The organism is Pseudomonadota bacterium (genome assembly GCA_039033415.1).
In the GTDB taxonomy this organism is placed as follows: Bacteria; Pseudomonadota; Gammaproteobacteria; order Xanthomonadales; family SZUA-38; genus JANQOZ01.
Window position 1 is genome coordinate 1 of record JBCCCR010000028.1, and the last position, 57671, is coordinate 57671.

47 protein-coding genes, 1 rRNA gene, 1 pseudogene and 1 riboswitch (1 of these 50 running past the window's edge) are annotated in these 57671 nt (G+C 62.9%); of the genes and pseudogenes, 11 read left to right on the plus strand and 38 right to left on the minus strand.

Going from position 1 to position 57671, the window contains the following annotated elements; all coding sequences use genetic code 11:
• From AAF358_20295 to tyrS, 11 genes are all read right to left on the minus strand, one after another.
• A 16S ribosomal RNA gene (locus AAF358_20295) occupies positions 1 to 475 on the minus strand; the annotation flags it as partial.
• 496 nt (positions 476 to 971) lie between these two features.
• Entirely contained in the window at positions 972 to 2264 is a 1293-nt protein-coding gene (gene argH, locus AAF358_20300; GenBank protein MEM7707904.1) for an argininosuccinate lyase, read from the minus strand.
• A gap of 21 nt (positions 2265 to 2285) precedes the next feature.
• Positions 2286 to 3254, minus strand: a complete 969-nt coding sequence (gene argC, locus AAF358_20305; GenBank protein ID MEM7707905.1) for an N-acetyl-gamma-glutamyl-phosphate reductase — start codon at positions 3252 to 3254, stop codon at positions 2286 to 2288.
• Positions 3242 to 4549 carry an acetylglutamate kinase gene (locus AAF358_20310; protein ID MEM7707906.1) on the minus strand — a complete coding sequence of 436 codons (1308 nt, stop codon included), beginning with the start codon at positions 4547 to 4549 and terminating at the stop codon, positions 3242 to 3244. Before AAF358_20310 ends, argC begins: the two co-directional genes overlap by 13 nt.
• A complete protein-coding gene (locus tag AAF358_20315) occupies positions 4542 to 5660 on the minus strand; it encodes an acetylornithine deacetylase (protein ID MEM7707907.1) in 1119 nt (372 codons plus the stop codon). The genes AAF358_20310 and AAF358_20315 overlap by 8 nt, the downstream gene beginning before the upstream one ends.
• Positions 5657 to 6868 (minus strand): argininosuccinate synthase domain-containing protein, encoded by a 1212-nt coding sequence (locus AAF358_20320; GenBank protein MEM7707908.1) that lies wholly within the window; start codon positions 6866 to 6868, stop codon positions 5657 to 5659. The genes AAF358_20315 and AAF358_20320 overlap by 4 nt, the downstream gene beginning before the upstream one ends.
• Before the next feature lies 1 nt (position 6869).
• Entirely contained in the window at positions 6870 to 7871 is a 1002-nt protein-coding gene (locus AAF358_20325) for an N-acetylornithine carbamoyltransferase (GenBank protein ID MEM7707909.1), read from the minus strand.
• Positions 7872 to 8040: 169 nt separating this feature from the next.
• Entirely contained in the window at positions 8041 to 12375 is a 4335-nt protein-coding gene (locus tag AAF358_20330; GenBank protein ID MEM7707910.1) for a DEAD/DEAH box helicase, read from the minus strand.
• A gap of 75 nt (positions 12376 to 12450) precedes the next feature.
• On the minus strand, positions 12451 to 12987 hold the full coding sequence (locus AAF358_20335) for a GNAT family N-acetyltransferase (GenBank protein ID MEM7707911.1): 537 nt from the start codon (positions 12985 to 12987) through the stop codon (positions 12451 to 12453).
• A 44-nt stretch (positions 12988 to 13031) separates the two neighbouring features.
• Complete coding sequence (locus AAF358_20340; GenBank protein ID MEM7707912.1) at positions 13032 to 13550, minus strand: 8-oxo-dGTP diphosphatase; 519 nt, start codon at positions 13548 to 13550, stop codon at positions 13032 to 13034.
• A complete protein-coding gene (tyrS, locus tag AAF358_20345) occupies positions 13550 to 14752 on the minus strand; it encodes a tyrosine--tRNA ligase (protein ID MEM7707913.1) in 1203 nt (400 codons plus the stop codon). Before tyrS ends, AAF358_20340 begins: the two co-directional genes overlap by 1 nt.
• Before the next feature lie 152 nt (positions 14753 to 14904).
• On the opposite strand from tyrS, the gene AAF358_20350 reads away from it, so the two are divergent.
• The gene (locus AAF358_20350) at positions 14905 to 15180 is read left to right on the plus strand and encodes a DUF2007 domain-containing protein (GenBank protein MEM7707914.1); all 276 of its coding nucleotides are present in this window, start codon (positions 14905 to 14907) and stop codon (positions 15178 to 15180) included.
• Between the two features lie 26 nt (positions 15181 to 15206).
• Here the strand turns inward: AAF358_20350 and gcvPA are convergent, their stop codons facing one another.
• From gcvPA to AAF358_20400, 10 genes are all read right to left on the minus strand, one after another.
• Entirely contained in the window at positions 15207 to 16565 is a 1359-nt protein-coding gene (gene gcvPA, locus AAF358_20355; protein ID MEM7707915.1) for an aminomethyl-transferring glycine dehydrogenase subunit GcvPA, read from the minus strand.
• 83 nt (positions 16566 to 16648) lie between these two features.
• Positions 16649 to 17044 (minus strand): glycine cleavage system protein GcvH, encoded by a 396-nt coding sequence (gcvH, locus tag AAF358_20360; protein ID MEM7707916.1) that lies wholly within the window; start codon positions 17042 to 17044, stop codon positions 16649 to 16651.
• Positions 17045 to 17088: 44 nt separating this feature from the next.
• A complete protein-coding gene (gene gcvT / locus AAF358_20365; GenBank protein ID MEM7707917.1) occupies positions 17089 to 18162 on the minus strand; it encodes a glycine cleavage system aminomethyltransferase GcvT in 1074 nt (357 codons plus the stop codon).
• A gap of 41 nt (positions 18163 to 18203) precedes the next feature.
• Positions 18204 to 19136, minus strand: coding sequence for a histone deacetylase family protein (locus AAF358_20370; protein MEM7707918.1), 933 nt, complete (start codon positions 19134 to 19136; stop codon positions 18204 to 18206).
• 24 nt (positions 19137 to 19160) lie between these two features.
• On the minus strand, positions 19161 to 19712 hold the full coding sequence (locus AAF358_20375) for a cob(I)yrinic acid a,c-diamide adenosyltransferase (GenBank protein MEM7707919.1): 552 nt from the start codon (positions 19710 to 19712) through the stop codon (positions 19161 to 19163).
• A 119-nt stretch (positions 19713 to 19831) separates the two neighbouring features.
• Complete coding sequence (locus tag AAF358_20380; protein MEM7707920.1) at positions 19832 to 20701, minus strand: hypothetical protein; 870 nt, start codon at positions 20699 to 20701, stop codon at positions 19832 to 19834.
• A complete protein-coding gene (gene nudC / locus AAF358_20385; protein MEM7707921.1) occupies positions 20698 to 21636 on the minus strand; it encodes an NAD(+) diphosphatase in 939 nt (312 codons plus the stop codon). Before nudC ends, AAF358_20380 begins: the two co-directional genes overlap by 4 nt.
• A gap of 215 nt (positions 21637 to 21851) precedes the next feature.
• A complete protein-coding gene (gene erpA / locus AAF358_20390) occupies positions 21852 to 22187 on the minus strand; it encodes an iron-sulfur cluster insertion protein ErpA (protein MEM7707922.1) in 336 nt (111 codons plus the stop codon).
• Between the two features lie 31 nt (positions 22188 to 22218).
• Positions 22219 to 22638, minus strand: coding sequence for a polymer-forming cytoskeletal protein (locus AAF358_20395; protein ID MEM7707923.1), 420 nt, complete (start codon positions 22636 to 22638; stop codon positions 22219 to 22221).
• A 76-nt stretch (positions 22639 to 22714) separates the two neighbouring features.
• Positions 22715 to 23437: a DUF6776 family protein gene (locus AAF358_20400; protein MEM7707924.1), complete on the minus strand. Its 723-nt coding sequence runs from the start codon at positions 23435 to 23437 to the stop codon at positions 22715 to 22717.
• A gap of 148 nt (positions 23438 to 23585) precedes the next feature.
• Between AAF358_20400 and AAF358_20405 the strand changes: the two genes are divergently transcribed.
• The 3 genes from AAF358_20405 (at position 23586) to AAF358_20415 (ending at position 29830) form a co-directional block, all read left to right on the plus strand.
• Complete coding sequence (locus AAF358_20405; protein MEM7707925.1) at positions 23586 to 24014, plus strand: CopD family protein; 429 nt, start codon at positions 23586 to 23588, stop codon at positions 24012 to 24014.
• A gap of 134 nt (positions 24015 to 24148) precedes the next feature.
• A complete protein-coding gene (locus AAF358_20410) occupies positions 24149 to 26983 on the plus strand; it encodes an EAL domain-containing protein (protein MEM7707926.1) in 2835 nt (944 codons plus the stop codon).
• A 15-nt stretch (positions 26984 to 26998) separates the two neighbouring features.
• The gene (locus tag AAF358_20415) at positions 26999 to 29830 is read left to right on the plus strand and encodes an ATP-binding protein (protein MEM7707927.1); all 2832 of its coding nucleotides are present in this window, start codon (positions 26999 to 27001) and stop codon (positions 29828 to 29830) included.
• A gap of 32 nt (positions 29831 to 29862) precedes the next feature.
• On the opposite strand, the gene bfr is transcribed toward AAF358_20415, so the two are convergent.
• The 3 genes and pseudogenes from bfr to AAF358_20430 all read right to left on the minus strand — a co-directional run bounded on the left by bfr (position 29863) and on the right by AAF358_20430 (position 31254).
• The gene (gene bfr / locus AAF358_20420; protein ID MEM7707928.1) at positions 29863 to 30342 is read right to left on the minus strand and encodes a bacterioferritin; all 480 of its coding nucleotides are present in this window, start codon (positions 30340 to 30342) and stop codon (positions 29863 to 29865) included.
• 151 nt (positions 30343 to 30493) lie between these two features.
• Complete coding sequence (locus tag AAF358_20425; protein ID MEM7707929.1) at positions 30494 to 30718, minus strand: (2Fe-2S)-binding protein; 225 nt, start codon at positions 30716 to 30718, stop codon at positions 30494 to 30496.
• A gap of 62 nt (positions 30719 to 30780) precedes the next feature.
• Positions 30781 to 31254 (minus strand): annotated as a pseudogene (locus tag AAF358_20430) (RNA pyrophosphohydrolase).
• Between the two features lie 230 nt (positions 31255 to 31484).
• Here AAF358_20430 and AAF358_20435 point away from each other — a divergent pair.
• The 3 genes from AAF358_20435 (at position 31485) to pepQ (ending at position 36007) form a co-directional block, all read left to right on the plus strand.
• Positions 31485 to 34043, plus strand: coding sequence for a DUF1631 family protein (locus AAF358_20435; GenBank protein ID MEM7707930.1), 2559 nt, complete (start codon positions 31485 to 31487; stop codon positions 34041 to 34043).
• Positions 34044 to 34175: 132 nt separating this feature from the next.
• Positions 34176 to 34526 (plus strand): PilZ domain-containing protein, encoded by a 351-nt coding sequence (locus AAF358_20440; protein ID MEM7707931.1) that lies wholly within the window; start codon positions 34176 to 34178, stop codon positions 34524 to 34526.
• A 161-nt stretch (positions 34527 to 34687) separates the two neighbouring features.
• A complete protein-coding gene (gene pepQ, locus AAF358_20445; GenBank protein ID MEM7707932.1) occupies positions 34688 to 36007 on the plus strand; it encodes a Xaa-Pro dipeptidase in 1320 nt (439 codons plus the stop codon).
• A 13-nt stretch (positions 36008 to 36020) separates the two neighbouring features.
• Here pepQ and AAF358_20450 read toward each other — a convergent pair whose 3' ends face one another.
• Genes AAF358_20450 through sufT form a run of 3 tightly spaced genes read right to left on the minus strand, consistent with a single transcriptional unit; the run spans position 36021 to position 40409 of the window.
• The gene (locus tag AAF358_20450) at positions 36021 to 38432 is read right to left on the minus strand and encodes a zinc-dependent metalloprotease (protein ID MEM7707933.1); all 2412 of its coding nucleotides are present in this window, start codon (positions 38430 to 38432) and stop codon (positions 36021 to 36023) included.
• Positions 38425 to 39852, minus strand: coding sequence for a M28 family peptidase (locus AAF358_20455; GenBank protein ID MEM7707934.1), 1428 nt, complete (start codon positions 39850 to 39852; stop codon positions 38425 to 38427). The genes AAF358_20450 and AAF358_20455 overlap by 8 nt, the downstream gene beginning before the upstream one ends.
• 5 nt (positions 39853 to 39857) lie before the next feature.
• The gene (sufT, locus tag AAF358_20460; protein ID MEM7707935.1) at positions 39858 to 40409 is read right to left on the minus strand and encodes a putative Fe-S cluster assembly protein SufT; all 552 of its coding nucleotides are present in this window, start codon (positions 40407 to 40409) and stop codon (positions 39858 to 39860) included.
• Between the two features lie 344 nt (positions 40410 to 40753).
• Between sufT and AAF358_20465 the strand changes: the two genes are divergently transcribed.
• Together AAF358_20465 and AAF358_20470 are read left to right on the plus strand one after the other, a co-directional pair.
• Positions 40754 to 41593 carry a hypothetical protein gene (locus tag AAF358_20465; GenBank protein ID MEM7707936.1) on the plus strand — a complete coding sequence of 280 codons (840 nt, stop codon included), beginning with the start codon at positions 40754 to 40756 and terminating at the stop codon, positions 41591 to 41593.
• Between the two features lie 128 nt (positions 41594 to 41721).
• Complete coding sequence (locus AAF358_20470; protein MEM7707937.1) at positions 41722 to 42846, plus strand: putative sulfate exporter family transporter; 1125 nt, start codon at positions 41722 to 41724, stop codon at positions 42844 to 42846.
• Positions 42847 to 42886: 40 nt separating this feature from the next.
• On the opposite strand, the gene AAF358_20475 is transcribed toward AAF358_20470, so the two are convergent.
• On the minus strand, positions 42887 to 44227 hold the full coding sequence (locus AAF358_20475; protein ID MEM7707938.1) for a hypothetical protein: 1341 nt from the start codon (positions 44225 to 44227) through the stop codon (positions 42887 to 42889).
• A gap of 118 nt (positions 44228 to 44345) precedes the next feature.
• On the opposite strand from AAF358_20475, the gene AAF358_20480 reads away from it, so the two are divergent.
• Both AAF358_20480 and AAF358_20485 read left to right on the plus strand, forming a co-directional pair.
• Positions 44346 to 46898, plus strand: a complete 2553-nt coding sequence (locus tag AAF358_20480) for a protein kinase (protein MEM7707939.1) — start codon at positions 44346 to 44348, stop codon at positions 46896 to 46898.
• Positions 46889 to 47458 carry an ECF-type sigma factor gene (locus tag AAF358_20485; protein ID MEM7707940.1) on the plus strand — a complete coding sequence of 190 codons (570 nt, stop codon included), beginning with the start codon at positions 46889 to 46891 and terminating at the stop codon, positions 47456 to 47458. The genes AAF358_20480 and AAF358_20485 overlap by 10 nt, the downstream gene beginning before the upstream one ends.
• 19 nt (positions 47459 to 47477) lie before the next feature.
• On the opposite strand, the gene AAF358_20490 is transcribed toward AAF358_20485, so the two are convergent.
• The 10 genes from AAF358_20490 to AAF358_20535 all read right to left on the minus strand — a co-directional run.
• Positions 47478 to 49175 carry an FAD-dependent oxidoreductase gene (locus tag AAF358_20490; protein MEM7707941.1) on the minus strand — a complete coding sequence of 566 codons (1698 nt, stop codon included), beginning with the start codon at positions 49173 to 49175 and terminating at the stop codon, positions 47478 to 47480.
• 81 nt (positions 49176 to 49256) lie between these two features.
• Positions 49257 to 51368 (minus strand): TonB-dependent receptor, encoded by a 2112-nt coding sequence (locus AAF358_20495; protein MEM7707942.1) that lies wholly within the window; start codon positions 51366 to 51368, stop codon positions 49257 to 49259.
• A gap of 216 nt (positions 51369 to 51584) precedes the next feature.
• On the minus strand, positions 51585 to 51959 hold the full coding sequence (locus AAF358_20500; GenBank protein MEM7707943.1) for an MAPEG family protein: 375 nt from the start codon (positions 51957 to 51959) through the stop codon (positions 51585 to 51587).
• Between the two features lie 104 nt (positions 51960 to 52063).
• Positions 52064 to 52894, minus strand: coding sequence for a phosphotransferase (locus AAF358_20505; GenBank protein ID MEM7707944.1), 831 nt, complete (start codon positions 52892 to 52894; stop codon positions 52064 to 52066).
• A 9-nt stretch (positions 52895 to 52903) separates the two neighbouring features.
• Complete coding sequence (gene pnuC, locus AAF358_20510) at positions 52904 to 53488, minus strand: nicotinamide riboside transporter PnuC (protein ID MEM7707945.1); 585 nt, start codon at positions 53486 to 53488, stop codon at positions 52904 to 52906.
• A 2-nt stretch (positions 53489 to 53490) separates the two neighbouring features.
• Positions 53491 to 53757 (minus strand): hypothetical protein, encoded by a 267-nt coding sequence (locus AAF358_20515; protein ID MEM7707946.1) that lies wholly within the window; start codon positions 53755 to 53757, stop codon positions 53491 to 53493.
• A gap of 47 nt (positions 53758 to 53804) precedes the next feature.
• Complete coding sequence (locus tag AAF358_20520) at positions 53805 to 55892, minus strand: TonB-dependent receptor (protein MEM7707947.1); 2088 nt, start codon at positions 55890 to 55892, stop codon at positions 53805 to 53807.
• 73 nt (positions 55893 to 55965) lie between these two features.
• A riboswitch (TPP riboswitch) is annotated at positions 55966 to 56114 on the minus strand.
• A 55-nt stretch (positions 56115 to 56169) separates the two neighbouring features.
• Positions 56170 to 56622, minus strand: coding sequence for a hypothetical protein (locus AAF358_20525; protein ID MEM7707948.1), 453 nt, complete (start codon positions 56620 to 56622; stop codon positions 56170 to 56172).
• Between the two features lie 49 nt (positions 56623 to 56671).
• On the minus strand, positions 56672 to 57190 hold the full coding sequence (locus AAF358_20530; GenBank protein MEM7707949.1) for an RNA polymerase sigma factor: 519 nt from the start codon (positions 57188 to 57190) through the stop codon (positions 56672 to 56674).
• A gap of 29 nt (positions 57191 to 57219) precedes the next feature.
• Positions 57220 to 57671, minus strand: partial view of a hypothetical protein gene (locus AAF358_20535; protein ID MEM7707950.1) — the end only. It continues 496 nt past the right edge of the window; the window shows 452 of its 948 coding nt (coding positions 497-948); its start codon lies beyond the right edge, outside the window — the gene reads right to left on this strand; it ends in the stop codon at positions 57220 to 57222.

Consider the following 57671-nt stretch of genomic DNA (forward strand, 5'->3'; position numbering starts at 1 on the left):
CAAGTTACCTAGCTCTTAACCGAGTAACCTTCTTCCCAAATAAAAGTGCTTTACAACCCGCAGGCCTTCTTCACACACGCGGCATTGCTGGATCAGGGTTGCCCCCATTGTCCAATATTCCCCACTGCTGCCTCCCGTAGGAGTCTGGGCCGTGTCTCAGTCCCAGTGTGGCTGATCATCCTCTCAGACCAGCTACCGATCGTCGCCTTGGTAGGCCATTACCCTACCAACTAGCTAATCGGACGCGGGCTCATCCTAAAGCGTCAGCCGAAGCTAACTTTACTCCGTAGAGCTTATGCGGTATTAGCCCGAGTTTCCTCGGGTTGTCCCCCACTTCAGGGCAGATTCCCACGCGTTACTCACCCGTCCGCCACTCGCCACCAAGAAAGCAAGCTTTCTCGTGCTGCCGTTCGACTTGCATGTGTTAAGCATGCCGCCAGCGTTCAATCTGAGCCAGGATCAAACTCTTCAGTTTAAAAAGGTGCTTCGTTTCCACGCCGACGTATAACGGTCGGTGCGGTCACTTAGCGATTCTTTCGAAGAGCCTGAATCCAGTTTTTCTCAAAACGAATTTAGGCTTCTTTACATCTAATTGACACTTGCCTTAATGCAAGCGCCCACACAAATGACCTAGCTTAATTTTTAAAGAGCTTTGTTGCGCCCGGGGCATTTCGCTCACCGGGCCGGCCATTATCGGCCGGAGGTAATTTTGAGTCAAGAAAAAACGACGTCAATCGCCGTTTACTTGTTCCAAAATAAAGCGCCGCGAAGTGTCTCCGCAGCGCTGAGGAGGCGTATTATAGGGGTGGCCGGAAGCCTGTCAACACCTTTCGGAAAGTTTTTTGTGATCCCTGAGTGAACGCCCCTAGATTGTCGTTCCGGCACCCACCGACCACCAGCGACTGATCGCCGAAATGGCCTGCGGGAAGCCTTTAGCGCGCTAGCTTTTCCGACTGACCCGCGCTGCTATCTCAAGGCTTCACGGCCTGCGCTCGCGCTCGGAGCTCGTCGAGCCGGAGCTCGGCGCACGCGCCGGGCGAAACCCGCGCGGCCACGCTTTCTGCGCCAGTCCGCTGTCCGACTTCCTGGCCCATGGCAGCGCGATAGGCTTCGCGGAACGGCACGCCGTCGCGGGCAGCCTCGACCGCAACGTCCGTGGCGAACATCGCTGGCTCCAGCGCCCGCTCCATGGCCTCTTTGTCGAACGTCATCTCGCTGACGAGCGCCGGCACCAGGGCCAGCGCCGGAAGCGTTGACTCGAAAGCTCGCAGCAGCGGCGGTTTGGTGGCCTGCAGATCTCGATGGTAGCCCGAAGGCAGCGCAATCACGGTCTGCAGCTCCGTGAGCGCACCGGCCACGACGCCGTGCTGTGCCCGCAGCAGCTCCACCGTATCGGGGTTGTATTTATTCGGCATAATCGACGAGCCGGTGACGTAGCGCTGCGGCAGGCCTACAAAGGCAAATTCGCCGCTGGTATACAAACTGAGGTCCCACGCCAGACGGCGCAGCTCGAGCGTCGCCTGGGCTAGCGCGGTCAGCGCCTGGAGCTCAAATCGACCACGGGAATTCTGTGCGTACTGCGGATTGATCTGGAGCCGATCAAAATCCAGGTCCTGAGCCGTTTGCTCACGCGCCAGGGGTAGATTGACGCCATAGCCGGCGGCCGTGCCCAGCGGCGATGAATTGATCCAGTCGCGCGTGCTGAGAGCCAGCGCGGCGATATCCACAAAGGCCTCCGCCAGGCCGCCCAGCCAGAGTCCCACCGTCGAGGGTACGGCCCTCTGTAAGTGGGTATAGCCCGGGATCACGGTCATCGCGTCCGCCTCGGCGCGGTCCAGCAGCCGCAGCGCGGTTTCTCGACACACCTCACCCAGCCGCTCCAGGCGGTTGCGCATATAAAGGCGCAGTGCGGTTTGCACCTGGTCGTTGCGGCTCCGCCCGGTGTGGACCTTGCCGCCCAGCGGGCCCAGCCGCTCGGTCAGGTAATGCTCGATGGCCGAATGGCCGTCCTCGAACGGCGGCCCCAGGACAAACGCTCCGCTCTGTACCTCTGCCTCGAGCGCCGCCAGCCCTTCCTCAAGCTGCACGCACTCATCGCCGGTCAGGAGTTCGATGGTCTTTAGCCCGCGGACGTGGGCCGCCGTTGCCCGAATATCAAATGGCAGGAGGTGCCGGTCCAGCAGCACGTCCTCTCCGGCCAGAAATCGCTGAACCTCCTCGTCAGCGCCGCTCAAGCCCTGCTTTTGCCAAAGCGCGTCACTCATGTTGCTGCTTCCCGTTATTGATTAAGCGTCCAGCCCCGCCAGGTGATCCAGGCCGTGCATCAGGTTCAGGTTTTCCAGCGCCTGGCTCGCGGCCCCCTTTAACAGGTTGTCGATGCACGCGACCCAGCGAATTTGCCGCGGATTGCGCGCATCGACGCTGAACCCGCCGATACGAACCGTGGGTCGATTTCGTACCTGCGCAATTTCTGGGATCCCGCGGTCAACCGTGACAAGAGGGAAGGCCTGATAGTACTCGCGGAAAAGATCGAGCAGCGCGTCCGTCGCAAGCGGCTCCTTCAGTTCCGCTAGCAGCGTGACGCTGATGCCGCGAAAAAATGCCGCCACGTGCGGCGTAAACGCGACCGGATGCCCCAGCTGATGGCTGACCTCAGCTTCGTGGAGATGGCCGCTGAGCTTATAGGGCAGCAGGTTGTCAGCCAGCCGATCGGGGTTGTTGCGCTCGGATGGCGTCCGCCCAGCGCCGCTGTAGCCCGACACGCCAAAGGCTGCCGGGACCCCGGCCAGCTGATCGAGCAGCGGCAGCAGGCTAAGCTGCGTGGCGGTGGCGTAGCAGCCCGGATTGGCGACACGCTTGCTGGTCGTCAGGGTCTCGCGGTTTACCTCGGGTAGACCGTAGGTCCAAGCTGGATCGAACCGATAGTCGGCGCTGATGTCCACCACGCCGGCGGGGTTTTCCGCCGCGTCGAGGGCCTCAACAAACTCAGCCGCCTCGCCGTTGCTGCGGGCAAGCACGAGGACATCAACGTCGCGCGCGGCCACTGTCGCTGCATCCATCGACTCAAATGCGGCTGCGTCAGCGCCGGGCAGGTCTGATAAATCAGGAAATACCTGGCTGAGGCGCTGGCCGGCCAGCGATCGGGAAACCATAAACGCCAAGCGGCACACTGGATGCGGCAGCAGCAGCTTCAGCAGCTCCTCGCCGACGTAGCCACGACCGCCGACCAGCCCAACCCGGATTACTCCAGCCACGATTCGTCCCGGGCCAGAGCGTCATCGACATACTGCTGCATGTCGTCCATGGCAATGCCGTAGCTGAACACGCGCCAGTCTCCGGCCTTAAAGCTGATATCCGCCTGGCGGTGATACCAGTCGTTGATGGGATTGTGCAGCTTGGCACGCCAGTAAAGCCGGTCGAAGTTGCCCCGCAGCTCGCGCCACAGCGCGGACGCTAGGCCTTCGCCCCGAGCTGCCGGCGTCACCGCAAATTTGTCTAGATAGGGATAATCGTTCAGCCCGTGACTGATGACCGCCGCCGCGCGCCCGGAGTCGGACAGCAGGAGTCGATCGAGCGGCAGCTCGTCGAAGTAGCCAGGATTCAGCTCCCGATCAAAACACTCGCCCAGCAGACTGCCGAGCTTGGATGACAAGTCCTCGTCCAGCTTGACGTGGGCAGAAAACCCTTCACCCCGCCGGATCAGGGTGCCGCAGCCGCTGTGGGTGAAAAGCTCTCGGGTCAGGCCGCTGGCCGAGGTGATGGAAACCGACGTGGCGCCGGGCAGCTGATCCAGCAGATATTTGATCTGCACAAGCTTCAGGCGCATGCCGGAGTGCACCCAGTCTTCAGCCAGCAGGTTGTCGAAGTCGGTGTGCAGGTTGATCGCCGGTATGATCTGGCCGCTCTCATTGAGCAGGCCGCCGGTCCCCGTCAGAAAAATCACCTTAAAAGGTTTCACGGCCAGGACCAGCGCCCGAGCCGCCACGTCGGCATTGATGTTCATTACCTGGCCAGAGCGCGACTCACCCAGACACGCAACAATCGGCAAGGCTCCGGCGTTGACCGCGGAGCGTAGCGTTTCTTTGTGTACCTCGGTCACGTCTCCCACGAGACCATATTTGCCTGGCGACAGGTAGTCACATTCGAACACGCCGTGCAGCAGGGAGCGGGTGGCTATGCCCTTGGCCTCCAGCGCCTCGGTGAGCTTCATGTTCTGCTCGTAGATCACCGGCCGCGCCACCGCCATCACTTCGGGCGTGGTGACGCGCATGCCGTCCACCACCTGCGATTCCACACCGGCTTCCGCCAGCGCTTCATTGAGCTGCGGCCCCGCGCCGTGCAGGACAATCGGCAGGAGGCCGACGTGGCGAAGGAACGACAACGCTGAAGCCAGCTCCTCCAGCTCCTCGGCGAGCACCGCGCCGCCGACCTTGACGATGGCGAACTGCACCGAGTCCACGGCAGAGAAACGCTGCAGATATTCCCGGGCTTCCCGGCTCGACCCAAGCTGCCCGAGCAGCTCGAGGATGATGTTGCGTGTTTCAGTCATGATTTCTTGCCAGTTGTTCGTACTGCGCACGCGCGGTCGCCAGATCCGCCAGCGGCACCCACTCATCGATAGCGTGCGCCAGCGCGATGTCACCCGGCCCCAGCACAAACGTCTGCAGCCCAGCGGCCGAAAACAGCGATGACTCGGTCCAGAAGCCCACCGCTTCGCCTAGCGGCAGGCCGATCGACTCGGCAAAAGCGATGGCCGGTGCGGGGTCAACGCCCGGGGCGGGCAGCGGCGGCCCGAGGAACGGCACCTCCCAGGTCGGCTGACGAGACAGAAGGTCAGCCCCGGCGCTGGTGCTGACTTTAAGAAACTCATCGCTGTTGCTGCCGGGCGCCAGGCGAGCGCTGTACGCCACGTGGACGTTGTCAGCGATCACGTTGCTTTTGATGCCGCCGTCCACGCGGCCGAGGTTAAACCGCGAATCGGGATGCTCTCGTTCGACGAGCTCAACCGCGGCACCAGCCCAGCGCGCAAAGTCGTGCAGCGCGTTGTCTTTGACGCCGCGAAGATCAGAAGAGTGGCCAGCGACGCCGGTGAATTTTCCGATCACCGACAGGTACCCGCGATGGGCGGTCACCACCCGACAGCTCGTCGGCTCGGCCACCACCACCAGCTCATACTCGCCGGGATTCAGGCCTTCACAAAAGCGCTTTACACAGCAGCCGCCCGACCCTTCCTCGTCGCTCGTGAAAAGCAGCGCCAGAGGAACATCGGTGGTTTCCGCTAGATCAAGGAGGCAGGCGGCGGCACCCTTGATGTCACAGCTGCCGCGGCCGTAGGCACGCCCGTCTTTGACCACCAGTTCAAGCGGATCGGTGCTCCAGCCTTCCCCCACCGGCACCGTGTCCAGATGCACATTAAAGAGCAGGCGCGGCCGGCCGCGGCGCGCCAGGTACGACACGTGGCCGTCACCATGATCGGTGATGTCGATATCGAATCCCTGGAGCTTGCTCGTCAGGTAGCCAAACATCGGATGTTCGCCGTCGATTTCCCGCGGCGGATTCTGGCTGTCGAATGACACCAGCCGCTCCAGGTGGCTGACGATGGCGTCTAGCCCGGGCTCGGTGGTCGGCTTTACCGCCGGATCAGTTGCTGCATGACTCATTTTGCTGGTCCTTTCATGACGCCGTTAACTCGCGCCGACAACGTGGAACTCTGTCCCAAAAGCTTGATAAAACCTGCCGCCTCCTCGGGCGACCAGGAGCACGACTGGGCGTACACCGCGCCAGGATCCTGCAGGATATGGGGTGAGTCGATCGCCACCGCGGTCACCTCTCCACCAACCGTTTCCAGCGTGACATCCCCCGTGACCACCCGCTGCGAGCTGGTCAGATAGGCCTCCAGGTCAAACTTGTGCGGCTCGTAGAAGAAGCCGGTGTAAACCAGCTCGGCCCAGCGCTGGGATACCTGATGCTTAAACTGGTTCTGCAAACGGGTGTTCACCGCTTCCTCCAGCGCTCGATGGGCCGTCAGCAGCGCGTCGATGCCCGGACACTCAAAGACGATCCGCCCCTTGAGGCCAATCGATACATCCCCGGTATAGACGTGCCGACCTACGCCATAGCGACCAAATTCGTCATTGAGCGTGGCGAGCATTTCCGGACCCGGCAGGGCCGAGCCGTCGAGAGCGGTCGGGACCCCCTTTTCGAAAGTCACCACTCGCCGCAGGGGCGTGTCGGGCCACTCCGCCCGCGATTTGGTCAGTGCGCGCGTGTCCGGACCGGCTGCCTGGAACTCGTCGATTTCCGAACCGGAGATCGTGACGCCAAGCAGGTTTTCGTTGATCGAATAGGCGCTGGAGGAGGCTCTTACCTCAACGCCGGCAGCTTCCAGCAGCGAGATTTCATAGTCGCGCACCTTGTCGGTCCGCGCCTGCAGATCTCGGATCGGCGCCATGATTTCGTAGTCTCCCAGCGAACGAACCGTCTGATCGAAGCGCAGCTGGTCGTTCCCCATGCCGGTACAGCCGTGAGCAAAGAGCTTTGTCCCCAGCTCGTCACACAACTCCAGGCAACGTTTGACGATCAGATACCGATCGGAGCAGAGCAGCGGGTATTGGCCGTTCGCGCGCGCGCCGCTCTGAACCAGCGGCACCACAAACTCGTCCCACAGGTCCTGTCCAATCGCCACGACGTGGTGCTGGGCGGTGCCGAGCTCTTCCGCCCGCTGCGCGATGTAGTCTCGCTCCTCATCGCTGACGCCACCGGAATCGACAAACACCGAATGCACCGTGTAGCCATCCTCCACCAGCTGGCGCAGGCAGTAGCTGGTGTCGAGGCCTCCGGAAAAGGCCAGTACTACCGTTTGACTCATCTTATTTACCTTCCAGAAGTTTCAGCATGACCGCTTTCTGCACGTGGAGCCGGTTCTCCGCTTCCTCCACCGCTACGCAGTAGTCGGCGTCCATCACCTCATCGGTGGCTTTCACGTTTCGCCGGAGCGGCAAACAGTGGCTGAACAGCGCGCCGTCGGTCAGCGACATCTTTTTCTGATCGACCATAAAATGCCGGCACTGCTTGCGAAGCGCCCACTCGTCCTGGGGTTTGCCGTAGTAAGGCAGCGCTCCCCAGCTCTTTGCGTACACCACGTCCTGACCCTGGTAGGCGGCCTCGATGTCGTGCGAAACGGTCAGCTTGCCGCCCGCGTTTTCCGCATTTTCCTTGGCGGCCCGCATGAAACGTCGATCAAGCAGATACTGCTCCCCCGGACACAGCAGCGTCACGTCCATGCCCATCTTGGTGGCGATCATCAGCGCCGAATTGGCCACGGCGGTATTGAGCGGCTTGGGGTGCCAGGTCCAGGTCAGCAGAAACCGGCGACCCCGCACCAGCCCGAGCTTCTCCTTCAGCGTCAGCATCAGCGCCAGCTCCTGGCACGGATGGACAATGGTCTCCATGTTGATCACCGGGACGGTGGCGTGTTTGGCCACGGCGTTGATCACCGGGTCCTGCCGATCGTGAGACCAGTCCTTGAACTTCGGAAACGCCCGGATGGCGATCAGATCACAGTAGCGCGACAGCACCGCCGCAACCTCACTCACGTGCTCTTCAGCGTCGCCGTCCATCACGGCGCCGGGCTCAAATTCGATGCCCCAGGCGTCCTGACCTGGCTGCAGCACCACCGCAATGCCACCCATCTGACCGATGCCGACCTGGAAAGACGTCCGTGTACGCATCGAGGGATTCAGAAACAGCAGCGCCACCGATTTACCCATCATGCGTTCATTCACCGGATGCTTTTTGAGCTCACCCGCCGTCGCCAGCAGGCCGTCGATTTCGCTGGCGGACCAGCTTTCGGTGGACAGAAAGTGTCGCATCGTTTTCTCCGGCAAAAAAAAACCCAGCCGTCGGGCTGGGTTTTGATGTTTTTGTTTAACTGCCTATGCAGCCATCACCCAGCACGCCGTTGGCTCAAACGGCGGCGGCGGCGAAGCGCGGCTTGAATCACAGGGGCCTTCAGCTGGGCCGGAAAGTGAACATGTGCAGTCATGGCGCAGAATATGGCATGGGGGCGGCGGGTGTGCAAGGGATGGTTGGCGATTGGGCGGCAAAGTGGCCGCAGACCAGCGCCTGGCGGAGCGCCGCGTCCGGCTGACCCGCCGCGAGCGACTGAAGCTCTCCGGCAACCAGCGCCGCCACCGCTTCACCGTCGACAAACGCCAGGCGGTTGCCCGCCACCGCCGGCACGCGGCGAAACGCGCTGAACAGCCGCCCGGTCAGGTTGAGCGGATCGCAGGCGGAGATCACGACCGGCGTCTGCTGATTGCTGCGTCGCGCATCCCCGAGCGCCGTTACCGCTTCCGGCAGCGCAAACTGCTCTCCGGCCACGCCGTCGACAAAACGACCGCCAGCAATTTCTTCACTTTGCTCCAGGCGTCGCAGCACGTAGTGCAGGTCACGCCACGGCGGCAACTCCGGGCGGCCACGCGCCAGCGCCCGAAAAACAACGCCGAAGCGGTTGAGCAACGCCCGTGCCGCATACTCAGCCCGCTGCCAGCGTTCGTCAGACGCATTACCCGGCGGTGGCAGCAGCACCCAGCGGCCGGCCTCAGCCAGGCCCGCCACCGGCAGGCCGCCCTGGCGGTGACGCTCGCGGCGCGTGCGCTCACGCTGCGACAGGGAGAGATAGCGGGCACCCTGAAAGCAGTCCGAGGTCACCAGACCTCGAGCCACCAGCTCCGCCAGCGCCGACTCGATGCTGGCATCCGCGAGCTTCGTCACCGGCCCGAGCTCGTCAGCGAAACTCGCCCCACGCTGCAGTAGCGCCTCCGACACCTTGCGGGCAGGTACCGACAGGTCAGCAAATCCCTCGCAGGCTGCGGCCTCTTGGCCGGCATCTGGATCACCGGCGACCCGATTGAGCGTCAGTCCACCTTCCTGACCGTCCGGCAGCGCGCTCCGCCAAAAGCGCGCCGCTGAGCGTTTGACCAGCGCAACGGGCGTGGACTGCCCGATGCCGATTGCCTCAGCGCCCGGGCTCAAGCGGAGCCACGTAAATTTGCCGTTACGCGATAGATCGTCCAACCATTCACTGCGATAACTTTGAAGCCGCGCCTCCAGGATCTTCTCCAGCTCCCGAGCGGGCGCGGCGCAGCCCTCCAGGCGGCCCAGCACCCGATCCAGCGCGCCGGCGCCCCGTCCGTCAGGCTCAGCCAGCTCGTGCCAGCTCAACAGGAACCGCGTAAAGGTGGCCATGTTGACCGGCCGAATCCTCCCGCGGCGGTTGCTCAGGCTATATTTATGAATACGGGCCAGCAGGCGGCGATTGCACCACAGCGCCTCGTCACCCAGAAAACGACCCCGTATCGCAATGCCCTCCTGCTCCAGAGCGGCCAGCGCCAGCGTGACCTGCCCCGCATCCCAGCCCAGGCGCCGGGCAAGCTCCGGCTCACCGATCGGACCGGACAGCTCCAGCACGCTGCGCAGCAGTTCCACCCGTGCGCTATCGGGGTCGGGGAGCTCGCCCAGAGGTTGGAGCTCTGCGGAGGTGTGACCGTAGGCCGCCATCGCCTCCGCCAGCCGTTCGCGAGCGACCCACAGGCGCCGCTCGCCGATCGTCAGCACCACAGCGCGTTCGGCCTGCCGCAATCCTTTGACCCAGACCTCGCCGCCGACGGCGTCCAGCAGCACTTCGTCCAGCAGCCCACCCACCATCAGGAGGTCGTGAAGCTCGTCCGTATCGCGCACCGGCGGCTGCACCTCCTCCAGCACACGCGCAATGGCTTTCGGGTCCAGCCGGTTCAGATTCGCGGCGTCTTCAACCGTTAGGTCCGGCCGCGTCCGCACCGACCGGGTTCGGCGGTTTTCCGCATCGCCGTCGTCCAGGAACGCATAGGGTTTGGCGTTGAGGACGGCTTCGGTGAGCGGCGAGGGATGCACCAGTTCGCGGCTCTCCACTTTGACTTCCCCACTGCCGATGCGGCGCAGCAGCGCCTCGAGGGCGTCGATGTCCATCAGATCGGTCAGGCAATCTTCCAGCGTCTGCGCCACCAGCGGGTGGTCGGGCACTTCCCGTGAGCCGGCGAGGTTCTCGGCGCAGGCCAGCTGATCGGGAAACACGACCGCCATCAGATCTTCAGCGTCCGAGCGCTGAAACTGGGGCGGACGTTTCTTGCCACCGATCATGCGCTTGACCGCCAGCGCGATGCAGGCGTTCCAGCGCCAGTGGGTTGGAAACATCGGCGCGTCGAGCAGCGCCTGGATCAGCACGTCCCGCACCGTCTCCGGTTTCAGGTAGCCCATCACCTCATCCATAGCGAAGCTGTGGGTTGGTCCCAGCGACAGGATCAGCGCATCTTCCACCGCAGAGGCCTGCAGCTCGAAATTGAACTTGCGGCAGAACCGCTTCCGCAGCGCCAGCCCGAGCGCCCGGTTGAGCCTTGAGCCGTACGTTGAGTGAATCACCAGGTGCATGTCACCCACCTCGTCGAAAAACCGCTCGACCATTACCGTCTGATGATTCGGCAGGACCCCCAGGGCCGCGTACGCTTTATCCAGGTAAACCGTGAGTTGATCAGCCGCCGGTTCGCCGAGACCCGCGGCATCCATCAGCCAGCGTTTGAGACCCCGCGGGTCGTCCGCCCCCAGGAGCCGGTTTGCCCGAACGCGCAGCTCGGACATCGCCTCGGACAGCTCGTCCGTGCGCCCCGGGGCCTCCCCGAACCAGAACGGCAGGGAAGGCGGCAGCCCGTGGGCGTCTTCCACAAAAACCTTCCCGGTCTCGACCTTGAGAATCCGGTAAGACGTGTTGCCCAGCTGGAAAATGTCACCCGGCACGCTCTCGAACGCAAAATCTTCGTTGAGCGTACCCACCGGGATATCCGCGGGGCGAAGCACTACCTGGTAATCGAACAGATCGGGGATCGTACCGGCGTTGGTCAGCGCGGTGAGCCGGGCGCCTCGCCGAGGTCGAAGGACCCCGTGAACCCGGTCATAGTGCAGGTAGGCTCCACGGCGCCCGCGCAGGGTGGAATAGCCGTCTGCCAGCATGACCAGCACCTGCTCAAACTCCTGCCGGGTTAAGTCAGCGTAGCTGCGGCAGGCGGTAAGCTGTCGAAACAGCGCGTCCGCCTGCCACTCGCGCCCGGCGACCTCCGCGACGATGTGCTGGGCCAGCACGTCCAGCGGCTTAGAGGGGATGCGGATGCGGTCCAGCTGGCCGGCGGCGACGCTCCTCAGCAGCACCGTACACTCGGCAAGGTCATCGAGAGACACCGGCACCAGCAGGCCCTTGGGCGTTGCGCCGACCGCATGGCCGGAGCGCCCCACCCGCTGGACAAACGCGGCGATCGAACCGGGGCTGGACAGCTGGCAGACGAGGTCAACATCTCCGATATCAATCCCCAGCTCCAGCGAGGCGGTGGCAACCACCGCTTTCAGCCGACCCGCCTTCAGACGCTGCTCAGCCTTGTGCCGATGCTCCTTGGCCAGCGAACCGTGATGCGCCATCACCAGCTCTTCGCCGACCCGCTCAGCGAGATGCCGGGTGGCGCGCTCCGCCAGGCGCCGCGTGTTCACAAAGATCAGCGTCGTGCTGTGCTCAGCGATCAGCTGAGCCAGATGGTCATAAACCTCCTCCCACACCTCGTTGGACATGATGGCGGTCAGGGGCGACGGTGGCACCCAGAGGCTCAAGTCCCGCCGCCGCTGGTGGCCGGCGTCCACCACCGCGCAGGGCCGACCATGACAGAGAAAGGCGGTCATTGCGTCGATCGGTTTCTGCGTCGCCGAAAGCCCAACCCTCACCGGCGGCTGGTCGGTCAGCGCCTCAAGCCGCGCCAGGGACAGCAGCAGGTGCGCGCCGCGTTTTGAGCCAGCCAGCGCGTGGATCTCGTCCACAATCACCTGACGGACGCCGCCGAGCATGCGCCGGCCCGCCTCGCTGGTCAGAAGGATAAACAACGATTCGGGGGTGGTGACCAGGATGTGCGGCGGCCGGCGCTTCATTTTTTCGCGTTCCGCCGCCGGCGTATCACCGGTGCGAACCGCGGCGGTGACCGGCTCGCCCAACACCAGGCGCTCGCTGATGGCCGCCAGCGGCGCCTCCAGGTTGATCTGGATGTCTCCCGACAGCGCCTTCAGGGGTGACACGTAAAGCACCTGGACTCCCTCGCGAAGATCGCCGGCCTGGGAACGCTGGGCGAGATCGTCGATGCAGGCCAGGAACGCGGCGAGCGTTTTCCCGGAACCGGTAGGGGCTGCGATCAGCACATTCTGCTGCTGCTTGATCAGCGGCCACGCCTGCGCCTGGGCTGGGGTCGGACGCTGATAGGTGTCCTCGAACCAGGCTTGAACCTGCGGATGGAATTGCCGCCACTCCATCAAGCAGGTGTATCACGCCGTATTCTCAAATCCTGAGAATAGGACGCACCCCGCCGGCCTGGTTTGTGGAAAAGATCAGTCGATCAAAGATTTGTGCATCGGCGCGAGGCGCAGCTTCTCACCGTTTGGCATGGCGTGCTCGAGCGTCATCGCCCCCCGGTAACCGTGGCTGCGATACAGGCGCACACCGGGCATGGTCGCCCCGGTCTCAAGGGTCTTGAAGCCCGCAGCCCGCGCCTGCTCTTCGCAGTGCGCCAGCAGCCTGCTGGCCAGGCCCTGCCGAGCCTTGTCCGGCTCGACAAAAAAAGCTCTCAGGTGAGCCGCTTCGCGGGACGGGTCCAGGCGACGCTCGCCGCTGAGGGCGCGGCCTTTGAGCGAGGTTTCCCTCGCGCTCCAGCCGCCGCAGGCGGCGATCTTCCCATCGACTTCCAGCACGTAGTAGGTGCCGTCATCGATCAACATTTCATCTAGAGCCAGCACCGAATCGAGTGCACCTTCGAGCTGTTGCGGGGAATAATCATCACTGGCAAGCGCCAGGGTGGCACGACGGATCAGGTCGTTGATGGCCGGCTGATCTTCGGGCCGAGCCGGGCGAATCGCATTGGCGGCCATAGCTTGAGGTTACTAAGGTGACTGACGCTGTCGGTCAGTGTACTTCAGACCAGCTCAATAGCGTGATCGACCATGCTGTCATCGTCGAAGATGTAGCGGGCGAGGAACGGCTTTTCCTCCAGCATCAGCGGCAGCCAAAGCCGATCGTCTTCCCACATCTCGTCGAAGGGAATTTGATCGACCGGAAACCACAGCGGCAGCGCCTCGTCGGTCTCGGTCACCTCTCCCTCGTAGCTATCGCTCCGATAAACCCAGACGTGAATCGAGTAGCCGTCCACAAACTGAAACAGATGCTGGCCACAGTAGCGCGGCGCCAGCGGCGTGATGCAGAGCTCTTCCTGGCACTCTCTTACCGCGCAGGCTTCCGGGGTTTCCCCCGGATCCAGCTTGCCGCCGGGCCCGTTGATCTTCCCGGCGCCCAGCCCGCGCTTTTTGCGAATCAGCAGAATCTCGCCATCGCGCACGACGAACAGCAGCGTGGCCAGATCCTTTGCCTGCCATCGCGACCAGTCGATCTGATCGACCAGGCGCGCCGTCGCCGGATCGCTGACAAAATCTGACATCAGCTGATGGTCACCTTGGCAAAGCGGCGCTTGCCCACCTGCAGCACGAGCTCTGTTCCCTGGGCAAGCTGCAGCTTCGGATCGCTGACGCGCTCCTGATCGATACGCACCGCGCCCTGCTTCAGCATCCGGTGTGCTTCGGAGGTGCTTGCGGTCAGGCCAGCCTCCTTCAGCAGCATCGGCAGGCCAATCTGCCCGCCTTCCACCGCCGCCACCGTCACCTCCGGCAGTTCGTCGGGGAGCCGATCCTTCTGGAAGCGGGCGATAAACTCCTGCTGCGCTGCTTCACCGGCGGACGGACCGTGAAACCGGTCGACCAGCTCCCGGGCGAGCTGAAACTTGATATCCCGAGGATTGACCCCCGCTTCGACCGCCTGGCGGTGCGCCGCAATCTCCTCATTGCTGGCGAAGCTCACCAGCTCGAAGTAGCGCCACATCAGGGTGTCGGAGATGGACATGACCTTGCCGAAGATCTCCCCGGCCGACTCGTCGATACCGATGTAGTTGTCCAGCGACTTGGACATCTTTTGCACCCCGTCCAGCCCCTCCAAGAGCGGCACGGTCAGGATGATCTGCGGCGGCTGGTCATGCTGCTGCTGAAGCGTTCGGCCGACCAGCAGGTTGAACTTCTGGTCGGTTCCGCCCATTTCAACGTCCGTCTTCAGCGCAACCGAGTCATACCCCTGAGCCAGCGGGTAGAGAAACTCATGAATGGAGATCGGCTGTTCAGCCTTGAAGCGCTTGCTGAAGTCATCGCGCTCTAACATGCGGGCGACGGTGTAGCGGGAAGCGAGCCGGATCATGTCGGTGGCGTCCATCTTGCCCAGCCACTCGGAGTTGAAGCGCACCTCGGTCTGTTCTTTATCCAGGATCTTAAAGACCTGCTCAGCGTAGGTGTCAGCGTTCGCCTTGATCTGTTCGGGCGACAGCGGCGGTCGGGTTGCGTTGCGTCCGCTGGGATCGCCGATCATCGCGGTGAAATCTCCGATCAGAAAAATCACCGTATGCCCCAGCTCCTGGAACTGGCGCATCTTGTTCATGATGACCGTGTGGCCGAGGTGCAGGTCAGGCGCCGTCGGATCAAAGCCGACCTTCACCCTCAGCGGTCGCCCGAGCTTCAGCCGCTCCACCAGTTCGTCTCGTTTGATCAGCTCGTCGGCGCCGCGTTCCAGCACGGCGAGAGCCTGGTTGATGTCTTCCATGATTTGAGCCGCCGCGCGGCGCCAATGAAAGCAGCGAACGATAGCGGATTTGTGACAGCCAGGGAACCGGCTGTCGGTCTAAGCGCGACGATGGCGTCAGCCAGCCCGAGCCGCTATCCTGCGTGGCGAGCCGTTGCCCAACCGGAGCCCGCATGAAAGTTGTCTATCACGCTGAGAACATCATCGACGCGAACCTGGTGAAATCGCTTCTGGACAACGCCAGCATCCTGGCGTTCGTCAACGGTGAATTTCTCGCGGGGGCCATCGGCGACGTGCCGGCATCCGGACTCATCACCGTTTCGGTGGCTGACAGCCACGAGGCCGAGGCGCGAAAGGTGGTTGCTGAATTCGAAGCCGAAAGGCGGGACATCGCGGACGAAAACGATGCCGGGGCCCTTCGCGGCTTTCCCGGGCTCGCCGCCGACTGAGCTCGCCTACCGCCTGAACCGCGGGCTCAGGCCGCCAGCACCTCGCGCATGGCCGCCACAAAACCGTCGATGTCCGCCGCCGTTTTGGTTTCCGTTGCGCAGACCAGCAGGTCGTTCTCGTGCCCTCCGCCAACCGACGAAAGATCAAACCCCGGCAGCACCCGCCGCTCGGCCATCGCCTCGATCACGGACTTGGCAGTCCGGGGCAACCGCAGTGCACATTCGTGAAAGTAAACACCGCTGTAGCATTGACTGATGCCTTCGATGGCGGTCAGCCCCGCAACCAGACGCTGGGTGTTTTGGTGACTCGCCGCGGCCACTTTCTCCAGCCCGGAAGCGCCGAGCAAAGACATATAGATGGTGGCCGCTGTGACCAGCAGCCCCTGGTTCGTGCAGATGTTCGAGGTGGCCTTGGCCCGGCGAATGTGCTGCTCCCGCGCCTGCAGAGTCAACGCAAACCCGGGCTTGCCGTCGAGGTCGGTGGTCCGTCCAACCAGGCGGCCCGGCATCTGGCGCACCAGCGCCTGGCGGCAACAGAGAAACCCAAAATACGGGCCGCCGGATGACAGCGGCACGCCCAGTGGCTGACCTTCGCCGCAGGCGATATCCACACCGTTCTCACCCCACTGCCCCGGTGGCTTCAGCACCGCCATCGCCATCGGGTTGACCACCGCAATGGTCAGCGCCCCGGTAGCCGCGGCGGCGTTGGTCAGCGCGTCGACGTCTTCCAGCACGCCAAAGAAATTCGGTTGAGGGATCACCACCGCAGCGATGTCCTCGTCAGCCAGCGACACCAGAGCCTCGACATCAGTCTGGCCGGTTGCCGGGTCCATCGGCAGCGTTTCGATGGTAATTTTCTGGGCTGAAACCAGATTGGTGAGCACCTGACGATAAATCGGATGCACCGTCTCCGGCACCAGCACCCGGCGCGACTTCGACTTGCGATTGGCTCGCAGGGCCATCAGCACCGCCTCGGCCAGGCCTGAGGCGCCGTCGTACAGCGAAGCGTTCGACACCTCCATGGCCATCAGCGCCGCCATCATAGACTGGTACTCATAGATGACCTGGAGCGTGCCCTGGCTGGCTTCCGCCTGGTACGGCGTGTAAGCGCTATAAAACTCGCCGCGCGTGGTGATCTCCCAAACCGCCGCGGGAATGTGGTGCTCGTAGGCGCCGGCGCCGGCAAAACACGCAACCCCGGCGTCCTTCTCCGCCAGCGCCCGCATGTGTCGCGAAACCGCCATCTCCGACATGCCGTCGTCGATCGCCAGGCCCTCGATGCGCAGGGCGTCAGGGATTTCGTCGAACAGCTGATCGATGCTGTCAACCTTGATGGTGCTGAGCATCTGCTCAACGTCGCTGTCGGTATGTGGAATGAATGGCATGGTTTTTATGGGTCGTCGGTCAATGCCATCGGAGCCAGGGGGAGTTTTTGCTCTCCTCGCCGACTCGCAACAGCAGGCGGTTCCTAATCGTCTTCGTCAGCGATCGACTTCTGGTAGGCCTCGGCATCCAGCAGCTGACCCAGTTCGCTATCGTCGCTCGCGCGCACGGTAAACAACCAACCGTCGTCATAAGGTGATTCGTTGACGGTTTCCGGTGAATCGGCCAGAGACTCGTTCACCTCGACAATTTCACCGCTGACCGGCGCGTAAACGTCGGACGCCGCCTTGACCGATTCGACCACCGCGCAGGCGTCTTCGCGGAGGATGTCGTCACCGGACTCCGGCAGCTCTACGTAAACAAGGTCACCCAGCAGGTTTTGCGCATGATCGGAGATGCCGATCCGCAGGAGGCCGTCTTCCTCAACTCGCACCCACTCGTGGGAGGCCATGAATTTCAGGTCGCCCGGGATATCGCTCATGTCATGTTCCTCTGTCTTGTCATGGTTTTTTTGCCGACCAGATTCTAGCTGTCGGCAGCTGAGACAAACGGCGGCTCGACGACGCGCGCCGGCACCTCCCGGCCCCGGATATCGACCGCCACCTGATCACCGGTGGTGACCGGGACGCGGGCCAGCCCGATCGACTGTTTCAGCGTGGGCGAAAACGTGCCGCTGGTGACCACACCCGCCGTTTCCTCGCTGACCACCGTCTGGCCCTGGCGCAGAACACCACGGCCCTCGAGCACCAGCCCCACAAGCTTCCGTGGCACGCCCGCTTCGAGCTGAGCTTCCAGCGCCGAGCGCCCTACAAAGCGCCGGTTATCCGACAGATCGACGGTCCACTGGAGGCGCGACTCCGCCGGCGTGGTTGTCTCGTCGATGTCCTGGCCGTACAGGCTTAGGCCCGCCTCCAGCCGCAGGGTGTCGCGGGCCCCGAGCCCGCAGGGCGCCACGCCCGCCTCAAGTAATTGTTCCCACCATCGCGTCGCGGCCGACGCGTCCATCAGCATCTCGTAGCCGTCTTCCCCGGTATAGCCGGTGCGAGCGATGAACAGCGACTCGCTGTCCCAGGCCCAGAATCGGCCGAGCGCCGACACGGCCCCGCGATCCGCATCATCGAGGAGTCCATGCACAGCATCTCGCGCCCGCGGCCCCTGCACCGCCAGCATCGCCAGATCCTCGCGCTCGATGACACTCACCGAGGTGCCCTCAGCCTGAGCTCGAATCCAGGCGAGGTCTTTTTCCCGGGTCGCCGCGTTGACGACAGCGCGATAGGCGCCGTCAGGTCTGCCGTAGACGATCAGGTCGTCGATAATGCCGCCGTTTTCGGCGAGCATGCAGGTGTAGAGGGCTCGGCCGGGCCGCTTGAGCTTGGCCACGTTGTTGGCCAGCAGCTCGGACAGAAAGTCCCGGCAGCCTTCACCCTCAAAGTCGACCACGGTCATGTGGGACACGTCGAACAGCCCGGCCTCCTGGCGAACCGCATGATGCTCTTCGACCTGGGATCCGTAGTGGACGGGCAGCGCCCAGCCGCCGAAGTCGACCATGCGGCCACCTTGGCTTTGGTGCTGCTCAAAAAGAGGCGTGTGGGCGGGCACGGTCCTGTCCACGGGTAAAGGGATCGGCATGATAACTCAAGTTACGCGGAAATCGGCGCCGAAAGCGCACCGACGTGGGCGCTGACCGAATCGGCGAGCGCCTGGGTGTTGTAGCCGCCCTCGAGCGAAGACACGAGCCTCCCCGCACAGTGCCGATCGGCCACCGCCAGCAGCTCCCGGGTGACCCAGGCATAGTCGTCGACGGTCAGCTTGAGACCTGCCAGCGGATCGTCGCGGTGGGCGTCAAAACCGGCGGAGACAATCAGCAGCTCTGGCTTAAATTCGGCCAACGCCGGCAGCCAATGCCGCTGAACCGCGTCGCGGAAGGTCTCCCCGCCGCTGCCGCTGAGCAGTGGGACGTTCACGATATTTCCCACGCCGGTCTGATCCCGACCGCCGGTGCCGGGATAGAGCGGCATTTGGTGGGTCGACAAAAACATGACGCGCGGATCAGCAGCAAAAATGTCCTGGGTGCCGTTGCCGTGATGGACATCGAAATCCGCCACCGCGACCCGCTTAAGCCCATGATGGTTCAGGGCATGCAGCGCGCCTACGGCCACCGAGTTGAACAGACAAAAGCCCATCGCCTGATCGCGCTCGGCATGGTGCCCGGGCGGGCGCACCGCGCAAAAGACGTTCGGGTGCGCGCCGGTAACCACGGCGTCGACGCCCGCCACCACCGCTCCGGCCGCCGCGCGGGCGGCGGTCAGGGAGGCCGGCGACATGACGGTGTCAGCGTCGACGCCCACCGAACCACTTTCCGGCGCTATGCGCGCCAAAGTCTCGATCAGCGCATCGCTATGGGCGGCCGCCAGGTGTTCGTTTTGCGCCAGCGGCGCTTCCTGCCATGACAGCGCCGGAAAATCCTGCCGGAGCCGCTCGACAACCGCTCGCAGCCGGCCGGGGTGCTCCGGATGATGGGACCCGGGGTCGTGTGCCTCGCAGGCGGGGTGCGTCAGCAGCAGGGTAGTCACGGTTGCACAAACGCTGCCACAGGTTTAGCTGTAGCGCTCCCGGTCCCAGAGGGTCTCACCGGCGTCGGAAGCGGCCGCCAGGCGACGGGCGACAACAAACAGCAGATCCGACAGGCGGTTGAGATATTGGCGGGCAACGTCGGCCACCGGCTGGTCTGCCGACAGGGTGATCAGACGGCGCTCCGCGCGACGGCTGATGGTCCGCGCCATGTGGCAGGCCGCCGCCGCCGCGTCACCGCCGGGGAGAATAAACTCCTTCAGCGGCTTGAGATCTTCGTTAAAGGTATCCAGATCGCGTTCGAGGCGTTCGACCTGCTTGGCGTTCACTAGCTCGGTGCCGGGAATGCTCAGCTCTCCGCCGAGATCGAACAGGTCGTGTTGCACCGTGATCAGGCAGGTTTTCACCGCCTCATCCGCGGTGAACGCAATTACCAGCCCGACAGCGCTGTTCAGCTCATCAACCGTCCCGTATGCCTCAACCCGCAGACTGTCTTTACCCACTCGGCTGCCGTCTCCCAGGCCGGTGGTTCCGTCATCGCCGGTCCGCGTATAGATTTTCGAAAGTCGGTGTCCCAAAGCTTCTCTACTCCAAGTAAGGCCAGACGCGCGGCTGCGTCGAAGCGCGAGATTGTGCGCAACCAGCGCTCATGCAAAATGTGAAAAACGGGCGCCCGAAGCGCCGGGACCCCGCCAGATCAATTCAACACCATCACGACGGTTGTCACCGCGGCCACCGTCAGCCAGCACACGAGAACCCGCCACACCAGATTCATCGCGATATTGACCCGACCCGGCGCGCCACTGAACTCGTGATCAAAGGCGTCATCCGGCGCAACCTGGACGATCATCGCACCCGTTTTTGGCCAGACGTCGCGAGCAAATGTCTGCCAGCCCGTTTTGGCGATCAGCTGGCGCGAACCGCTGACCACCCGGTCGAAGTCGCCGACCATCGCCAGCCCGAGGCTCGCGAGCAGCGCCGCCGGCCAGTCCACGATACTGAGCCAGCGCTGACCGGACCGCACCTGTCGCTCGCTGAGCAGCGCCAGATTGCGTTCCTCGGCAAGCAGCGCGTGGAGGAAGCGAAACATGACCGCCCCGCCCGGCCCAGCGATGAGAAACCAAAATAGGGCTCCGAACCACCGGGCCAGCGCCTGATAGAACACGCCTTCAACCAGCACCTCCGCTTTCTCGTCGTCGAGGACCGATCCGGCCTCCCGGTAATTCATGAGCAGCATACCGGCGGCATGGTGCCGTTCCTGCGCGTCGTCCGCTTCGAGATAGTGCTGCACGTCGGCGTCGAGATCGCGGGAGCCCCACGCGAAAACCAGTGCCGCAAGCGAGACCAGCGCGGCGCTGAAAAGCTGCCCCTGCTGCAGCAGGTATAGGTGCAATACCGCCACCGCGAGACCCGGCAGCAGGGTCAGCACGACGGGCCGGAGCGGATGGCCACTGCGGCCCATCAGCCTGGCGAACCAGGCATGGATTAAAAGGTGTTTGAGGTCCCGCAGCTGTCGGCCGGCTAGCCAGCCGATCATGAGCGCCAGCAGAATGATCAGCAGCGTCATCGTTGCCAGACGCCACCGCCCCAGCTGCTGATATCCAGCTGGTGCCGACTCGCCATAAAGTGCGCAATCAGGTGCCAGGATACCGACGCCTTGAATGGCAGGATGATCTCCCCGCTTTTCACGAGTCGCTGCAGCTCCAGCGGCTCAAACCAGCGGGCGTCTTCCAGCTCATCGTCAAGACGAATGTCGGTCCTTACCGCTTCGCCGGTGAAGCCCACCATCAGCGACGACGGAAACGGCCACGGCTGGGACGAGTGGTAGCTGAGGTGTCCGACGACAACCCCACTCTCCTCGGCCACTTCGCGCCGCACGGCATCCTCCAGCGACTCGCCCGGCTCCACAAACCCCGCCAGCGTAGAGTACCGACCCGGCGGCCAGGACGGCTGACGTCCCAAGAGGATGCTGCCGCGGTAGCCCACCGCGACGATCACCGCCGGATCGAGCCTTGGAAAGTGCACCCGTCCACAGTCCGGGTTCTGGCAAACCATGCGAAACCCCGCCTGATCGATTTCACAGCGGGTGCCGCAGCGACCGCAGAAGCGGTGGTTTGCCTGCCATAGATCTAAACCTCGCGCGTAGGCAGCCAGCCCCGCCTGGGTGCCTTCGAGGTCCGCCACGATGCTGCGGAGTCCCCGCAGTCTCGCGCCCTGCTCGTCGGCGAGGCTCTCTGCGGTGGCTTTGGAAACGCTGGCGACAAACCAGGTATTGGAGTCGAGCTCACCCAGCAGCGCCTGATAGTGGCTTTGCTGACGAAGCGCCGGCGGCAAATCGGCCAGCCGAGCTTCAGGTCCGCGACCGCAAACCAGTACCCGGCCTTCGGACACCACCATGACCCGGGACCGCGGGTTGGCAAATTCCCGGCTCAGCCACGCCTCATCGCTCCGGCGCTCAGCCAGGCGATTGATCGGCAGCCCGCTCATAGGATTAACGCTCAAAAAAGTGATTCCTGTGTTGGCCGTGCATCAGCGAGACCGTTTGCGTTCATCTAGGGCGGCTGCGACATGTTGGCCAGGCGGCCCGCTCGTGACGTTGCGAGTTGTCCCGCCACCGACAACAGCTGATACGGTGGCCGGTCAGCCCCCGGGCTGAGCGCCGAGGCGACTAACGTCGAAGAATCTTGCAGCCCGCTGCGCGGGAGGCTTTCCTCAGGTCAGACCGAAAAGGATGAACCGCAGCCGCAGGTGGTGGTCGCGTTCGGATTGCGAATCACAAACTGTGCGCCCTTCAGCGACTCCGAGTAATCGATCTCAGCGCCAAGCAGATACTGCAGGCTCATCGGATCGATCAGCAGCATCACGCCCTCTTTTTCGATCTCCAGGTCGCCCTCGGTGATCTCTTCGTCGAACGTGAAGCCGTACTGGAAGCCTGAGCAGCCTCCACCACTGATGTAGACCCGCAGCTTCAGCTCCGGGTTTTCCTCTTCCAGGATGAGCTCCCGCACTTTGCGTGCAGCAGCGTCGGTAAAATCGACGGCGGCGGTATCCATAAGTAGAAGGTAGGCCTAGTGGGCCAATCTTTCAAGCATCAGCGGCGCTGGCCTTGCTGGCCGCGGGTTTGCTGGTCACGGGCGTCACGCTGGCTTTGCTCTTGGAAACCAGCTGCCCGTTGACCTCCGCGCCGAGGCGCATCTCGATCGCCTGATAATGAATGTTGCCTGAGACGCGTGCTTTTTCGCGCAGCTCCAGTCGATCGTCCGCGTGGACGTCACCTTCCACCTTGCCGTTCACCACAATGACCGGCGCGCGGAGCTCACCTTTCACCACCGCGCTTTCGCTCAGGTGCACCACGCCAGCGCCCTCAGCAGCCGTCACGCTGCCGTCGACCTCACCGTCGATGTGCAGCCCGCCGGTGAATTTGATATCCCCCTTGATTCGGCTTTTTTCGCCGATCAGGGTCTCGATCGGCGTCCCGTCATCGCCGGACTCATTCTTAAACATGCTGCACTCCTGAACCTGAGGTACGGAAGCGGGATGATACCAGCGCTGCCGGAAAAATCTGTGACTGCGACCCCCATCAGGTTGCCGGCGCCGCCTCGTCGGCAACCTGCCAAGAAAACGTCCGTTCGATGGTCCGCTTGCTGCCTTTGGCTTTCGCCTGCACCTCCACCTCCATGGGGGTGAAACCGGCGGGTAACGTGATGCGACCTTCCAGCAGCTGATAGTACTTAAACTCGAACGCACGCGACGGGTCGGCAAGCCCAAGCTCAACCCCGGTGAGTCGTGTCGCGCGGTCGTCGGCCACGCCAGCGACCGTGAGCGCCAGCGTCCCGTCAACCCGTCGCGTCTTTTTGAGATTCTGGGTCAACACCAGGCGGTAGCCGAAAACCTGCGGCGAAGGCGTCGGGGTGAGCTCAAATTCGTGCACCGCAAGACCCCTGACGCTGCCGCCAGCATCGAGCAGGCGCCGGTAAAAGCTAACCTCCTCCCGCTGACTGGCAAGCTGCTGGTCGAGCTCAAAGACCGACCGCTTCAGTTCTGCCATGGCGTTTTCGCCGACCTGGCGGGCGCGTTCGGCGACGGCCACCTGACGCCCAAGATCTTCGACCTCTGCCTCGAGTTGCACCGTAGACTGCGTCGATGGTCCCGCCGAACCTGAGTCCGGGCGCGTAATCAGCAGCGCGCCGCCGGCGCCGAGCGCGGCACCCATGAGAAGGCTCCCGCCCAAGACCCAAGGCTTGGGACTCGAGTCCTGGGGTCCGATGACGACCCGGGGTTTGACGGTGGATTGATCGTTCATGAGTCGGCGGGCGCGATGATCAGCAGCTATCTTGAGCGGGCCGGGTCGCAGCGGTCAAGCGCCCTCGCTCCGGGTACCGTTCGGGTTCGCTTGGCGGCGGGGCCGCGACACAGTAGATTGCGTGCTTGCACTGGTACAAGGAAGCTTCGTGCTCTGGATTAAGGCCTTTCATATCATTTTTATGGTGACGTGGTTCGCCGGACTGTTTTACCTGCCCCGGCTGTTCATTTATCACCACAACGCCAGCGACGAGATCAGCCTGGAGCGGTTTGTGATCATGGAGCGGCGCCTGTTTGCGATCACCACGATCGGCGGGGCGCTCACGGTGGTTTTTGGCCTGCTGCTGATCTGGCTTCTCGGTGGCCTCGACGCGGCGCTTTGGCGCTTTGGGTGGTGGCACGTCAAACTGCTGCTGGTGGCGAGCCTGATCGGCTACCAGGTGTGGTGCAAACGCATTATGGGACAGCTGGCGCAGGGAAACAGCCCGCACAGCGATACCTGGTATCGATGGTTCAACGAAGTGCCCGCCATCATGCTGATCGGCGTGGTCGTGATGGTCGTGGTAAGGCCTTTCTAAAACGAGCCACAGGACACAATACGCTTGCTGCAACTAATGCTATATTTATCAGCCATTTGCTGTGGATATCGAGAGAAAAATGAAGGTGGCAGCCAAGTTCTGCTCAAAGTGCGTGCAAGACTCGGGGCGTTGACGTGAGCAGCGACTCGCAACAAAGCCGCGACGCACAGCTGCGAAAAGCGTTTCAAAAGACGCTGCCCCGGCGCATCGGCGGCGTCCAGCGACGGCTGCGAGCGCTGGCCGAAAACGGCTGGGACATCAATACGCTGCACTTGATATTCGTTGAAATTCAGCAACTTGCCGGATCCAGCGGCAAGTATGGTCTCGTCGAGGCCAGCGAACAGCTCTCGGCGCTGGAGATCGTGCTGGGTTCGTACCTGAGCGGTGCGGGCCTGCCTCAGCAGGAGCAGAACGAAGAAATCCTCCGCCTGGTAGGCGAGCTCGACCAGATTAGCGGCGGCGCAGATCTCGAAGATCTCGATGTCAGCCAACCGACGGTTGTGGCCAAAATGATCGCCACTCCAAAGCTGGCCGACCCGGTGGTGTCTCCCTCCGGCCTGCCCGCGCTCGAAAACATTCCCAACTGGGTCAGGCCCCCGGCGGAGTTTCTGCCGTTTGAACCCAACGCGGTGCGTCCGTTTCATCGGCTCTCACCCGGCGGGGACGACGATCTGGCCGCCCCCCTGGAACAGACCAGCGACCCGGAACTCAACCGGCTCGCCGAAGAAAACCTGAACCTCGAGCTCGGCGATATCGCCAGCCAGATCATCACCGGTGACGAGCAGTTCAACGTTCAGGAATCCGATCAGATCAGCAACGACTGGAAGCGGGACGCGGCCAAGGCGCAGCAAGCGGAGCCCACGCCGGCAGAACCCGAAGACACAGCGCCAGCTGAAGTGGCTGAACCGGTTCCTGAGCCAGAACCGACCACCCGAACCCTTTACTACCTGCATCGCGACAACGACCACTCGAAGCTGCTCGCCGCCGACCTTGGCCGCAGCTTTGAGGTCAACTCGTTTGCCGACGTCGACGATTTTCGCGACCAGCTTAGCGCGATGGGCCCAGATGCCGTGCTGATCGACGGTGTGTTCATCGACGAGATTGAGACCCTGGGACCGCTGGTCAGGAAGATCCGGCGCAAGCAGGACCGGCCTATGCCCATGCTGGCCTTCTCCGAAGCCACGGACGTCGCGCAGCGCTTGAAGATCCTGCGCGCCGGCGCCGACGCTTTTATGAAAAGCACCGCCAGTTCGCGAGATGTGCAGCGTCGTCTCAGCGAGCTGATGCGCGATCCGCAGGACGACCCTTATCGGGTCCTGATCGTCGAGGACGATCGTTCCCAGGCGATGTTTGCTGAGTCGATTCTGCGCAAGGCCGGCATGGCCGTCAAAATGGAACGCAATCCGCTGCAGGTGCTCGACCACCTTGAGGAGTTCAACCCGGAGCTGATCCTGATGGATCTTTACATGCCTGAATGTGACGGCATGGAGTTGACGTCCATCATTCGCGAGCGGGACGACTTCATCAACACGCCCATCGTTTTCCTGTCCGGTGAAAGCAACACCGACAAACACTTCGACGCGCTTCTGGCCGGCGGCGATGACTTTCTGTCCAAGCCTATCCGACCGCGGCATCTGATCCAGGCGGTGACCAACCGCGTGCAGCGAGCCCGAGCACTGGCACGCCGCAAACTCACGCGCGCCGAGCCAGATACGGTCACCGGCCTGGCCGATCGGCCGCAGCTCCTGGAACGGATCAATGACCTGCTCGCCGAAGCCGACAACGACCATTCCGATCATCCCGGCGGCGTGCTCTACGTCGAAATTGACGACCCATTCGATCTACGCCAACGGCTCGGGTTGGGCGGCTTTGAAATGGTCGCCGATCAGCTGGGCCCGCTGCTCAGCAGCGAGCTGGGCAGCAGGGACATGGCCACCCGCTACGGCGACAACGCCTACTGCCTGCTGCTGGCAGACCGAAGCGTTGAGGCGCTGAAAAATGCCGCCGAGAAGTGTGCTGAGCGAATCGCCAGCCAGCTTTTTCAGACCGGGGATGGTACCACCAACATGTCGGCCTCCATCGGCGTGTGCCAGCTCACCAGCCAGTTTGCGGACGCCGGCGCGCTGATCTCGGCTGCGGAACGGGCCTGCAATCTGGGTTACAGCAGCGGCACGTCGCGGGTCAACGTCCAGGAACTGGCGCTGGATTTCTCTGAAGAAAGCGATGACTCAGTGGCGCTGACGCTGGAGCTGGCGCTGGACAAGGATGACCTGCAGGTGCTCTTTCAGCCGATCGTCTCGCTGCGGGGTGACGCCGAGGAACAGTACCAGGCGCTGGTGCGGGTCAACGGCGATGACGGCAAGCCGATCGCCGCCTCGCGCCTCATTCCGGCGGCTGAGCGGCATGGATTGCTGGGGCGCATCGATCACTGGATGCTCAAGCGGGCGCTGGCGGTGCTCGACGAACGCCAGCGGCTGGAGCGACCCATCCGGCTGTTCGTCAACCAGTCTGCGCACTCGCTCACCGACCGGGAAGTGCTCCCGAGGCTTTACAAACAGTTGCAAACACGCGGTCTTTCAGCCTCTTACCTGGTGCTAGAGTTCAAGCTGCCGGAGATTGCCAACCGGCTGAAAGCAGCGGTTCAGCATTGCCGAAAGCTGCAGGAAATCGGCGTTAAGGTAGCGCTGGGTGCATTCGATGGCAGCAACACCGCCTTCCAGACGCTCAACCACCTGTCGGTGGATTACGTGAAGCTGCCCGCTTCGGATGAGGACGGGGCGCTGGGGAAAAACCTGACGTCGGTGATCGATCGACTGCATCACACCGGCCAACTGGTGATCATTCCGGCGATCGAGGATGCACGAACGGCGGCAAGGCTTTGGCAGACCGGCGTGGATTTTATCCAGGGATATTTTGTACAGGCGCCGGAAGCGGAGCTGGCGTACCAGTTTAACGAGTCGCAAATTTGAATATTGGGGACACCTATGGCGCAGGACGGACTTTACACCTCCACCGCTGACGCCCAGCACAGCACGCGGCTGAGCGCGGAACGGGTGCGGTTCATGTACCGCATGTCGGGCTTTGGCACGGTGGCGGCGACCGCGGTTGCGGCGCTGGTGGGACTGTACTTCTGGACCCAGAAGGAAAGTGCCGTCGCGATCGCGCTGGTCATCTACTTTGCGCTGATCGCGCTCGCTCGCGCGGTGGTCTTCCTGCAATACCGCAAAGCGGACGACGTTGAAACCAACCCAGACTCCTGGATCCTGGCCGCGACAATCACTATGGCGTTCAGCGGCCTTGGCTGGGGCGCTATGTCCTGGTTCCTGTTCGATCTGGATCTCCCGAGCAGTGCGCTGATTGTGTCGGTGGTCGCAACCTCCATGATTGTGTCCGGCATTCTTCTGCTGGCACCGTTTACCCGTCTGATGGTGGCCTTTGCCCTGCCCTCAGCGGCGCCGCTGCTGATCAAGCTCGCCACCAGCAACGAGATGGCCTTTTGGGTCACCGCGGCTGCCTTTGTGCTGGTGCTGGGAGCCGTGTACCTGTCGGCGTTGCGGCTGCAGAGCGGCCTGCGTCAGTCACTGCACCACGCGCTGGAGAACCGTCGGCTCGCCAAGGTCATGGCGCAGTCTAAAGACGAGCTGGAGAGCCTCAACGAAGAGCTGTCCAGCAATATCGATCGCCGCGCGCGCATCGAAGAAGAGGTCCGGCAGGCCAAACGGGCCGCCGAGGCGGCGGTGATGGCCAAAGACGAGTTTCTGGCCACCATGAGCCACGAGATCCGCACGCCGCTCAACGGCATCCTGCCGATCCTCGACATCCTCCGCAGCACCGAGCTGAACGAGACCCAGAAGGACTACCTCAACACCGCGTTCCAGTCTTCCAAGCATCTGCTGTCGATCATCGACGACATCCTCGATTATTCGAAGATCGAGGCGGGCAAGCTGGAGCTCGAAACGGTTGGCATGAACCTGCGGGAGCTGCTCGATTCGGTGCTGCGCCTGATGAACTCCAGCGCACGCAAAAAGGGCCTCGACCTTCGGGTGCGCATCGAGCCCGGCGTCCGCATTGCGCTGCGCGGTGACCCGGTCAGGCTCCGCCAGGTGCTGACGAATCTGGTCAGCAACGCGATTAAGTTCACCGACCAGGGCCAGGTGGAAGTCACCGTCAGCAACCGCAGCGAAACCCGGGAGCAGACGGAGCTGCTGTTTGCGGTGAAAGACACCGGCATAGGGATGGACAAAGCCACGTCCGACCGGCTCTTCCGGCCGTTTTCGCAGGCTGACGCGTCCACTACCCGCACCTACGGCGGCAGCGGTCTTGGGCTGGCGATCTGCAAGCGGCTCGTCGAGCTGATGGGCGGACGGATCGGGGTTAAGTCAGAACCGGGTTCAGGCTCGGTTTTCTGGTTCTCCATCCATCTGAAAAAGTCGGTAGGCGACATTCAGGCCGACCGCAAGAGCCTGCAGGATGCGCGCATCCTCCTGGGCTGCGGCGACGAGGCGCTGCGTCAGCGCGTCGGTACGTTCTTTGAGGGCTGGGGCTCCGGCGTGACGGTGGCCTCCAACCTTCGCGAGGTGGCCGCCAAGATCAAAGACTCCCTTACCCTCGGCGGTACCTGGGCTTACGATGTGATGGTGCTCGACGCACCGTCGCTCGGAAATCAATCCGCCGAGCTGATCCGCAGAATCCGTCGCGACTCGCGGTTCAACTCGATGAACATTCTGGTCCTGAATCGCGACGGCATCCTGCCCGAGCCGCTGGCGGACTTTGAGGATATCGCCGCGGCCGACCGCAGCAGCGCACAGGGCCAGTTTCACGAGGCCATCGAAATGCTCCTGCAGGGCGGCGAAGAACTCGAACGGCCACCGACGCTGGGCGGCGAGGACATCGGCTACGGCGATCAGTACGAAGCCGATGAGGAAGAAACCGCCGCCGCGACGCCGACACCGGCCAAGGCCGAGGACAGCAAGCCGGGTGGCCGGGTGCTGCTCGTCGAGGACAACCCGGTCAACCTGCACGTTGCGCAAAAGCTCCTGTCGCTGATCGGGGTGGAACACGACGTGGCCAAGAACGGCAAAGAGGCGATCCGTCAACTGCATGAAAACAGGTACAACGCGGTGCTCATGGACTGCATGATGCCGGTGATGGACGGCTATTCCGCCACTCGCGAATGGCGGAAGTTTGAATCGGAGAAGGACCGCGAGCGGGTGCCGATCCTGGCGATGACGGCCAACGCCATGGCGGGCGACCGACAGAAGTGCCTCGACGCCGGCATGGACGACTACATGGCCAAGCCGCTGAATCGGCAGCTGCTGGAACAGATGCTCATGCGCTGGTTGACCGAGCCCGCGGCGCCGCAGCTCGACCCGGAGGAAGAGTCAGCGCCCGCTGTCGCACCAGCTGCCGAGCAGGCTAATGAGGACCTGCCACCCGGCGTGGCGGTGCTGCGGCCACGAAAGAAAGCCGCTGCCCAAAAATCGGTGCTGGACCGTCAGGTACTCAACGACCTGATCGACATCATGGGCGACGAGTACGTCGACCTGATAGAGGTTTATCTCGAAGATACGCCCAACTGTATCGGCCAGCTGGCTGAGGCGGCGGACGCCGACGACATCGACGGCCTGATTGCGCCGGCGCATTCGCTGAAATCAACGAGTGCCAACCTGGGCGCTATCGGCCTGTCAGAGCTGGCCAAAGCCGTTGAGCATGGCGCCCGCGAGGGCACCATCGGTGACGTCGCGCAGAAGCTTAAGGCGATTCAGTCAGAGTTTGATCAGGTAGCTGCGGAGTTGCACGACATCAAGGCCTCGTAGCAGGCCGCCACCCCGCTGCACCGGCGGTTGGATCAGCCCTCTTTCGGGCTGATCTGCGTCTGCTGGTAGTTTTCCAGACCCACCTTCTCGATCAGTCCGAGCTGGGTCTCCAGCCAGTCCACATGCTCTTCTTCGTTATCGAGGATCTCTCGGAACAGCTCCCGGCTCACGTAGTCGCGGACGGAATCAGCATAGTTGACGGCCTCACGGAGATCGGGGATAGCCTCCATCTCCAGATCGAGATCGCACTGCAGAATCTCAGGAACCGTCTCGCCGATACGAAGCCGACCGAGATCCTGCAGGTTGGGCAGGCCTTCGAGGAAGAGGATCCGCTCGATGAGCTTGTCCGCATGCTGCATCTCTTCGATCGACTCGTGGTATTCATAGTCGCCCAGCTTGTCCAGGCCCCAGTCTTTCAGCATGCGAGAGTGGAGAAAATACTGGTTAATCGCGCGAAGCTCGTTATAGAGGATCTTGTTGAGATGCTCGATGACCTTGGAATCGCCTTTCATTGTGTTCAGCTTCCTTGAATTGGTGAGGACCAGACTCGGTTTCAGCCGTGATCTTATACCGAGGAAGCGTAGTCGAAGTGTGAAAAATAGTCGAGCACAAGAAAACCGCCAGCTAACGGCAGTCTCGAAAAAAGCGTTTGTGCTGCTTTACTTAAGCTGGGCTTAAGTTGTGCAGGTTTAGAACGTCGAGCACGTGGCCCGGACCCTCGCTGCGGTGCTCGTCGAGCAGGCTGATCGCCGTATCAACGCAGCTTCCACAGTTCGTGGCGCATCCCGTCTGAGCCCGCAGATCGCCAATACTCGACGCTCCGCCACGAATGGCTTCGCGGATCTGCTTTTCGGACACAGCATTACAAACGCAAATAATCACGTTCATAATTAAAATGCAAACACGAATGATTGTCAATAAGAAACTGAGCGGCTGGCCTGTTTTTCGAGCACCGGGGCGAGCATCGGCTCAAAATGCGTCAGCGCCCGCCGGTAAACCGGGCGTTTGAAGTGCACCACGTTTTGCGCCGGGTACCAGAAGTCGACCCAGCGGAAAGAATCAAATTCGGGGCTATCGCTGTGATCCAGACGCAACGCGCTCTCGCTGGCGACCAGCCGCAAAAGAAACCAGACCTGTTTCTGGCCGAGACAGGGCAACCGTTCGGTTCGACGGCGCAGACGTTGGGGCAGGCGATAGCGGAGCCAGCCCGGCGTTGCCCCGAGCAGCTCGACATCCTGAGTCGCTAAGCCGGTCTCTTCCTCGAGTTCCCGGTACATGGCCTCCTCGGGCGTTTCGTCGGTGCGCATGCCCCCCTGCGGGAATTGCCAGCCGTCCCGGGTGATGCGTCTGGCCCAGAACAGCTTGCCGTCTTCCCGGCTCAGAACAATGCCGACGTTTGGACGAAAGCCGTCCGGATCGATCATCTACTTCCTCCACTGCTCGATCGATTGTTCCACGGGCGACCGGTTTCGGGCAAGTCGTCCCAGCGCCCTTTTGAAGACCTTTGTGTCAAACAATGTGACTGCCAATAGCTGCTGACGAATCAAGACCTTAAAGCTGCTATGCTTGTGACCGATAACAAGGCGGAAACCGCCAAAAAAAGTCTACCCCGGATACTGATCGAAAGAAGTCCATGTCCAAGGTCCCATCGAATATGTCTCAGGATCAAAACGCGGCGCTGGGTGCTCTTCCGAAGAGACCAACCGAGCTGCTCAGCGCCTGTGAGCGGGACCTGATCAAACACCTGCTGACCTACATCACGCCGGCCTTCGAAGACACCGACAAAGCGCTGTTTGATCAGGCGGCCAAAGCCGCCAGCACGGAGGGGCAGAATCGGCTGTTTGAGGCCATGAACACGATCAAGGGTAAGAAGACCTTGTTCACCGAAGCGTTGAGCGAGCAAGTCACCGCCGCCTTCGCGGATTTCATCAAAGGCGCGCCGGAGCCGGAAGACCATGGCCTGACCTTCGGACACAACGAAATGAGCCTCGTGGAGGAGCAGGATCTGGAGGAAGGCCTGGCCATCACGCAGATGGTCAGCAAGGCGGAAATCCGCAATACCCAGGCCATCTACGCGCTAAACCAGCGATTCTCGGTACTCAACCGCGGCCTGCCGGTCAAAAACGATACCAATCCCTGCGGACCGCTCAAGCTGGGCCGCGCGATCCGCAAGGCCGCCGAGTGCATCGAGGTGCCCTCCGGACCCAAAGTACTGCTCTTCAACGCGCTGGACCGCCAGATCCATGCTCAGATTGGCACCTGCTACGAGGAGCTCAACAAGCGGCTGATCGAAGCGGGCGTCCTGCCTAACCTGAAGTTTGAAAAGCCCGCCAAGCCCGCCCGCCGAGCGCCACCGCGGGGCAGCGAGGGAAGCGAACCGGATAGTCCGCAGCCAGCCATGGACCCGGTCAGCAACACGCCGGAGCTCGATTTTTTTGGCCGGGCCACCCAGGGTGTGGCTGACGCCAGCGGCCTGCCCCAGAACGCCACCGATGCCGGTCTCGTTCAGGATATCCGCCAGATGCTCAGCGAGATTGCCGGCCCGGCGGCGCAGGTACCGCCCGCCGGAGTCAGTTTCGCACCGCCGCCAGCGCTACAAACCGCCCTGTCGAGCCTCCAGTCCCAGCTGGCCATGCCCGGCCCCGAACAGGTCGCCGAACTGCTCAGTGCCGCCGAGATCAAGCAGCTGGTTCGCAAGGCGCTGGGCACTGATCCCACCGGCAGACCCATGGCGCTGGCCAATCATCACGCGCAAACCATCGACATCATGGGCATGCTCTACGACCACATTCAGCAGGAGAATCTGCTGCATGAACCGGTCCAGCAGCTGCTGCACCGGCTGCAGCTACCCATGATTCGAGTGGCGCTGCAGGAAGAGAGTTTCTTCGAGGAGCGCGAGCATCCGGCGCGCCAGTTTTTCAACACGATTGCCGACGCCGGCGAGCTGTGGCTCGAAGACGAGCCGCAGGAGTCTCCGACCTTCCAGAAAATGCAGGTTGCCGTCGACCGAATTCTCACCGATTACCAGGACGACCTGAACGTCTTCAAAGAGCTGATCGGCGATCTCGATAAACACATCGGGACCCTCAGCAAGAAAGCAAAGCTGGCCGAAAAACGCCAGGTTGAGCGCGCTCGGGGCCAGGAAAAGCTCGAGCTGGCGCGAGAGCAGGCGCGCAACGAAATGGAGCGCCTGATCAAGAAATATCAGCCGCCCCGCTTTGTTGAGTCTGTGCTGGAGCACCCGTGGACCGACTTCATGGCGCTGACGGCGCTGCGCTATGGGGATGAAGGTGAGCAGTGGAAAGAGGCGCGAAAGGTCGCCAAGACGCTGATTTTCTCGGTCCGTAAGGGCCTGTCGGAAAGCGTCAAAATGAAGCTGCGCAGCAAGGTCTCCTGGCTGACGCAGAAGCTCTCGCATGGGCTGAGCCAGGTCGGCTATTTCGAGCAGGACGTCAAGGTGGTCCTCGGCAACCTCGAGACCTGCCATCGCTGGTCGCTGGCGCCGAAGAAACGCAAGAAGAAAGTTGCGCAGCCGGCGCTTCGCACAGGACCCGGACGCACCGCGAGGCCGTCAGCACCCGCCGCTGAGCCGCCAGCGCCCGCTGAAACCGACCCGCCCGAGGCGGGCGAGGCCGCAACGCCCGAATGGGCTGACGCCGACCCGCCGGCCTCCGCGGAACCGCCGGCACCAGCCGCCGCTGAACCTGCCCCCGAACCGACGGAAGCGCCCACCGAAACCACTGAGCAGGCTGACGCCGCTCCTGGCAGCGAAGACGTTGCCGCGATGGTGGAGGCTGAACCGGAGCCGCCAGCGGTACTCCATGAGCCGGCACCCCGCAGCGAGGCAGGCAGCAAGCTGGCGGAGCCGAGCGTCAAGCCGGTCGCGCGGACGGAGCTTACGGCCGATCAAAAACATAACCTGGCCAAGGTTCGGCTGATGGCCTTTGGCACGTGGTTTGAGCTCAAGCTCGGCGACGACCAAAACTGGATCAAGCGCAAGCTGTCCTGGTACAGCCCCGTCACCGGCCGGTGTCTGTTCGTCAACAACCGTGGCGGCATGGCAGAGGAGCTCAACCTGCACGATTTGGCGATTGCCATGTCGGAGGACCGGGCCCGAGTATTTGAGGCCAACGCGAGGCCGCTGATGGATCGCGCATTTGAATCGATCTTCACCCGGCTGAAGGGGCTGGTGACGAAGAAGTCTACGGCCTGAGGGCGTCGCCCACGGCCATAACGGAAGTCAGGAAAACCAGATATAGCAACCGTACCGACGGTTTCAAAATCGCCGCGGATCGGAACTTCACCAGGGGGAGCTGGTGGCAACTGAGGGAAAAGGTGTCTCCACATGAGTCAACAAGTGAGGGCTGAACAGCGTTCGGCCGCGAGAAAAGAACTGTCGACGATCGTCGACGTGTTCGACACGATGTCCGGAGAGAGGGTTGGCCACATCGGCAACATCTCGCGGTCCGGCATGATGGTCATTTGCCAAAGAAAGGTTGGCGAAGGACACCTGTACCAGCTGGGCTTTACGCTGCCCGAGCCAGAGCCTGCGCCGCCCCGTCAGTTCAACGTGGGCGCAATGTGTCTGTGGTGTTCGGAGGCGGAGTCAACCGGCACATTCTGGGCCGGCTTTGAGGTCATCGATATCGCCGACGACGAGGCGGAAATCCTGGAAGGAATTGTCGTTACCCTTTAGTGTCTTGACCCAGCGCGTAGCCGCGTCGGCCCTGCCCCTGCCACTCGCCGCTGCTGCGCTGCTGCCGCGGCTGACTTTTCCCCGCGGTAGGCCTGCCTGCATGCATATTCTGGGACCCGAGTGAGCGTTATACTGACGCCCCGCTCAGCAAGGACCACAGCATGTCTGCTGCCCAAAGCCACTACGCCGACCATCACCGCCGCCTGCAGGACATCTTCGAGCAGGCAGTCGAAGGCCTGGGGTTTGACGCCGTCGCCATTTACGCCGGCACCGCCAAGATCGCCTTTCTGGACGATTATCATTTCCCGTTCAAGGCCAATCCCCACTTCCTTTGGTGGGCTCCGCTGGAAGAACTGGCCGAGAGCTGGATCCTGGTCAGGCCCGGGGACCGGCCTCTGCTGCTCTACCATCAACCGGCCGACTACTGGCACCTGCCGCCATCCGACCCGGAGGGCTACTGGACCTCACACTTTGACATCACGGTAACCGGAGACGCTCAGGAAGCCCGAAGCGCTTTGCCCGGCGACCTTTCTCGCGTAGCGGTCATCGGCGAGAACCCACCCGACTGGGGCTTTGCTGAGATCAACCCCGAAACGCTGATCAATCGCCTCCATTGGCAGCGCGCGGCCAAATCGGAGTACGAGCTGTGTCTGATGCGCAGCGCCTCAGAGAGTGGCGCCCGGGCCCATCGCGCCGCGGCGAAGGCGTTTGCTGAGGGCGACAGCGAGTATGAGATCCACCTCAAGTATCTGGCTGCCTGTCACCATGCGGAGAAAGAGCTGCCCTACAACAACATCATCGCGCTGAACGACCACGCGGCAGTGCTGCATTACCAAAACCTGTCCCGGGACCGGAGCGGTCCCCGCAACAGCTTCCTCATCGACGCCGGCGCCATGTGCGAGGGTTATGCCAGCGACATCACCCGAACCTATGCCCGCGCTGGAAGCGGCTTTGCTGAACTCGTCAGCGCGATGGAGGAGCGCCAGCAGCAGATGGTGGACGGCGTGCGGGCGGGCGCGTGGTACCCGGAACTCCACCAGCAGGCTCATCAGCATGTGGCTGAATTGCTGGAGCAGTTCGAGCTGGTCAATATGCCGGCCGCAGATCAGCTCGAGGCCGGCATCACAAGTACCTTCCTGCCACACGGCCTGGGCCACCTGATCGGGCTGCAGGTGCATGACGTCGGCGGTCAGCAGGCTGAACCGGACGGCGGCCAAAAACCGCCGCCCGAGACCCATCCGTTCCTGCGCACCACCCGACAAATTGAGGCAGGTTTTGTCGTGACCATTGAGCCGGGGCTGTACCTGATTCCTGCTCTGCTGCAGCTCCTAAAGGAGGGGCCACACAAACAGGCGGTGAACTGGGAGCTGATCGAGCAGTGGCTGCCGTTCGGCGGCATTCGGATCGAAGATGACGTCGTCGCCCGCAGCAGCGGCAGCCCGGAGAACCTGACCCGGGACGCCTTCGCCCGGATCGACTAAGCGCGGGGTTCCGTTAGATCGGAGAACCAGGCGGAACGGTTTCTCGGGCGGGAAGCCCGTCCATGCTGGGATCTTCCAGAAACCGGGTGATCTCACTGGCCATCTGGCGCGCCTGCGGCGTGCGACGCAGCTCACCGATGAGGTTAGTCAGCCTGTCGCGCACCGCCATGCCGGTCGGATCGGCGCCTCCTGACACGGCCGCTCGCTGCAGCTCGCGCAGCGCCACCCACGCGGTCTCGAGTTCGATCAAGCCCGCGTCGCGCTGAATCACCGGCAAGATCAGCCGCTCGGTATATTGCTCCAGCAGCTCACCGAGACTGAGCTGACCGGCATCGGTCGCGGTCTGCTGATGGACGCGCTGCAGACGGTTCGGCTCCAGCACCATCTGCGTGATCAGCTGGGAGAGTGCCCGGGCTGGTGCCGCCTGATCAAAGTGATTGGCCGTACGGTGCGAAAAGTACTCCCGGCTACGTCGGTCGCCATAGGATGGCGGCACGAGATAAGGCAGCAGAGACTGCGGCAGCCGGAGCTCGTCGGGACCCAGCGCACCAAGCAGCACATTCAGCGCCTCCCGCTGCTCTTCGCCGGGAATCACCGACAGCCCGTCGGTTGAATCACCCCGCAGCACGTAGTCGTAGTCAACGCCGCCGACCAGCTTCGCCACCGCTTCAGCCTGGTAGCGATGCAGGAGGAAGGTCGGGACCAGCGCTTCTTCCAGCTTCGCGAGTGGCTCTCCAGGCCGGATCACCGCCGGACTGAACCCGGCCAACGCCGCGCGGCGAACGGCACGGAGTTCCGAAAACCGATCCAGGACGCTCGCTCCGTTGTCCCATAGATGGGCGCCCGCATGAGCCGTTGCCGGCCCCCGGACTTCCGGGTCAGAAACAAATCTGAGACCGTCCTGATGCGCCGCTGTCAGGATTTGAGCCAGGCCGGCCAGCTCCTGCTGCGTCTCGGCAAAAACCCGGTAACCGTAGTTGATCGCGGCCTTATCCCACTCGCCGATATCGACGTCGTAGGCGTTCGCCAGACTGACCCGCCCGCTGGCGTTGAGCTTCACATTCGGGTGCGGGTAGTCCATCACCGACGCATCACCCCAGGCGCTGGCAAAAAAGTTGTGAGCCAGGCCCAGCGTGTGGCCGACCTCGTGGGCCGACAGCTGGCGCAGGCGGGCCAGCGCCATTTCGCGAGCGGCCGTGCCGCCGTCACCATCATCGCTGAACGGTGCAGTGAGGCCCTGCGCGATGAGCATGTCCTGACGAACCCGCAGCGAGCCCAGACTCACGTGCCCTTTGATGATCTCGCCGGTGCGCGGGTCGATAATCCCCCAGCCGTAAGACCAGCCGCGGGTTGAACGGTGTACCCACTGAATGACGTTATAGCGGATGTCCAGCGGATCGACGCCTTCGGGCAGCACCTCAACCTGAAAAGCATTGCGAAAGCCCGCCGCCTCAAAAGCCTGGTTCCACCAGCTTGCGCCCTCGATCAGGGCGGAGCGAATCGGCTCCGGAGCACCCCGATCCACGTAATAGATCAGCGGCTCCACCGCCTCGCTCACCGCTGCCTGGGGGTCTTTCTTTTCCAGGCGGTGTCGCACCAAAAGGTGCTTGCCGAGCGCCTCGTCCAGACCCGCCGCGTAGTCGAGGTAAGGCACGGAAAAGTAGCCTGACCGAGGATGATAGGTCCGCAGCGGAAAATTGTCGTCGGGCAGCTGAATAAACTCATGCCGGGTTTTGACCGTAGCCGCCGTCGGCGTCGGCACGACGCTGCGCAGCTGCGCGCCGGGCTTGTCGCCGGTCAGCGTGATCCAGGATTCCAGCAGCGTGTTTTCCGGGAAACTCTTGAGCATCTCCGGATCGGGCGCTGAGCGCCCCGCGTCCACCCGATAAGCACCCTCCTCCAGCGCCGCCAGCCTTGCGGCGACACCGTAGGCATCGCTCGTCAGGAGCGGCGTCAAGTCGACCAGCGCGACGGTCGGTGCCTGGCCGCTGTCATCGCGTGCCTCCGCCACCACGGTGAAACCCGCCAAAACGCTGCGCGCGAAAGCTTCGGAGACCGCCCGGCGCTCGTCAGGATTATCCGACACGGCGCGGAACGCGAGGTTGCGTTCAACGAGGAGCACCTTCGGCCCGCTGCGGCTGAAATAGACCACCTTAGTGTCGCTAAGCTGCCCTCGGTCAAGCCCGATGTCGTTTGATCCGAGGCCGGTCGGCAGCGACACCATATAGAGGATGTCTTCGTCAAAGCGACTGATCTCGGCCAGTACCCGGCCCTTTTCAGCGTCCCACCACAGCGGAATAAAACCGTCCACCCGGCGTGCGCCCGCCGTCGCCTCCGTAAGCTCGGGCAGCGCCTGGACCGGCTGAACAGCGGCCACCATCATCGTGATCAACAGCAAGAGCAGGGGATAGGTTTTTCTAATCATCAGCGTTTTCCAGCCCGAGGCGGGCACCAAAATCCCCCGGCGCCATGGCGCTGAGGTATGCAAACACCGTGTAGGCAGCGACATTTTGCGCCAGATCTTCTGGCTTGACCTTGTCCAGCGTGTCGTTGGCGGTGTGGTGATAATCGAAGTAATCGGTGCCGTCCTGATGCAAGGTGGCAACCGCCATCCCGGCCTGGCGCATCGGAATCAGATCCGGTCCACCGCTGGCGATGTTGTCGCCCCGCACGATGCCGAGCGGCGCCAGCACCTGCGACAGCTGATCGACCAGCCCGAGCGCAGAAGGCTTAACCCGGCTTGAAAAGCGATAGATAGGACCGGCACCAAAGTCGGATTCAGCGCCGATGATATGCCGGTCCAATTCGTCAGCGTGCGCCTGCCGATACGCGCGCGCACCCCAAAGCCCCTGCTCTTCGTTGGCGTAGAGCACCACCCGGATCGTGCGCTGAGGCGCCATGTCGAGGCGGCCAATCAGGGCGCCGGCGGCCATGGTGATCGCACACCCGGCTCCGTCGTCGATCGCGCCGGTACCCAGATCCCAGGAATCCAAATGTCCACCAATCACGACGTACTCGTCCGGTTTGGCGCTGCCGACAATGTCGCCGATAACGTTGTAAGAGGTGTAATCGCCGTCCCAGTAGCTGCCGAGCTCCAGCGCCACCTCCACCGGCTGACCGCGCTGAACCATGTTGACCAGGAGGTCAGCGTCGGGATTGGAAAGAGCCGCTGCCGGTATCCGTCGAACGTCCAGCGCGTAGGACATCAGACCGGTATGTGGAAGGCGGTCCTGATCGGTACCAATCGACCTGATCAGGATGGCGCTGGCGCCTTTTTTTGCGGCAGTCACCGCGCCGTTGCTGCGGGCCGCCACCGCCTGACCGTAACCCGCGCCGTCGCGAAAACGTTTCATGCGGTTGCTGATGAAGACAATCTGACCATCCAGGCTGTCGTCGGGCACCGCGGCGAGCTCCTGGAGCGTAGCGAAATGAGCGACCGGGGTGCGCAGCTCACCATCGGTGGCAATGCTACCGCCGAGGGCCGTGACTACCAGCGGCTGCGGAAAAGGCGCGACGACGCTCGCCGCTTCGCGACCCCGGCGCCACGCCGGGAACGTCACTGGCTCGAGCGTGACGCGGTCGAAACCGAGCTGTTCGAATTTCGCCTGGGCCCAGGCCACGGCTCTCGCATCCCCACTCGAGCCCGCCATTCGCGGACCGACCTCGGTGGTGAGGCTCTCGAGGATTTCGTAGGCCAGTCCGCTGTCTTGCGCCTCGTCGCGCAACAAGGCGGCTTGGGTCAGCGAGGTGTCATCGAGCAGGGATTGGCTGCCACCGGGTCCGGCTGCCGCCAGCAAAAGCCCCGGCAGCAAGATCGCTTTTAAGGTTGCGCGCAGCGGATCCAAACTCCTCAAAACATCCCGACTTCGAGGCGTGCGGCCTCCGTCATCATGCTCTGGTTCCAGGGCGGATCAAAAACCAGCTCAACGTCAACCTCGCTCACCGTCGGAATGATGATCAGCTTACTGCGTACGTCGGCGACCAGGATATCGCCCATCCCGCAGCCCGGGGCGGTCAGCGTCATGTCCACTTCGATGCGGCGCTGACCATCGTCTTCTTTTTCGATGTCGCAGCGGTAGATCAGCCCAAGGTCGGCGATATTTACCGGGATCTCAGGGTCATAGCAGGTGCCGAGCTGGGTCCACACGAGCTCTTCGAAATCGTCATCGGACGCGTTTTCCGGCAGCGCCGGGCGCGGCAGCGGCTCCTTGCCGAGCGCGTCCGCATCTATCCCGTCAATCCGGAACAGATTGCCCTCGACAAACACCGTAAAGCTGCCGCCGAGCTGCTGCGTGATGTAACCCACGGTACCCGCCGGCAGCGTCACCTCATCACCCGCCGGGACGATGATGGCCGGGCAGTCGCGCTCCAGCTTGATCGGTTCGCTGTTGTGGCTGTACATGTCGCTACCGCTAGTTAGGGCCGCATATTATAGAGTCCCGGGGAGCATGGGTGCCAGCCTGCAAGCCATTGAAATTCCCATGCTTTTCCCGAAGGTCAACTTCGATCGAAGCGACCGAGCCGGGACATCCTCTAAGTCGTTGATTACCGGCCTCCACCTTTTGACACTGGCGCCGGTGCGCAGGTCTAGCCAAGATGCGCCTAACGCGGGTTAAACCTTCACCCGAGGCCGGCCATCCAATACAGGTTACCGGCGCCTTGCCTCAGGGCCCTGTGGCTACGCGCTGAAATGCAATGAACCGGTCCAGCAGGACAGAGGTCCTGTCGGACACCAGGGAGACAACGATGAGAGTATTGATTGCTGTGGGCCTTCTGGTCACCGCCACCGTTCAGGCTGAGGACTACTGCGAGTTTCGAAAGTCGCTGGATGTGGCGGTGCCAGCTGCTGCCCTGACGACCCTCGATCTGACCGCCGGCGCGGGAAATCTGGAAATCAACGGACAGGCCGGCGCTGACGAGGTGACCGTGATCGCTACCGCCTGCGCCTCCAGTCAGAGAATTCTGGATGGTCTGAGCCTGGACCAGCGAATCAGCTCGGACACGCTGCGGCTCGAAACCCGCGAGAGCGATGGCTTGGGCTGGGGAATCGGCAATCGCTATGCGGGGATCACCCTGGACATCGTTGTGCCGGAACGCTTTGCCGTGGTGGTGGACGACTGCAGTGGTGCTTCCGTGATTCGTGGCGTTGCTTCGGTGGACGTCGAGGACGGTTCCGGCAACCTTGAGATTGCCAACATCGGCGGTGACGTCACCGTCGATGACAACTCGGGCAGCCTGAGCATCCGCGATGCGCTCGGGCGAGTTTACCTGCGAGACGGTTCCGGCGGCATCAAGATCGTCAACGTGGAGCAGGACGTCTTTATTGAAGAAGACGGCTCCGGCAGCATCGAAATCCGCGACGTAGGGCTGGACGTCGTCGTGGAGGAAGACGGTTCCGGCAGTATTGAGGTCAGCCAGGTCGGCGGCGACGTGCGGATTGACCGGGATGGCTCCGGCGGCATTCGGGTCGCGGACGTCGAGGGCAGCCTGACCGTCGACCGGGACGGCAACGGTGGTATCACCCACCGCAACGTAGCAGGCAACGTGTCGATCCCGGAAACGCGCAAAAACCGCAAGCGTATGTAGCGAGGTTCGCCGCAGCGGCGAGCGCCTCGGCGACCGCGCCGAGGCACGTCGCTGGCGGGTGTAACCGATTCTGCTAAAGTGCCGCTCGATTGACGCGGCAATTCGCTGCGTCGGCAGCGGATCCGCACGTGCATACCGAGCCAGGCACCACACCCAAAAACCCATCGCAAAACAACCGCCGAGGTTCCTGGCTGAAAGGCGTCTCGCTCGCGGTTTTGATCGCAGCCTTGAGCTTTGTCGGGGCCGGGGCGCTGGATGCCGGCTGGCTGGGGCTGGAGGTTTCACCGTTCAGCCCCGTGATCCTCGCGATCGTGTTCGGCGCCTTGATCGCCAACCTGGGCCTTGCACCGGAAGCCTGGCGCTGCGGCTTTGCCTTTTGCAGCAAATTCCTGCTCCAGGCCGGAATTGTGGCCCTCGGCTTTCGGCTCAGCTTGACCAGCGCAGGCAGCATCGGCCTGGAGGCGCTGCCGCTGGTGCTGACCTGCATCACCACGGCGCTGCTGATCGTTACGGTATCGGGACGGCTGATGGGACTGCCGGGCAGACTCACCGGCCTGATTGCGGTCGGCACCAGCATCTGTGGCTGCACCGCGATCGTAGCGCTGGCGCCGCTGATCAGGGCCAAAGACGAAGAGGTGAGCTACGGAATCGCCGTGGTCGCCCTCTTTGGCATGCTGGCGATGCTCGGCTATCCCTGGCTGGCACACTGGCTTTTTGCCGATCAGTCACAGCTGGCCGGTTTCTTTCTGGGTACCGCCATTCACGACACGGCGCAGGTCGCAGGCGCGGCGCTCATCTACGCCGACCAGTTTCTGGCGCCTGAAGCCCTGGACGTGGCGACCGTCACCAAGCTTGTGCGCAATCTGATGATGGTGCTGCTGCTGCCGCTGATGGCGCTGCTGTACCGGACTCAAGCATCGACGGACGCCAGGCGCGGCTTGACCTTCAGCCTGCTGCCGCCTTTCATCCTGGCGTTTGTCGGCATGAGCGCGCTGCGCAGCTGGGGTGACATGACCCTGAGCGAAAGCCAGGCGGCGCTGGGCATGCTGGACGCCGGTGCCTGGCAACAGGTGATCTCGGTCCTCAGCACGGCCGCCAAGTGGCTGCTCGCCATCGCTATGGCGGCGGTGGGGCTCACAACGCGTTTTTCTGTCCTCCGCGAGCTGGGACTGAAGCCTTTTATGCTGGGCCTGACCGCCGCCGCGGCGGTCGGTCTAACCAGCCTGATGTGGCTAAAGTGGTTCTCGGCGTAGCCGCGCCTTCGACCGGTTGCTGGCCGAGGCGTGAGGCAGGTCAAAGGCTTTCGAAGCTGTCTTTGAACAAGCCGTCTTCGTACTCAAAGAAGAACGCTTTTCCGATACGACTTCCGGCATCGGTACGTTCGAAGGTGTCATCAGCGATGACCGCCACGGTCCGTGTTCCGCTTACCCCAAGCCCAATGCTATGCCCAAAATTCCGGAACAACTCGGGCTCTTGATCGTTGGTGTCAGCGGTTTGGAAAGACTGACGCAGGGGCCACTGATCGCCAAATCGTTCATACAGCCACGCCCCACCGCTGACCGACGACCCAGGCCCATCTCCGACCAGCATCAGTCGACCTTCGATCTGTATGTTGCCGCCAAAGCCGGCTACGGCCGGATTTGGAAGGACTTCGTCGACTAGTCCCCAGGAGTCGAGACCGTCGGAGTTCTGCTCATAGACATAAACCGCTCGGTCATTGCTGGTCGCGGGCGTCAGGTCGCCGGCCGGACCGGCGACGGCAGCTACGCCGTCGCCCAGCTCTACGTCGTCTCCAAAGAAGCCGCTGCTAGACGGTATGGGATTCAGAAATGTGCGTCTGAGCCCCCAGTTATTCGGACCGCCCAGGTTCCGTTCAAATAGCCAGGCTTGTCCGACCCCGGTAAACGTTCCATCACTAAAGCCGCCCGCACCTACCAGAAGACGCTCACCCCGAAGTGAAACCCGGGTCCCGAACCCCCCGCCCTCACGATCCATGATCGGAGGCAGGATAACGGTGATCTCCCCCCAGTTGTTGGGTCCACCTGCGTCGCGCTCATGAATCGCAACCTCGCCCATACCATTGATGAACGGGTCACCGACAAAATCGGTTTCCGACCTGCCAACCGCCAACAAGTCTCCTGATATCGAAACGTCACTTGATGCGCCACCTCGGCTTAGGTCCACCACATCCAGCGGCTCAGCCAACCGTCCCCATAAGCCCCAGTTGTCACTGCCGCCTCGATCACGTTCGTACAGAAAGGGCCGGCAGCCCGTGCTGGCAACCAGCCAGTCCGCATTCAGCGACATGCGCCCACCGGCAAGGCAGAAGCTGACGTCCGCGGGCAGGGTGAGGGCCTTGACCAGATCCCATGGACGCCCGGTGTCGGACGCACGAAACAAGCTAAGCTGGCCTATCCTATTGTTGGCAAAAGGCGCGCTGATCATCGCCCACTCGCCGTCCGTCTCCACCGCTCGGCCAAATCGGCCGCCGATATCGGGCTCCGTCGGCGCTACGTCGTCCCAACGGTAGGCGTCCACAACTTCCAGTGGCGGCGCCGTCACCAATATGCCGCCGGCGGTGGCGAGTAGAACAATCAGGAGGCCTGTGCTTAACGCGAGCATCTTTTTGATCATGCTTTACACTCAATTTTTGCCAATGCTGCCCTCTGAGTCGAAATTCGGACGGCAAACCGATCAAGTTTATGAGTGACGCAGTCTTGGGTACCTGGCGCGGCCTGGATTTCTCGGGACCATGAGTGCCAAAAAAGAAGAACCTTATGCGTGGTCGGAGGTGGCCCATCTCCTCGACCAGGCCTTTGCTGTGCCAGAGCCCCAGCGTCGCGACTGGCTCGAGCAAAGCTGCCGGGGTAAGCCGGAACTCAGGGCCGAACTAGAATCGCTGCTGGCCGCCGATAGCGCTGCACAGGCCCTGTTTGGTGATGGCGGGTCACTGGGGAACGAGGAGGGCCCCGAACTCAACGTGTCCCTGGTCGGATCCAGGATCGGACCCTACGAGCTGCTCAAGCCAATTGGCCAGGGCGGCATGGGACAGGTATTCCTTGCCAAGCGCGCGACCGGCGATTTTGAACAGCGCGTCGCCATCAAGCTACTTTCCCTGCAGCTTGACGAAGATGCCCGCCGTCGGTTTCATAGCGAATGTGAGCATCTGGCCCGCCTGGATCATCCCCATATCGTGGGCCTGCTTGCCGCCGGTACGTCCCAAGCCGGCGTCAGCTATCTGGTTCTTCAGCTGGTAGAGGGCGATACGCTAGACCGCTGGTCCGCCGAGAGTGGTGCCACGCTAAGGCAGCGAATGCGCCTCTTCAGCCAGCTCTGCGACGCCGTCAATCACGCGCACCAAAATCTCGTCATTCATCGAGATATCAAACCGGCCAATGTTTTGGTCGCCTCGGATCCCGATCGCCGCGCCCATGGCAAATTACTGGACTTTGGCATCAGTCGACACCTGGATGACGACCACACCGCCACATCGTCGCTGATGACCCCACGCTTTGCCGCGCCGGAGCAGCTGCAGGGTCACCCCATCACAACCCAGACTGACGTTTATGGACTGGGCGTTGTGTTGCATGTGCTGCTCACGGGGCTCGCCCCCTATGAAGACGACAACCTCTCCCTGACGGCGCTCGCCGCCCGGTCTCGTCGGCGCGAACCGCTGGCACCCAGCAACCTCCATGAAAACGAGGTCACCCCGCTACCTCGGCGACGCCTTCGCGGAGACCTCGATGCGATGGTGTTGAAGTGCCTCCAAACCAACCCTGAAGATCGCTATGAATCAGCGCTGGCGTTACGAGATGATGTAGGTGCCTGGCTGGAGGGCCGGGAACTCAAAGCACGACGGCCCAGTTTGCTTCGCCGACTAATGCGCGGGGCACAGCGAAACCGGTGGCGAACGGGGGGAGCCGCTGTGGCGTTGTTACTGACCGCCGGCGCCGCGAACTATCACTGGCAAACGCTGAACGCCGAGCGCGACGAAGCGATCGCTACTCGAGACTTCCTGGTCAACCTTGTGTCGGATACCGACCCCTTCCGGCGGAGCGCCGACGACGCGCTGGTAATGCCCCTCTCGGAGTTTTATGTGGCGGGTTTGGGAGCACTCGAAAACAGCTCGATGTCGCCGCAAGGTCAGGCCATGCTGGCGATTGCGTTTTCTCAGGGACTTCGATCAATCGACGCCACCGAGGAAGCGCTGGAGGCCGCTGAGAAAGCGGTCAGCTGGACCGACCCTCACGAGGTCGAGGCATTCCTCCGGTCGAAACAACAGCAGGCCCTGGCGCTAACCAGTCTCCGGCGCTTTGACGAAGCAGAGGCGGTCTTTCGGGAACTCCTGTCGCACATTGGAACCGCCGTGCCTGAAAACAGCGTTTGGGCGGCGAGCTTGCTTTTGCAGTACGCCGATTGTCTGCTCAACGCTGGTGAAGTAGCCGAATCACTCAACTTGACTGATCGTGCCTGGGCCCAGCTGCCCGGAGATAAATCCAGCGAAGAAGTGAGAAGCCATGCACTATCAGCGCTGATGCAGCAGGCGGCGGCAAGGTCGCGGCTGGGTCTGCACGCTGCAGCTCGCGAAAGCAGCGATCAACACATCGAGCTGGCCCGGGCTTGGCATGGGGAAGACCACATCGAGTACGTGCGTGCCTTGGGCCAGGCGGTCACCGTGCGTCAAGATGGGTCGCAAAACGCGTTTGCCGAGCAGGCCTTTCGCGCCGCAGAACGAGTGCTTGGATCGAACCATTCAGAAACCCTGACCATGCACAACAACTACGCGCTGAGGCTCGCCTGGCAGGATCGCAACGAGGAGGCAGTCGAGCAATTCAAGAGCCTGATTGCGATTCGACAGCAAGCGGGCCTGGCCGTGGGAGATCCGCATCAGAACATGGCTGCTTCACTGCGCAGCCTGAATCGGCTTGACGAGGCTTGGCAACAGACCGAGCTCGCGCGGGACGTCTACGCAAAAAACCTAGGCGACAAGCACTGGCGGCTGGCGATGCCCCTGCTTACCCAGGCTGACATCGCCCTGGCACAACAAAGGCCTGCGTTGGCCTTTGAGCGGGCTGCCGAAGCCGCGAGGCTGCTCGATCAGACACTGGGTAAAGATCACTACGCTGCACGCGTTGCTCGGGTCATCGCCATGGCCGCCCGGGAAAACCTCAAGCTTTGCACGCCTCCCGATTTGCTGCTGTCGGGCAGCGATCTCAGCGAAACCGAAGATGCGCTCCAGACCCAGGGGCGGGCAAATTTTCTCGCCTATCTGGTTCGCGGTTCTCTGGCTCACCCATGTCGATAAATCCAGACCAGCTCCAGAAGGTCTTTGAGACCGTCGCGCTGGAACGGACCGGATCCCACGGACAGCGAGACGCGCTGATTTATCAAGATCTTAAGCTTATTGCTAGGCGTGTGAGCGGAAGGGTTCAACCCGGAGCCACGCTCGCCACAACAGCACTGCTCCACGAGGCCTGGGAACGTCTTGCTGGCACCGACCTTTCAGCGATTCATCAACGACGGCAATTTCTTTCGCTCGCGGCGACGATTATGCACCGGGTTGCCGTCGATCATGTGCGCAAGCGTGTCAGCCGAAAACGAGGCGGCCACGCGTCGAAGATCTCGCTGGACCTGGCCTGGCAGCAGGCGAGTGCCGGTGACCCAGATGAACTTCTCCTGCAGCTGCACGAAGGGCTGACCGAACTAAAGAAGCTGGCACCCGATCTTGCGGAGCTCACGGAGCAGCTGTTTTTTGTCGGCATGACGCAAAAAGAGGTCGCCGAACTCAGGGGCGTGTCCGAGATCACCGTGCGACGAGAATGGCGGAAGGCCAGGGCGTGGCTTTACCGCGAGCTGAGTAACTAGCGAGCTACCCTTCACCGCCTCAGGCATCCGCCAGCAGCTGATGGATAGACTGAACGCATACCGAACCCTCGCCGACCGCGGAGGCCACCCGTTTGACAGAGCCGCTGCGAACGTCACCGACGGCAAACACCCGGGGACAGCTGGTTTCGTAAAAATGCGGCCGCCGTTCTTCCGCCCAGCCGGCAGAGTTGAGCAATTCATCGTCCAACGAGTTGCCGGTCAGCACGAACCCCTTGGCGTCGAGTGCCACCGAGTCGCCGAGAAAGTCTGAACCTGGCTGCGCCCCAATGAAGATAAACAGGTGGCCCACAGCCATGCTGCTGAGCTCGCCGCTGCGGGAATCTTTGAGCTGCAATCGCTCCAGCCTGCCGTCACCCTCCGCCCGCTGCACCTCTCGATACGGATGCACCGTGATGTTGGGAATCTTGTTGATCCGCTGGATCAGATAGTCGGACATGCTGTGGGTGAGGTCTTTGCCTCGGATCAGGATGTGGACGTGACTGGCGCGCGCAGACAGATAAACGGCCGCCTGCCCCGCCGAATTGCCGCCACCCACCACCGCCACATCCAGGCCCATACAGAGCTGACCCTCAACGTGGCTGGCGCCGTAATGAACGCCACCGAAGCTGTCCAGATTTTCCACCGGCGGCCGCCGGTAGATCGCACCCGTTGCCACCACAATCACGCGGGCGGCGACACTCTCGTTATTGTCCAGATGCAGGCGGTGGACCTCTTCTCCGGGCTCAAGACTCTGAATCTCCCGGGCGATGGCGATGCTGGCGCCAAACTTCTGGGCCTGAAGATACCCCCGGCCAGCCAGCGCCTGACCGGAAATACCGGTAGGAAAACCCAGATAGTTTTCGATCTTGGAACTGCTGCCGGCCTGCCCGCCCGGCGCCACCGACTCAACGACCAGCACCCGGAGCCCTTCCGAGGCCGCGTAAACCGCCGCCGCCAGCCCCCCGGGGCCGGCGCCGACCACCGCAACGTCAAACACGTCACTGCAGTTGAGCGGCTGGGTGATGCCCAGAGCTTCGGCGACAAGCCGGTTGCAGGGGGCAACCAGCACATCGTCGTTGCAGATCACCACCGGTTGTTCGGTGCCCTCGATCCCGTGCTTGGCCAGCAGGCTGGCCGCCCGCTGAGGTTCCTGGAAGCTGTCGATCACCTCAAACGGCACCCCATTGCGGGACAGAAACGTGTGCAGCGCGTTGCCATCCGGGGTGTCGGTATCCGCAACCAGGGTTACGTCACCCAGGTTTTCGGCAATCATTCGCATTCGCCGCAGGATAAAGCTAAGCAGAATTTTCTCGCCGAGGTCTGCCTCGGTGGCGATCAGCCGCCGAATCTGTTCCGCGTCGAGAAAAATCGTCTCGAGTGCCGTGGCGGCCTGCCCCGCCACGCGTGCGCTGGCGCCACTCATCGTGACGGTCTCGCCGGTATAGGCCCCCCGGCCGTGCTCGGCCACAAGCTCACCCTCGCCACCGCGCAGAACACGAAGCCGGCCGTCGACCACCAGATGAAAGCCGCTGTCGCGGTCCCCGGCGTTCCACAGCATCTCGCCTGGCTCGTAGCGGCGCGTTTCGCCGTAGCTGGCAACAATTTCCATCTCGTCATCGTTGAGCGTCGGAAACAGCTCGTGAGCACGGGCCTGGGTGCCGGCGGCCCATGGGGGAATGTCAGCGGCCGGCGTTATGGGAGAGGCGGATTCGGTCATGCAGATCTCCTGAGTTAGCGCGCTTTACTGTTGGCCGAAGCACGTCGGACCAAGCACACAAAAATGGCTAGTTTAGCCAGATCAGTTGAACGTTTTGCGAAGCGCCAGGATAGCGCCTCTGCCGGGCGCGTCGATACCCGATCCATGCTCTCGGTAGCTGCGATCCGCAAGATTATGCAGCGTTAAATCAACCGACCAGTCGTCTGACGGTAACCATCCAGCTCGCAGGTCGATCACCCCCCAGCCCGGCGTGCCGTCGGGGTTAATCCGCGGGTCAGAACGGTCTCGATCGCTCAGGCGGTCCTGCCGTCGGGCGAAGCGTCCAAGAATGCTCAGTTTCCAGGGAGCGGCCGGCTGCCAGCTCAGGCTCGCCTCGCCGTTAAACGGCGGTATGCGATCAGCGGGTCGGTCGGGGCCGCCGGCCCCATCCTCCACGCCTCGGATGCTGTTGAGCGTCAGCGAGCCGGAAACCTCCGGGTTAAACTGATAAGCCAGAGCCAGTTCAAGGCCGCGCAACCGGACCCGACCAACGTTGTCGCTGCGCACGACCTGGCGTCCGCTGGGCGTTACCTCGCCGGTAAACACGGACGTGATCTGGTCCTCGTAGTCCAGCTCAAACGCCACCAGCTCTCCCCGCCAGGATGGGCTGCGCCATTTGATGCCAAGATCGAAACTGAGCACCCGCTCCGGCCCCAGCCCCGGATTGGCGACGTTGAATCGATTTCCGGGTCGCGGACCGAGCGTGCCGAGATCAAAAATGTTGGGTACGCGGAACCCTTCCCCGATGTTCGCCACCAGGTTGACCCGATCGGTTAACGCCCAGCGCGCCGCCATACTGGCGGTGAACTCATCGAGATCGAGCTCCGCACCCAGCGGACGATCCGCCGCCGCCAAATCGATGGCAAAGCGGGAATAGCGCACGCCGGCCTCGAGATGGAAGCGCTCGCTCACCGCGCTTTCCAGATGCACGTACAGCGCGGAGTTGCGCAACCGGGAACCGTCGGGGAAGCGAGCGATGGTCGGCACTCGCTCTCCGCTGTCGAGCGCTTCCAGCTGCCGGGCACTGCTGACCCGATCGTCATAAAACTCAAAGCCGTAAACCAGATCCGTCAAGACTCCCAGGGGGCGCTCGAATTGACCGCTGAATCCGTAAAGGTCGCTGCGATTCTGCTCGATGGTTCGGACATCCTCAGCAAAATCCCGCGACCGGCGGTCGTCGGTGATGCGCTGGGCCGACAGATGAAGCTCGTAGGCGCTGTACAAAAGCCCGTCGCTGGAACCGGTCAGCCTCAGGTGGGCAAAGCTTCGCCGGTTGGGCTCAAAGAAGAATTCGCTTGAGGCCGGTTGGGTTTCGCCAAAGCCGGGCACCAGCTCGTCGACCCGGGGAGTCGACGGCTGCTCCAGATGCTGAAGGTCCAGCTGAAGCTCGCTGGCGCCGCTGATCCGTTGGCGCCAGCTCACGGCCCCCGACCGGGCCTCATAGCCCGATGGCGCGACGACTCCGCTCGCGGTGCGCCGATTGCCAACATCCTGGCTGCTTAGCCTCACCTGCCAGGCGCTGTCGTCATCCCCACCCGAGGCAAAGCCGCTCACCGTCAGCAGGTCATCGACGCTGCCGGCGATCAGATCCATGCCGCCCTGCAGCGCCGAGTCGAACTCGGGTCGGGCGGTGAGGAAGTGCACAACCCCGCCCATCGCATCGGCGCCGTAAAGTGTCGAGGCCGAGCCTCTAACCACCTCGGTGCTCGACACCTGCAGCGGATCGATCAGCGCGAGATACTGATTGGGCGCGTTGCGAAAAAGCGCGTTGTTCAACCTGACACCGTCAACCAGATGCAGCACCTCGGAACCCTTCAGGCCCCGGACGATCGCATTGCCCTGCCCGGGCGTGGTTTGCTGGACAAACACCCCGGCCTGCCCGCGAAGTGCGTCCGCGATCACCTTCGGCTGGCTCGCACGAAGCAGCTCGTCCGAAACCACGGTCACCGGCTGCGAAGTATCAAATACGCTCGCAGCGCGGCGTCGGGCCGTGACCTGTATCACCTCCAGCGGCAGCGCCGGCGTGTTGCTTGCGTCCTGCTCCTGACGCTCCGAAACTTCCGCTGCCGCTGCGCCGGTTGACGGGCTCGCCTGGTCCTGAGCCTGCAGCTGACCCACTGCTGCAGCCAGCGCCAAGCCCAGGGTTGCTATCACCCAACGGGGTGCCAAACGCATGAATCGGTCGCAGCCTGGCAGGTGACGAAAAACATCCATGTCGTCCGGCCTATTGATCTACGAAAAGAGACGTATTAAGTTTGCCCTGCAGGTGGCCGGTGTCCCAACTGCCACCTGTCTTCCCCGTGCCAAGGGCACATGGACGTGCCTGTTTTTTTGCACCCTCGTTCGTCGTCGACACAGCTGAACCATCCTTCACAGAGCTGCCAGAACAAACAGTCCGATCATCGACCCGTAAGCTCCCAGCCAGACCGCCGACCGCGTGCTGGGCCAGTCCGCCACGTAGGCTGCGCCGTGCGCCAGCCGAAAGACGATAAAAAGCACCGCCAGTCGATCCATCCACTGCGGGTCGGCGCCGGCGAGATGAGCGATGATCACGGCGGCGGCAAATCCCGGCAATGCCTCGAACGCATTGAGCTGTGCCCAGTGAGCTCGCTGACGAAAGCCGCTGCTCTCCGCCAGGTAGACCCGGGGCTGACGGTTGTCGTAACGGCCGCTGTATTTGGCGAATCCCGTCCAGAACAGGGGCATGATGGTAGCGATCAGGACGCACCAGAAGGCGATGGACATAGCGTGGGTTCGGACGACACGGGAGCGGCATTCTAGCCTAAACCGCCTGATATTGCGGTGATCACGTGCTGCGAGCGGTCAGCCCCGCGCGGCCGCTCAGCGTATCAGGCCAGCACAAGCCGGAGCTGGCGTAGGCGGGACTCGCCGCCGGCCACCTCGTAGCCCTGATCCAACCGCGCCTCCAGCCAAAAGAACTCCAGCAGCCGCACGAGCCGCAGCGCGAGCGCCAGCAGCTTGCGGGTGTAGGGATCTGCTCCGCCGAAATAGGCCGCCAGCAGCGGAAGCTGCTGATCGGGCGTCAGATCATGCTGCTGCACCAGCCAGGCGAGGTCCAGCATCGGGTTGGCCCGGCAGGCGTACTCAAAATCGACAAAACGGACGGGGTTTCGGCCGAGCAGCTGACCAAGGTGGAGGTCGCCGTGGCACAGCGCGTGCTGGTCGACAATCAGGCTGCTCACCCGCAGCTCAGCGGCCAGATCACTCACCTCACGCCTGAGGGTCGCTTCCTCCTTCGACGGGCTGAACGCGAGCAGCTCGGGGAGCCGGTCGGCCCAGTTGGTTGCCGCCAGCCCCTCGACGTCGAGGCGATGGAGCTCGCGCAAACGGCGAGCCAGCTGGTCCAGCGCGTCAGCATCTTCGAGCTGAGCGAGATTCCATTCAGGCCCAGCAAGCCAGCGAGTGATCAGGTAGGCATCACAACAAGCCACGGGCTCCGGGGCGAGGTCGGCGGCCGCCGCCCGCCGCAGCGCCAGGCACTCCTGCGAACGCGCTACCCCCGCGCCAGCCGCGTTGCGCCGCACAACCCACACACCCGCCGCGGACGCCACCCGCCAGGAACGATTGATTGACCCATGGCGCAGCGCTGAAATCTGGACCGGCCCGACGGCTGACACCTCTTTCAGCCCCGCAACCCAAGCGTGGTTCTCCTCAGTCATAGCTTTGGCTCACGTGGGCGCCGCCAGCGCCGCTTTTGAGCCCCGCACCATCGCGCGGCGCCAGCTGAAAAACCCCGCCACGCAGATCCCGAGGTAGAGCGCGAACAACCCGGCCGTCAAGGTCAGACCTTTGGCCAGGTAGAGGTAGATCGACACCGAGTCGACCACCAGCCAGTACAACCAGTTTTCGAGCACTTTACGCGTGACCATAAAGGTGGTCACCACCGCGTAACACGTTGTGGCGGCGTCCAGGTAGGCGTATTCAGCACCCGCCGCGGACGTGAGGCGGGCCAGCAGCGGGACGCACAGCGCCGTGCCTAGAATCACCGCCACGTGGCGGCGCCAGCTCCAGCGGTGAATCTCGCGCCGCTCGACGCCGCCACCCCCGCGCCACTGCCACCATCCGTAGACCGCCATCACCAGATAGAAGATATTGAGCAGCGATTCAGACAGCAGCGCCACCGTGTAAAACAGCCCGATATAGATGGCGGTGCTGATAAAAGCACACACCCAGCACCAGCTGTTTTCCCGAGCTGCCAGCAGGAGGTAGGCGATCGCCAGCACCACGGCGATGGCTTCGAGCAGCTGAAACATGCTCAGTCGGTGGGAGAACCGGTCAGCAGATTGCCATTGAGCACTTTCATCACAAAACTCGCTTTAGGCACGTCGGCGTGGGTTTTTTGCATTTCCGCAGCCAGAATCTCCAGCGTCCGGCCGTAAGGGCCGAAGACCTGCGTGCTCATGCAGTTGGTCTGCACCGTCAGCTCCGGATACTGATTGAGCCGATCGATGAAATCGGCGATCGGCGTCACAAACTGCTCGGTCAGGGGATAAAGGCTAATCTCAACAGAAACCTGGCTCATCGGTGCTCCTTTGCCGGCATTGTTCCTCGGGGAAGTCGACCTGTGTTTTACATGCGCCAGGTTGCGGTGAGGCCAAAGACCGCCGGATCACCGAGCTGCGTGTAGAGCCGATCGGGAAAATCCGGCGGCTCCAGGCCAAAGAAAAAGCCCCGGGTCGCGAACTCTTCGTCGGTCACGTTGCGCCCCCACAGCTCAACCGACCAGCGGTCGGAAGCATAGCCCAGATTAACGTTGACCAGCTCATACGGCTGCGACCGCTGATCGTGCGAATCAGAGAAAAAGAAGTCGTCGCGACCGGTGACCTCAAATCGTGCGTAGTATCCCTGCTCAGACTCCCAGTTCAGACCGAGCGCAAACTGATAGCCCGGAGCATGGGCCTGATCACGACCGTCGAGGGTCCGCTGTGGCGACTGAAAGTCTTCGAAGCGGGTGTCCAGCAGCCCGAGCGCCAGATCTGCCCGCCACCGATCATTGATGCGGTATTCGCCTTCCAGCTCCAGCCCCATGTTCCGGCCGCTGGAAGCGTTGTCGGTGAAAAAGACAAACGTCAGCGGATCGGTCGGATCAGCCTGGAACGACGTTCCGACCTGCATGTCGTCACGACGCGCGACAAACACCGACAGGCTGCCGCGCGCCCGACCGTCCAGCCAGCGACCGCGGATGCCCGCCTCCAGGTTCCACAGGTACTCCGGCTCAAACTCCCGGCGCCCCTCCGGCACCGACAGCCCCAGATTAAACCCACCGGCCTTGTAGCCGCGGGCCAGGGTCACATAGCTGCTGCTGGCATCTGACAGCTGACGAACCCACGACAGCTGACCGCCGACCATGGTGTCGTCAGGGCTAGCGCTGACGCCGCCCGTATCGCTGTAGTCTGCGCTGCGCTGCTCCAGCCGCAGCCCCAGCGTCAGCGTATCGCGCTCGCTGAGGTCTTGGTCCAACTCGCCAAACAGCGCAATCGACGTCGACTCAAAGCTGCTGGACAGGTCGCGAAAAACCTCGTCGTTAAAGAAATCGTTGAAGCGGTTGTCTTCATCCAGGTCCAGCAGATAGACGCCGCCGACCCAGCGGCGGGGGCCTGCGCCCGTGGAGGCCAGGCGAAACTCCTGGCTGAACGTCTGGCGATCGCGCAGCGTGGCCGACGTAAAGTCGTAGGGCGCAAACTCACCCCAGTAGCGGTCGTTGCCCCAGTCGCCGTCAAAGGTATACACGATGTCAGAGTCGGCGACGCTGGTGATCGACGTGAAGTCCATCTGCGAACCGCGGTAGACGGCGCGCAGCGCCCCTCCCAGCGAGCGCTGGGCGTCGCGCCCTGGATCATCGCTGTGAACAACAAAGGTGTTTTCGGGCGCAAAAGCGTCAAAGCCGTTGTCGATGTCCGCCAGCAGCAGCGTCAGATCGAGCGACAGCCGATCGCTGGGCAGCCACCGCAGTCGCACCCGGGCGCTCAGCTCATCACGTCGGTTGGTATCGTCCGCCGGAAAGAAATCGTTGTCCCGGAAGCCGTTGTTCTCGAACTGCTCGACCGCCACTCGCCAGGCCGCGGTATTGCCCTCGTTGAGGGCACCGCCGGCGGACACGCCCAGCCCCAGCGTGCCTTCGGTGCCACCGGTGGCCCGCACGTCCAAGTGCGGGTCGAACGACGGCGCGGCGGTCTGCACGTAAATCAGGCCAGCGAGCGCGTTCGCCCCGTAGCGGGTCCCCTGAGGTCCGCGTAACACCTCAACCCGCTCGGTGTCGAACAGCGTGCCCACCAGCCCCAGGCCGGAGAAGTCGATGTCGTCGACCACAAAACCGACGGACGGGTTGGGCGCACCCTCGTACTGGCTGCGCTCGCCGATCCCGCGTAGCTGAAAGAAACGAGGGCGGTTCGACGCCGAAGACCAGTTCAGGTTCGGCACGCGGTCCATCACCTCCTGGAAATGCTGCACGCCGCCCGCCTTCAGCTGATCGTCGAGCACCGTGACGGAAACCGGCACATCGAGCAACGACTGAGACTCGCGCAGCGAGGCGGTCACGACGATCTCTTCGAGCTCCTGTGCCCCCAGCGGGGCCAGGCCGATCGACCCCGGACCGAGGACAAGACAAAAGGCGGCGGCCACCAGGCGGTGGACTTGGGTGGAACGGTACGGTCGCATCAGACACTCCTTGAATATCTGCCGGACTGCCAACATGCGACAGCCCGGCTGCGGCCGGTTATACGGAGGCGGGGAAAACAGGCGAGCCCATTCCTACGCCGGCACTAACCGGTTCAGGTTCTAAGGGTTCGCGCGTGCGCATCTCAGGCTGCCGTCGCGCTGCGCGGAGGGCCTCAAAGGCATTCACGCAGCGGAGCGGTCTCGCCACCCCTTGGGAAACGAGCGTTAACGATAAAGGTTTTGACGGAGAAGGTCGATCCCCGGCTGGGCGCAGCGCTCAGCCGGCCGGCGCGGGCTCCGAAGCCCAGGGCCAGCGAGGCCGCATCTTCTTAAGGTCCGACTCCAGGGCCGCCAGTTCTGCTTCGAGCGGCGCAAGCTCCTGGAGCCCCTGAAGCTTGTCGAGCGGCTGAGCGAGGCGTTCCTCCAGCAGCTCAGTCAGCGCCAGCGCCGCAGGGTCGGGCGTTATGGGCGCCGACCGATCTGCCGGCAGGCGTTCACCGGAGAACCAGACCGCCACGATCAGCGAGGCGGTTAAGGCCCCACCCAGCATGGGAGCAGCAAGGGCAGGCCACCACCGGTGTCGATCGGCCGCAGGCTGCGCAGCCGGCGTTTCCCGCTGCGCGGCCGACACCGCCCGCATCACCGACTCGTGGAGCGCCGGCCCGACGGTATCAGATCGCCGCGCGGTCCGGAGGTGATCTTCAATCGTGTTCTCAAGGTGTCGGGTCATGAGTGGCCAACCGTTGTCCTGGGGCGTCTCGCAGTGGTGATCCGCGCGGTCATAGCACCGCCCGCTGGCCGTGCTGATCGAGCAGCCGAGCCAGACGCTTACGCGCGCGGTGCAGCGTGACTTTCACCCAGCTTACCGGTTGCCCAAGGCAGGCCGCAATCTCCGCCAGCTTCCACTGCTCGTGGTAGTGCAGCCAGACCGTGGTAAAAGCCGTGCTGGACAGGTGCTGGCGGGCGAAGCCCCAGATATCCATTTCCAGGCTATCGGTGCTGCCGGGCGCCGTGAGCTCAACCTGATCCAGACTCACCTGCGCCGCTTGTTCGGTACCACCGTTGTCTCGCAGCCGCAGGCCGTGCCGCAGCGCAATTCGATAGAGCCACGTACTGAAGCGCCAGCGAGCCCGGTAGCTGTCGCGGAAGCGCCAGGCGGCCGCAAAGGCCTCCTGCAGCACGTCCTGCGCGTCGGACGCATGCCCCAGGCGAGCGACGAGAAACCGGTAAAGCGGCGTTTCGTGACGCCTCACCAGTTCCTCGAAGGCCCGGTGGTCTCCCGCACAGGCGGCCTTCATCAGATCGGTGTCGGTGGCCGGGGGGGTAGCTACAGCTCGTCCACCAGATCAGCCGCCAGCTCCGGCGGAATGGTCAGATCCAGCGTTACCTCGGGTCCGTCGCTGGTGATCGACAGCAGGCTGATCAGCGTGTTGAAAGCCGGATCAGAGCCCGCGTCCAGCGCTTTGAGCGACACCAGCCCCTGAAGGATGTTGTGGACATAGGAGGCGGTCGCATCATCTCGCGCGAAGACCTTGGCGTAGACCGAGAGTCCAGCGGCGGATTCGGACACGACACCGCCCAGCTGATCGATGTTTTCCAGCAGCGAGGAATCAAACGGGCCAGCGCCGCTCATGCCGCCAGGATTCAGGCCACCCTGCACCAGCGCCTGGCTGGCCTTGAGCACGATCAGCGCGTCCCCAGTCGGCGGCTGGGTGCCCGAAAGCTGTGACCCGGCATCAATGAACTGCTGGAGCAAGTCCAGATCGCTGGTGACCAGCG

Excerpts from the sequence above, each read along its gene's own strand:
- argH (MEM7707904.1), bottom strand. The coding sequence starts at position 2,264 with ATGAGTGACGCGCTTTGGCAAAAGCAGGGCTTGAGCGGCGCTGACGAG.
- AAF358_20310 (MEM7707906.1), bottom strand. The coding sequence starts at position 4,549 with ATGACTGAAACACGCAACATCATCCTCGAGCTGCTCGGGCAGCTTGGG.
- AAF358_20315 (MEM7707907.1), bottom strand. The coding sequence starts at position 5,660 with ATGAGTCATGCAGCAACTGATCCGGCGGTAAAGCCGACCACCGAGCCC.
- AAF358_20320 (MEM7707908.1), bottom strand. The coding sequence starts at position 6,868 with ATGAGTCAAACGGTAGTACTGGCCTTTTCCGGAGGCCTCGACACCAGC.
- AAF358_20325 (MEM7707909.1), bottom strand. The coding sequence starts at position 7,871 with ATGCGACACTTTCTGTCCACCGAAAGCTGGTCCGCCAGCGAAATCGAC.
- AAF358_20330 (MEM7707910.1), bottom strand. The coding sequence starts at position 12,375 with ATGGAGTGGCGGCAATTCCATCCGCAGGTTCAAGCCTGGTTCGAGGAC.
- AAF358_20335 (MEM7707911.1), bottom strand. The coding sequence starts at position 12,987 with ATGGCCGCCAATGCGATTCGCCCGGCTCGGCCCGAAGATCAGCCGGCC.
- AAF358_20340 (MEM7707912.1), bottom strand. The coding sequence starts at position 13,550 with ATGTCAGATTTTGTCAGCGATCCGGCGACGGCGCGCCTGGTCGATCAG.
- tyrS (MEM7707913.1), bottom strand. The coding sequence starts at position 14,752 with ATGGAAGACATCAACCAGGCTCTCGCCGTGCTGGAACGCGGCGCCGAC.
- AAF358_20350 (MEM7707914.1), top strand. The coding sequence starts at position 14,905 with ATGAAAGTTGTCTATCACGCTGAGAACATCATCGACGCGAACCTGGTG.
- gcvPA (MEM7707915.1), bottom strand. The coding sequence starts at position 16,565 with ATGCCATTCATTCCACATACCGACAGCGACGTTGAGCAGATGCTCAGC.
- gcvH (MEM7707916.1), bottom strand. The coding sequence starts at position 17,044 with ATGAGCGATATCCCGGGCGACCTGAAATTCATGGCCTCCCACGAGTGG.
- AAF358_20380 (MEM7707920.1), bottom strand. The coding sequence starts at position 20,701 with ATGACGCTGCTGATCATTCTGCTGGCGCTCATGATCGGCTGGCTAGCC.
- erpA (MEM7707922.1), bottom strand. The coding sequence starts at position 22,187 with ATGGATACCGCCGCCGTCGATTTTACCGACGCTGCTGCACGCAAAGTG.
- AAF358_20395 (MEM7707923.1), bottom strand. The coding sequence starts at position 22,638 with ATGTTTAAGAATGAGTCCGGCGATGACGGGACGCCGATCGAGACCCTG.
- AAF358_20400 (MEM7707924.1), bottom strand. The coding sequence starts at position 23,437 with ATGAACGATCAATCCACCGTCAAACCCCGGGTCGTCATCGGACCCCAG.
- AAF358_20415 (MEM7707927.1), top strand. The coding sequence starts at position 26,999 with ATGGCGCAGGACGGACTTTACACCTCCACCGCTGACGCCCAGCACAGC.
- bfr (MEM7707928.1), bottom strand. The coding sequence starts at position 30,342 with ATGAAAGGCGATTCCAAGGTCATCGAGCATCTCAACAAGATCCTCTAT.
- AAF358_20425 (MEM7707929.1), bottom strand. The coding sequence starts at position 30,718 with ATGAACGTGATTATTTGCGTTTGTAATGCTGTGTCCGAAAAGCAGATC.
- AAF358_20435 (MEM7707930.1), top strand. The coding sequence starts at position 31,485 with ATGTCTCAGGATCAAAACGCGGCGCTGGGTGCTCTTCCGAAGAGACCA.
- AAF358_20440 (MEM7707931.1), top strand. The coding sequence starts at position 34,176 with ATGAGTCAACAAGTGAGGGCTGAACAGCGTTCGGCCGCGAGAAAAGAA.
- pepQ (MEM7707932.1), top strand. The coding sequence starts at position 34,688 with ATGTCTGCTGCCCAAAGCCACTACGCCGACCATCACCGCCGCCTGCAG.
- AAF358_20450 (MEM7707933.1), bottom strand. The coding sequence starts at position 38,432 with ATGATTAGAAAAACCTATCCCCTGCTCTTGCTGTTGATCACGATGATG.
- sufT (MEM7707935.1), bottom strand. The coding sequence starts at position 40,409 with ATGTACAGCCACAACAGCGAACCGATCAAGCTGGAGCGCGACTGCCCG.
- AAF358_20465 (MEM7707936.1), top strand. The coding sequence starts at position 40,754 with ATGAGAGTATTGATTGCTGTGGGCCTTCTGGTCACCGCCACCGTTCAG.
- AAF358_20475 (MEM7707938.1), bottom strand. The coding sequence starts at position 44,227 with ATGATCAAAAAGATGCTCGCGTTAAGCACAGGCCTCCTGATTGTTCTA.
- AAF358_20480 (MEM7707939.1), top strand. The coding sequence starts at position 44,346 with ATGAGTGCCAAAAAAGAAGAACCTTATGCGTGGTCGGAGGTGGCCCAT.
- AAF358_20485 (MEM7707940.1), top strand. The coding sequence starts at position 46,889 with ATGTCGATAAATCCAGACCAGCTCCAGAAGGTCTTTGAGACCGTCGCG.
- AAF358_20490 (MEM7707941.1), bottom strand. The coding sequence starts at position 49,175 with ATGACCGAATCCGCCTCTCCCATAACGCCGGCCGCTGACATTCCCCCA.
- AAF358_20500 (MEM7707943.1), bottom strand. The coding sequence starts at position 51,959 with ATGTCCATCGCCTTCTGGTGCGTCCTGATCGCTACCATCATGCCCCTG.
- AAF358_20505 (MEM7707944.1), bottom strand. The coding sequence starts at position 52,894 with ATGACTGAGGAGAACCACGCTTGGGTTGCGGGGCTGAAAGAGGTGTCA.
- pnuC (MEM7707945.1), bottom strand. The coding sequence starts at position 53,488 with ATGTTTCAGCTGCTCGAAGCCATCGCCGTGGTGCTGGCGATCGCCTAC.
- AAF358_20515 (MEM7707946.1), bottom strand. The coding sequence starts at position 53,757 with ATGAGCCAGGTTTCTGTTGAGATTAGCCTTTATCCCCTGACCGAGCAG.
- AAF358_20520 (MEM7707947.1), bottom strand. The coding sequence starts at position 55,892 with ATGCGACCGTACCGTTCCACCCAAGTCCACCGCCTGGTGGCCGCCGCC.
- AAF358_20525 (MEM7707948.1), bottom strand. The coding sequence starts at position 56,622 with ATGACCCGACACCTTGAGAACACGATTGAAGATCACCTCCGGACCGCG.
- AAF358_20530 (MEM7707949.1), bottom strand. The coding sequence starts at position 57,190 with ATGAAGGCCGCCTGTGCGGGAGACCACCGGGCCTTCGAGGAACTGGTG.